55 protein-coding genes and 1 tRNA gene (2 of these 56 running past the window's edge) are annotated in these 57,671 nt (G+C 42.3%); 29 read left to right on the forward strand and 27 right to left on the reverse strand.

The features are described from left to right. A protein-coding gene (locus Q7U33_RS08595; RefSeq protein WP_304859770.1) for a TonB-dependent receptor crosses the window boundary here: on the reverse strand, positions 1 to 480 show its beginning. 1,836 nt of this gene lie to the left of the window's left edge; the window shows 480 of its 2,316 coding nt (coding positions 1–480); the start codon lies at positions 478 to 480; its stop codon lies off the left edge, out of view. 208 nt (positions 481 to 688) lie between these two features. On the opposite strand from Q7U33_RS08595, the gene Q7U33_RS08600 reads away from it, so the two are divergent. Both Q7U33_RS08600 and Q7U33_RS08605 read left to right on the forward strand, forming a co-directional pair. Next, positions 689 to 1,969, forward strand: coding sequence for an ATP-binding protein (locus Q7U33_RS08600; RefSeq protein WP_304859772.1), 1,281 nt, complete (start codon positions 689 to 691; stop codon positions 1,967 to 1,969). Between the two features lie 10 nt (positions 1,970 to 1,979). Further along, on the forward strand, positions 1,980 to 2,558 hold the full coding sequence (locus Q7U33_RS08605; RefSeq protein ID WP_304859774.1) for a response regulator transcription factor: 579 nt from the start codon (positions 1,980 to 1,982) through the stop codon (positions 2,556 to 2,558). A 41-nt stretch (positions 2,559 to 2,599) separates the two neighbouring features. Here the strand turns inward: Q7U33_RS08605 and Q7U33_RS08610 are convergent, their stop codons facing one another. From Q7U33_RS08610 to murJ, 5 genes are all read right to left on the reverse strand, one after another. Beyond that, positions 2,600 to 3,250: a molybdopterin-dependent oxidoreductase gene (locus Q7U33_RS08610; protein ID WP_304859777.1), complete on the reverse strand. Its 651-nt coding sequence runs from the start codon at positions 3,248 to 3,250 to the stop codon at positions 2,600 to 2,602. Positions 3,251 to 3,281: 31 nt separating this feature from the next. Continuing rightward, positions 3,282 to 3,743: a signal peptidase II gene (gene lspA, locus Q7U33_RS08615; protein ID WP_304859779.1), complete on the reverse strand. Its 462-nt coding sequence runs from the start codon at positions 3,741 to 3,743 to the stop codon at positions 3,282 to 3,284. Further along, positions 3,736 to 6,579 (reverse strand): isoleucine--tRNA ligase, encoded by a 2,844-nt coding sequence (gene ileS, locus Q7U33_RS08620; protein WP_304859781.1) that lies wholly within the window; start codon positions 6,577 to 6,579, stop codon positions 3,736 to 3,738. The genes lspA and ileS overlap by 8 nt, the downstream gene beginning before the upstream one ends. Before the next feature lie 89 nt (positions 6,580 to 6,668). Next, positions 6,669 to 7,589 (reverse strand): bifunctional riboflavin kinase/FAD synthetase, encoded by a 921-nt coding sequence (locus Q7U33_RS08625; RefSeq protein ID WP_304859783.1) that lies wholly within the window; start codon positions 7,587 to 7,589, stop codon positions 6,669 to 6,671. Then, positions 7,589 to 9,133, reverse strand: coding sequence for a murein biosynthesis integral membrane protein MurJ (murJ, locus tag Q7U33_RS08630; RefSeq protein ID WP_304859785.1), 1,545 nt, complete (start codon positions 9,131 to 9,133; stop codon positions 7,589 to 7,591). The genes Q7U33_RS08625 and murJ overlap by 1 nt, the downstream gene beginning before the upstream one ends. Before the next feature lie 183 nt (positions 9,134 to 9,316). Between murJ and rpsT the strand changes: the two genes are divergently transcribed. Beyond that, complete coding sequence (rpsT, locus tag Q7U33_RS08635) at positions 9,317 to 9,580, forward strand: 30S ribosomal protein S20 (RefSeq protein ID WP_015831476.1); 264 nt, start codon at positions 9,317 to 9,319, stop codon at positions 9,578 to 9,580. A gap of 328 nt (positions 9,581 to 9,908) precedes the next feature. On the opposite strand, the gene Q7U33_RS08640 is transcribed toward rpsT, so the two are convergent. From Q7U33_RS08640 to rplU, 6 genes are all read right to left on the reverse strand, one after another. Beyond that, positions 9,909 to 11,069, reverse strand: a complete 1,161-nt coding sequence (locus Q7U33_RS08640) for a 5-(carboxyamino)imidazole ribonucleotide synthase (RefSeq protein WP_304859788.1) — start codon at positions 11,067 to 11,069, stop codon at positions 9,909 to 9,911. Further along, a complete protein-coding gene (gene purE / locus Q7U33_RS08645) occupies positions 11,066 to 11,572 on the reverse strand; it encodes a 5-(carboxyamino)imidazole ribonucleotide mutase (protein WP_304859790.1) in 507 nt (168 codons plus the stop codon). Before purE ends, Q7U33_RS08640 begins: the two co-directional genes overlap by 4 nt. A gap of 50 nt (positions 11,573 to 11,622) precedes the next feature. Beyond that, the gene (proB, locus tag Q7U33_RS08650) at positions 11,623 to 12,780 is read right to left on the reverse strand and encodes a glutamate 5-kinase (protein WP_304859792.1); all 1,158 of its coding nucleotides are present in this window, start codon (positions 12,778 to 12,780) and stop codon (positions 11,623 to 11,625) included. Continuing rightward, entirely contained in the window at positions 12,767 to 13,858 is a 1,092-nt protein-coding gene (gene cgtA / locus Q7U33_RS08655; protein ID WP_304859794.1) for an Obg family GTPase CgtA, read from the reverse strand. Before cgtA ends, proB begins: the two co-directional genes overlap by 14 nt. Before the next feature lie 223 nt (positions 13,859 to 14,081). Next, positions 14,082 to 14,339 carry a 50S ribosomal protein L27 gene (gene rpmA, locus Q7U33_RS08660; protein WP_015831469.1) on the reverse strand — a complete coding sequence of 86 codons (258 nt, stop codon included), beginning with the start codon at positions 14,337 to 14,339 and terminating at the stop codon, positions 14,082 to 14,084. Positions 14,340 to 14,368: 29 nt separating this feature from the next. Next, a complete protein-coding gene (gene rplU, locus Q7U33_RS08665) occupies positions 14,369 to 14,683 on the reverse strand; it encodes a 50S ribosomal protein L21 (RefSeq protein WP_304859796.1) in 315 nt (104 codons plus the stop codon). Positions 14,684 to 15,068: 385 nt separating this feature from the next. Between rplU and ispB the strand changes: the two genes are divergently transcribed. Next, positions 15,069 to 16,037, forward strand: a complete 969-nt coding sequence (gene ispB, locus Q7U33_RS08670) for an octaprenyl diphosphate synthase (RefSeq protein WP_304859798.1) — start codon at positions 15,069 to 15,071, stop codon at positions 16,035 to 16,037. Between the two features lie 53 nt (positions 16,038 to 16,090). Here the strand turns inward: ispB and Q7U33_RS08675 are convergent, their stop codons facing one another. After that, positions 16,091 to 16,462 (reverse strand): hypothetical protein, encoded by a 372-nt coding sequence (locus Q7U33_RS08675; RefSeq protein ID WP_304859800.1) that lies wholly within the window; start codon positions 16,460 to 16,462, stop codon positions 16,091 to 16,093. A gap of 221 nt (positions 16,463 to 16,683) precedes the next feature. On the opposite strand from Q7U33_RS08675, the gene Q7U33_RS08680 reads away from it, so the two are divergent. From Q7U33_RS08680 to Q7U33_RS08700, 5 genes are all read left to right on the forward strand, one after another. After that, positions 16,684 to 17,553 (forward strand): A24 family peptidase, encoded by an 870-nt coding sequence (locus Q7U33_RS08680; protein ID WP_304859802.1) that lies wholly within the window; start codon positions 16,684 to 16,686, stop codon positions 17,551 to 17,553. Next, complete coding sequence (coaE, locus tag Q7U33_RS08685; protein WP_304859804.1) at positions 17,531 to 18,181, forward strand: dephospho-CoA kinase; 651 nt, start codon at positions 17,531 to 17,533, stop codon at positions 18,179 to 18,181. Before Q7U33_RS08680 ends, coaE begins: the two co-directional genes overlap by 23 nt. Positions 18,182 to 18,257: 76 nt before the next feature. Then, positions 18,258 to 19,016: a cell division protein ZapD gene (zapD, locus tag Q7U33_RS08690; RefSeq protein ID WP_304859806.1), complete on the forward strand. Its 759-nt coding sequence runs from the start codon at positions 18,258 to 18,260 to the stop codon at positions 19,014 to 19,016. Positions 19,017 to 19,094: 78 nt separating this feature from the next. Beyond that, complete coding sequence (locus tag Q7U33_RS08695; protein WP_304859808.1) at positions 19,095 to 19,286, forward strand: DNA gyrase inhibitor YacG; 192 nt, start codon at positions 19,095 to 19,097, stop codon at positions 19,284 to 19,286. An 18-nt stretch (positions 19,287 to 19,304) separates the two neighbouring features. After that, positions 19,305 to 19,829: a copper chaperone PCu(A)C gene (locus tag Q7U33_RS08700; RefSeq protein ID WP_304859810.1), complete on the forward strand. Its 525-nt coding sequence runs from the start codon at positions 19,305 to 19,307 to the stop codon at positions 19,827 to 19,829. 6 nt (positions 19,830 to 19,835) lie between these two features. On the opposite strand, the gene Q7U33_RS08705 is transcribed toward Q7U33_RS08700, so the two are convergent. Genes Q7U33_RS08705 through cysS form a run of 3 tightly spaced genes read right to left on the reverse strand, consistent with a single transcriptional unit; the run spans position 19,836 to position 23,597 of the window. Further along, positions 19,836 to 20,861, reverse strand: a complete 1,026-nt coding sequence (locus Q7U33_RS08705) for a Nudix family hydrolase (protein WP_304859812.1) — start codon at positions 20,859 to 20,861, stop codon at positions 19,836 to 19,838. 45 nt (positions 20,862 to 20,906) lie between these two features. Next, the gene (argJ, locus tag Q7U33_RS08710; protein ID WP_304859815.1) at positions 20,907 to 22,133 is read right to left on the reverse strand and encodes a bifunctional glutamate N-acetyltransferase/amino-acid acetyltransferase ArgJ; all 1,227 of its coding nucleotides are present in this window, start codon (positions 22,131 to 22,133) and stop codon (positions 20,907 to 20,909) included. Between the two features lie 45 nt (positions 22,134 to 22,178). Beyond that, positions 22,179 to 23,597 carry a cysteine--tRNA ligase gene (gene cysS / locus Q7U33_RS08715; RefSeq protein ID WP_304859817.1) on the reverse strand — a complete coding sequence of 473 codons (1,419 nt, stop codon included), beginning with the start codon at positions 23,595 to 23,597 and terminating at the stop codon, positions 22,179 to 22,181. 174 nt (positions 23,598 to 23,771) lie between these two features. Between cysS and Q7U33_RS08720 the strand changes: the two genes are divergently transcribed. The 5 genes from Q7U33_RS08720 (at position 23,772) to Q7U33_RS08740 (ending at position 28,061) form a co-directional block, all read left to right on the forward strand. After that, positions 23,772 to 24,761, forward strand: a complete 990-nt coding sequence (locus Q7U33_RS08720; protein WP_304859819.1) for a tetratricopeptide repeat protein — start codon at positions 23,772 to 23,774, stop codon at positions 24,759 to 24,761. Positions 24,762 to 24,787: 26 nt separating this feature from the next. Next, positions 24,788 to 26,041 carry a murein L,D-transpeptidase family protein gene (locus Q7U33_RS08725; protein ID WP_304859821.1) on the forward strand — a complete coding sequence of 418 codons (1,254 nt, stop codon included), beginning with the start codon at positions 24,788 to 24,790 and terminating at the stop codon, positions 26,039 to 26,041. Between the two features lie 40 nt (positions 26,042 to 26,081). Beyond that, positions 26,082 to 26,651 (forward strand): peptidylprolyl isomerase, encoded by a 570-nt coding sequence (locus Q7U33_RS08730; RefSeq protein ID WP_304859823.1) that lies wholly within the window; start codon positions 26,082 to 26,084, stop codon positions 26,649 to 26,651. A 62-nt stretch (positions 26,652 to 26,713) separates the two neighbouring features. Next, the gene (locus tag Q7U33_RS08735; protein WP_304859825.1) at positions 26,714 to 27,205 is read left to right on the forward strand and encodes a peptidylprolyl isomerase; all 492 of its coding nucleotides are present in this window, start codon (positions 26,714 to 26,716) and stop codon (positions 27,203 to 27,205) included. Positions 27,206 to 27,293: 88 nt separating this feature from the next. Beyond that, positions 27,294 to 28,061, forward strand: coding sequence for a UDP-2,3-diacylglucosamine diphosphatase (locus Q7U33_RS08740; RefSeq protein WP_304859827.1), 768 nt, complete (start codon positions 27,294 to 27,296; stop codon positions 28,059 to 28,061). A 41-nt stretch (positions 28,062 to 28,102) separates the two neighbouring features. Here Q7U33_RS08740 and Q7U33_RS08745 read toward each other — a convergent pair whose 3' ends face one another. The 6 genes from Q7U33_RS08745 to Q7U33_RS08770 all read right to left on the reverse strand — a co-directional run bounded on the left by Q7U33_RS08745 (position 28,103) and on the right by Q7U33_RS08770 (position 34,214). Continuing rightward, entirely contained in the window at positions 28,103 to 29,740 is a 1,638-nt protein-coding gene (locus Q7U33_RS08745) for an HD domain-containing phosphohydrolase (protein WP_304859829.1), read from the reverse strand. A gap of 98 nt (positions 29,741 to 29,838) precedes the next feature. Beyond that, positions 29,839 to 30,576 carry an FHA domain-containing protein gene (locus Q7U33_RS08750; protein WP_304860203.1) on the reverse strand — a complete coding sequence of 246 codons (738 nt, stop codon included), beginning with the start codon at positions 30,574 to 30,576 and terminating at the stop codon, positions 29,839 to 29,841. Positions 30,577 to 30,587: 11 nt separating this feature from the next. Continuing rightward, on the reverse strand, positions 30,588 to 31,427 hold the full coding sequence (locus tag Q7U33_RS08755; RefSeq protein WP_304859831.1) for a Stp1/IreP family PP2C-type Ser/Thr phosphatase: 840 nt from the start codon (positions 31,425 to 31,427) through the stop codon (positions 30,588 to 30,590). Between the two features lie 56 nt (positions 31,428 to 31,483). Next, positions 31,484 to 32,032: a transcription antitermination factor NusB gene (nusB, locus tag Q7U33_RS08760; RefSeq protein ID WP_304859834.1), complete on the reverse strand. Its 549-nt coding sequence runs from the start codon at positions 32,030 to 32,032 to the stop codon at positions 31,484 to 31,486. After that, positions 32,029 to 32,478, reverse strand: coding sequence for a 6,7-dimethyl-8-ribityllumazine synthase (gene ribH / locus Q7U33_RS08765; protein WP_015831448.1), 450 nt, complete (start codon positions 32,476 to 32,478; stop codon positions 32,029 to 32,031). Before ribH ends, nusB begins: the two co-directional genes overlap by 4 nt. Positions 32,479 to 32,588: 110 nt before the next feature. Next, positions 32,589 to 34,214, reverse strand: a complete 1,626-nt coding sequence (locus Q7U33_RS08770) for an OFA family MFS transporter (RefSeq protein WP_304859837.1) — start codon at positions 34,212 to 34,214, stop codon at positions 32,589 to 32,591. A 208-nt stretch (positions 34,215 to 34,422) separates the two neighbouring features. On the opposite strand from Q7U33_RS08770, the gene phoB reads away from it, so the two are divergent. From phoB to Q7U33_RS08785, 3 genes are all read left to right on the forward strand, one after another. Further along, positions 34,423 to 35,130, forward strand: a complete 708-nt coding sequence (gene phoB / locus Q7U33_RS08775) for a phosphate regulon transcriptional regulator PhoB (protein WP_304859839.1) — start codon at positions 34,423 to 34,425, stop codon at positions 35,128 to 35,130. Between the two features lie 133 nt (positions 35,131 to 35,263). Beyond that, positions 35,264 to 36,562, forward strand: coding sequence for a phosphate regulon sensor histidine kinase PhoR (gene phoR / locus Q7U33_RS08780; protein WP_304859841.1), 1,299 nt, complete (start codon positions 35,264 to 35,266; stop codon positions 36,560 to 36,562). Next, positions 36,559 to 37,308 carry a hypothetical protein gene (locus Q7U33_RS08785; RefSeq protein ID WP_304859843.1) on the forward strand — a complete coding sequence of 250 codons (750 nt, stop codon included), beginning with the start codon at positions 36,559 to 36,561 and terminating at the stop codon, positions 37,306 to 37,308. Before phoR ends, Q7U33_RS08785 begins: the two co-directional genes overlap by 4 nt. 154 nt (positions 37,309 to 37,462) lie before the next feature. Here Q7U33_RS08785 and Q7U33_RS08790 read toward each other — a convergent pair whose 3' ends face one another. After that, positions 37,463 to 41,332 (reverse strand): DUF3683 domain-containing protein, encoded by a 3,870-nt coding sequence (locus Q7U33_RS08790; protein ID WP_304859845.1) that lies wholly within the window; start codon positions 41,330 to 41,332, stop codon positions 37,463 to 37,465. 192 nt (positions 41,333 to 41,524) lie between these two features. On the opposite strand from Q7U33_RS08790, the gene Q7U33_RS08795 reads away from it, so the two are divergent. The 8 genes from Q7U33_RS08795 to Q7U33_RS08830 all read left to right on the forward strand — a co-directional run bounded on the left by Q7U33_RS08795 (position 41,525) and on the right by Q7U33_RS08830 (position 47,468). Further along, the gene (locus tag Q7U33_RS08795; protein WP_304859847.1) at positions 41,525 to 42,025 is read left to right on the forward strand and encodes a peroxiredoxin; all 501 of its coding nucleotides are present in this window, start codon (positions 41,525 to 41,527) and stop codon (positions 42,023 to 42,025) included. After that, entirely contained in the window at positions 42,026 to 42,451 is a 426-nt protein-coding gene (locus tag Q7U33_RS08800; RefSeq protein WP_304859849.1) for a CopD family protein, read from the forward strand. A 15-nt stretch (positions 42,452 to 42,466) separates the two neighbouring features. After that, positions 42,467 to 43,291: a hypothetical protein gene (locus Q7U33_RS08805; RefSeq protein WP_304859851.1), complete on the forward strand. Its 825-nt coding sequence runs from the start codon at positions 42,467 to 42,469 to the stop codon at positions 43,289 to 43,291. A 62-nt stretch (positions 43,292 to 43,353) separates the two neighbouring features. Beyond that, entirely contained in the window at positions 43,354 to 43,917 is a 564-nt protein-coding gene (locus Q7U33_RS08810) for a TetR/AcrR family transcriptional regulator (protein ID WP_304859853.1), read from the forward strand. A 117-nt stretch (positions 43,918 to 44,034) separates the two neighbouring features. Then, complete coding sequence (locus tag Q7U33_RS08815; RefSeq protein ID WP_304859855.1) at positions 44,035 to 44,991, forward strand: carbohydrate kinase family protein; 957 nt, start codon at positions 44,035 to 44,037, stop codon at positions 44,989 to 44,991. A gap of 38 nt (positions 44,992 to 45,029) precedes the next feature. Then, the gene (locus tag Q7U33_RS08820) at positions 45,030 to 45,482 is read left to right on the forward strand and encodes a glycine zipper 2TM domain-containing protein (protein WP_304859857.1); all 453 of its coding nucleotides are present in this window, start codon (positions 45,030 to 45,032) and stop codon (positions 45,480 to 45,482) included. A gap of 276 nt (positions 45,483 to 45,758) precedes the next feature. Further along, positions 45,759 to 46,532 (forward strand): GNAT family N-acetyltransferase, encoded by a 774-nt coding sequence (locus Q7U33_RS08825; protein ID WP_304860205.1) that lies wholly within the window; start codon positions 45,759 to 45,761, stop codon positions 46,530 to 46,532. A 132-nt stretch (positions 46,533 to 46,664) separates the two neighbouring features. After that, the gene (locus Q7U33_RS08830; protein ID WP_304859859.1) at positions 46,665 to 47,468 is read left to right on the forward strand and encodes a 1-acyl-sn-glycerol-3-phosphate acyltransferase; all 804 of its coding nucleotides are present in this window, start codon (positions 46,665 to 46,667) and stop codon (positions 47,466 to 47,468) included. Here the strand turns inward: Q7U33_RS08830 and Q7U33_RS08835 are convergent. Then, complete coding sequence (locus Q7U33_RS08835; protein WP_304859862.1) at positions 47,457 to 48,296, reverse strand: symmetrical bis(5'-nucleosyl)-tetraphosphatase; 840 nt, start codon at positions 48,294 to 48,296, stop codon at positions 47,457 to 47,459. The two genes, Q7U33_RS08830 and Q7U33_RS08835, sit on opposite strands and share 12 nt — an antisense overlap. A 97-nt stretch (positions 48,297 to 48,393) precedes the next feature. Next, positions 48,394 to 49,251, reverse strand: a complete 858-nt coding sequence (locus Q7U33_RS08840) for a cytochrome c5 family protein (protein ID WP_304859865.1) — start codon at positions 49,249 to 49,251, stop codon at positions 48,394 to 48,396. Between the two features lie 163 nt (positions 49,252 to 49,414). Here Q7U33_RS08840 and Q7U33_RS08845 point away from each other — a divergent pair. Further along, positions 49,415 to 49,491 (forward strand) — tRNA-Arg (locus tag Q7U33_RS08845). Between the two features lie 427 nt (positions 49,492 to 49,918). Here Q7U33_RS08845 and Q7U33_RS08850 read toward each other — a convergent pair. Then, positions 49,919 to 50,911 (reverse strand): hypothetical protein, encoded by a 993-nt coding sequence (locus Q7U33_RS08850; protein WP_304859867.1) that lies wholly within the window; start codon positions 50,909 to 50,911, stop codon positions 49,919 to 49,921. A gap of 93 nt (positions 50,912 to 51,004) precedes the next feature. Here Q7U33_RS08850 and Q7U33_RS08855 point away from each other — a divergent pair, with 93 nt between their 5' ends. Further along, positions 51,005 to 52,591 carry an autotransporter domain-containing protein gene (locus tag Q7U33_RS08855; RefSeq protein ID WP_304859869.1) on the forward strand — a complete coding sequence of 529 codons (1,587 nt, stop codon included), beginning with the start codon at positions 51,005 to 51,007 and terminating at the stop codon, positions 52,589 to 52,591. A 135-nt stretch (positions 52,592 to 52,726) separates the two neighbouring features. Further along, positions 52,727 to 54,946 carry an OsmC domain/YcaO domain-containing protein gene (locus Q7U33_RS08860; RefSeq protein WP_304859872.1) on the forward strand — a complete coding sequence of 740 codons (2,220 nt, stop codon included), beginning with the start codon at positions 52,727 to 52,729 and terminating at the stop codon, positions 54,944 to 54,946. A 196-nt stretch (positions 54,947 to 55,142) separates the two neighbouring features. On the opposite strand, the gene Q7U33_RS08865 is transcribed toward Q7U33_RS08860, so the two are convergent. Beyond that, positions 55,143 to 57,029 (reverse strand): EAL domain-containing protein, encoded by a 1,887-nt coding sequence (locus Q7U33_RS08865; protein ID WP_304859874.1) that lies wholly within the window; start codon positions 57,027 to 57,029, stop codon positions 55,143 to 55,145. A 396-nt stretch (positions 57,030 to 57,425) separates the two neighbouring features. Here Q7U33_RS08865 and Q7U33_RS08870 point away from each other — a divergent pair, with 396 nt between their 5' ends. After that, positions 57,426 to 57,671: the start of a PAS domain S-box protein gene (locus tag Q7U33_RS08870; protein WP_304859877.1), read on the forward strand. 1,266 nt of this gene lie beyond the right edge of the window; only the first 246 of its 1,512 coding nucleotides appear in the window; the start codon lies at positions 57,426 to 57,428; its stop codon lies off the right edge, out of view.

The raw sequence follows: 57,671 nt of genomic DNA on the forward strand, positions 1-57,671 counted from the left end.
GGCTATGCTCATCACACCACCAAACGAGTTACCAGCATACAGCGCAGAAAACGGCCCATACATCATGCTAATGCTTTCAATTTCCTCTGGGCTCACCATGCCCCAACGTGGTGGGAATGCGAAGGAGTTACCAAGTAAATTAGAAAGTAGTACACCATCCGCATACAGCAGACTTTGCGCACTGGATAAGGTACCAATCGTACGCGTCGCGATAATTCCGTTTCTGTCACCGATAAAACGCTCTCGTACTTGTATGCTAGGTAGATACTTCAAGGTTTGCGCAGGCGTTGCTGCGTTGATGTTCTCTTCAATCTGCTGTTTATCAAAAGTCTCTACAGTGGCTGGGTGCTTACTGATTCGACTATCAATCATCGATGCACGCACTTCAATGATCTCTAAGTCGATGGCTTCATTATGCTCTGCAAGTGATGTCATACTAAAACTGGCTGCAACGACTGTAAAAATAAGCTTTATTTGCATCCTATATCCATGATTTTATTAGTATTAATTATCCGTATAGCAATCCAAGATAACTGCCTCTTAGATATACTTTATCCCAATAGATAACGAGTATATTTTAGTTATTCAATATACGGAATGCGGCTAATTGTCGCAGGTAACATAGAAGCATCAGCGCGACAATTTGACGCAATGCAATTTATCAATCGGCACGTATAATAATCAAGGTATGAATACGCAATTACCTATTTTAGAAAATCCTACTCGCCGTAACCTACAGCGCTTATTTTTGTTGCGTAGCGTCATGATAGCCTTCATGCTAGCCGCAACATTAACCTTGTTTTACTTAAAAATCCCACTCCCCAACATGCCGATTGCCTTTGCAGTCGGCGGCATGTTGCTGCTCAACTTCATGACATTGCTGCGCCTTAAGAAATTTAGCAACGTCACAGACCAAGAGTTACTATTGCAACTCTTGGGTGATTTAGTAGCACTCACTGTGCTATTTTATTTTACTGGTGGCTACAGCAACCCTTTGGTATGGATGTATCTATTACCACTCACTGTTGCGGCAGTTGCATTAAAACGCGAATACGCATGGCTACTAGCAGCAATAGCCGTCAGTTGCTATTCAACCCTCGTGTTTTACTACGTACCGCTCTCACATTTACACATGCATTATTTGGCTGGAAAGTCGTTAGATATCCATTTGGTGGGCATGTGGCTAGGCTTTGTGGTGAGTGCTGGCATTATTGCTTTTTTTGTCACACGTATTGGGCAAAGCTTACGTGATTATGATCAAATCATGGCGTCGATTCGCGAAAAGTCACTAGAAAGTGAGCGCGCACTCTCACTAGGCACGTTGGCGGCCAGCGCAGCGCACGAACTGGGAACGCCCTTGGCTACCATGGCAATCATCAGCAAAGAGCTCGCGCAGGACCTTTTAAATCAACCTGAACAATTGCAACAGCTAGAAATCATCCGTACCCAAATCGGACGTTGTAAGGAAATATTATCCTCAATTACCCATAATGCGGGTCAAAGTCGTGCTGATGCTGGACAAGGTTTAACCCTCAATCAATTTTTACAAGAAGCAATTCAGCGCTGGCGTGATACGCGCCCTGCGACAGAACTCACAGTTGATTTAACCAACAGTAGCAGCGATCCATTAATATTTACTGATAGAACACTAAGCCAAGCCATACAAAACTTATTAGATAATGCAGCAGATGCCTCACCAGAACGCGTGTTATTCAATGCGAGCTGGAATGAGGATACTTTACAAATTCATATTAGAGATTTTGGGAATGGCCTCAGTGATGAAGTTAAAAAGCTGCTGGGCACCCCATTCTTTAGCTCAAAAAATGGGGATGGTATGGGCTTAGGGGTATATCTCACAGAGATTATTCTCGCAAAGTTCGGCGGCACGCTGACACTAAGCAATCACAATGAAGGCGGTGTGCTTACTGTCGTAAAATTACCGCTACAAAAATTACGTATCGAGCACTGAGGATGCAACAATGAGTGATTACAACACAGACATCAAAAATAGCGATGAGCATCCCACGCTATTACTCGTTGATGATGATGAAGCTTTTTTAAATGCACTTGCAGCCGCAATGCGTAAACGTGGTTTTCTAGTCACACTTGCCAATAGTGCAGAAGCCGCCATTGAGCTTGCTCAGTCAGACCCACCAGAGTTTGCAGTAGTTGACCTCAAAATGTCGGGCAATTCAGGCTTAGTATTAGTCAGGCAGCTCGCAAGCTTACAAGCTGGCACCAAAATTGTGATACTAACGGGCTATGCCAGCATCGCTACCGCAATTGAAGCCATTAAGTTGGGGGCAACTCACTACTTGGCAAAACCTGTGGATGCGGATGAAATTGTTGCTGCATTTGCCAAACAATCTGGCAATGAAGAGATTGAGCTATCCCACAATCCATTATCAGTAGATCGTTTAGAGTGGGAGCATATTCAACGCGTATTAGTGGAGAATGATGGCAACATCTCGGCCACAGCACGTAGCCTTAACATGCACAGACGCACGCTACAAAGAAAATTAGGTAAAAAACCTAGCATCAATCCAATCATCATTTAATGCCTATAACTCGGCACTAAAGACTATAAATGTCTATTGACCTAATCGTCGCTAAACCGCTCCTCTTTCCACGGGTCTGCTTCGTTGTGATAGCCACGCACCTCCCAAAAGCCAGGGCGATCATGCTCATGTAATTCAATTGCTTTCAGCCATTTAGCACCTTTCCATGCGTAACGCTTAGGCACAATGATGCGAACAGGCCCGCCATGTGCTGACGTTAAGGGTGCGCCTAACACACTGTGTGCAATGATCACGTCATCATCCAACAACGCATCTAAGGGTAAATTAGTGGTGTAGCCATCATAGCCATGCAAGGTAACATACTTTGCGGTTTGCTGTGGCTCAGCCATAGCAATAAGCTCACGTGCTGGCACGCCCTGCCAATCCATGTCCAGTTGGCTCCAGCGTGTAACACAGTGAAAATCTGAAACCTCAGTGACTTGTGTCATTGCCTGAAATTGAGCCCAATTTATTTTAAGCTCTTTCTCCACTAAACCATAAATACGGAGACTCCAATTTTCTGTCGTCACATCAGGGCGAATGCCTAAATCCAAGGTCGGAAAGTTCTTAACCTCTGTTTGCCCAGCAGGAATACGCATATTTGCATTAGTTTTACCTGGCTTTGTGCCACGTTTTGCTAATGCAATTTTTCCCTCTATGAGCTTCTTCCAGTCTGGCATAAGTGATTCCAAAATTAACTTCTAAAAATGAACCCCTAAAGACTTACGATACTTTCGACTTCTTAAAACTATCAACAAGCAACAATCCAACACCAACACAGATTGCGCTATCGGCCACATTAAATGCTGGCCAATAGAGTTGGTCAATGTGAAAGAATAAAAAGTCCACCACATAACCCAAGCTCAGCCGATCATACAAATTACCAATTGCACCACCTAGCACTAAGGCTAAACCTAAGCTAAATAGTTTTTCATGATGGTGTTTTTTAATCAGATAACTAATCACAATGACCGCAATCGTGGTGACTGCCGTAAAAAACCATTTTTGCCAACCGCCAGCATCCGCTAAAAAGCTAAATGCAGCACCTTCATTATGAAAACGCACTAAATCAAAAAAGCGAGTGATTGTTAAATGCTCACCGTACACGAAAGCATTTTGAATCAAATGCTTAGTGTACAAATCTAGCGCGGCCACAATGGCACTGATCACAAACCATTTACGCATGTGAGCGTGCCTCACCTTTACCAAACAAATTGCTGACACAACGCCCGCAAATGTGTGGATGTGCCGCATCAGCACCCACGTCTGCGCGGTAATGCCAGCAACGGTCACATTTAGTATGTGCACTTGGTGCCACTTGCACTTCTAATGCACCAGCACGCTGATGCAAGGTAGCGCGTGACGTAATCAACACAAAACGTAAGTCATCATTAAGTCGGTTTAATGCCTCAAAAGTTGCACCATCTGCATAAATGTCTAACTCTGACTGCAAGGATGAACCAACCAGTCCAGCAGCACGTTTTTCTTCTATTGCTTTATTTGCCAAGGCGCGGACTTCAAGCACGGTTTGCCAAGATTGAATATCTACATCACTCAAACCATGTGCTGGCAAACTATACCAAAGCTCTTCAAATACCGTTTTATCTGCATCAAGGCCTAGCGTTTCCCAAATTTCATTAGCAGTGAAGCTTAAAATGGGCGCCATTAAACGCATCATGGTATGGGTAATATGATGCAAAGTACTTTGTGCAACACGACGTGCGTGTGACGCCTCACCCGTGGTATACAAGCGGTCTTTAAGAATATCTAAGTAGAATCCGCCCAAGTCTTCAGAACAGAAACCAACAAACTTCTGTACCGCTAAGTGGAACTCATAGCGATCATAGTCGGCCAAAATCTCTGTTTGCAGCTTGTCTGTTAAATGTAAGGCATAACGGTCTATTTCTAACCATTCATTGACAGGCAATAAATCTTTAGAGGCATCAAAGTCAGCCAAGTTCGCTAATAAGAAACGTAAGGTGTTACGAATACGTCGATAACTTTCCGCAACACGTTTTAAGATTTCATCTGAAATGGTGAGCTCACCTGAATAGTCAGTCGAAGCAACCCATAAACGTAAAATATCAGCGCCATAAGTATCCATCACTTTTTGTGGCGCAACGACATTACCTTTAGACTTACTCATTTTGTGACCGCTACCATCCACCACAAAACCATGGGTTAACAATGCTTTATAAGGCGCATGGCCATCAATTGCACACCCTGTTAGTAAGCTAGATTGGAACCAGCCTCGATGCTGGTCTGAACCTTCTAAATACAAATCAGCAGGGAAAGCCAACTCAGGACGGCGCTTAAGCACCGCAGCATGTGTGCTACCAGAGTCAAACCATACATCCAAGGTGTCTGTTACCTTCTTATACTGCTCAGCGCTCTCAGGCGCATGCTGTGCCAAGAAAGCCGCACCATCCAAACTAAACCAAGCCTCTACACCCGTTTTTTCTGTCAGTAAGGCTGCCTGCTCTAACAGCTCCGATGTTTTTGGATGCGGCTCGCCTGTTTCCTTATGCACGAACAATGGCATCGGCACACCCCAGTTACGCTGACGTGAAACACACCAGTCAGGACGATTTTTAATCATGGCTTCTAAACGAGCACGACCCCAACTTGGGAAAAACTCAGTCTCATCCACGGCTTTATTGGCATGCTCACGCAACGCTTTACCATTGATGTCCTGTGCATTCATCCCAATAAACCATTGGTGTGTTGCCAATTGCATTAATGGTGTTTTATGACGCCAGCAATGTGGGAAGCTATGGTTTAAACGCGCGCTCGCAAGTAAGTGGCCACTCTCCTGCATTTTTGCCAAAATTACTTTGTTAGCATCCTGTCTGGTCAACCCACGAATTGCCTCAAACTCAACCAATTCACTCGCAAAAAACTTACCATCGCCACCCATTAACACTCTTGGTTTTTGTTCTGGGAAGTTAGCACGCATGACCAACCAGTCATCATTACCATGTGCAGCGGCGGTATGAACTAAGCCAGTACCAGCATCAATTGTTACATGGTCACCAGTGATAATTGGAACTTGGCGACTATCGAACGGATGTTGAAGTACAACACCTTTAAGATTAACACCTGCTTCGACATGCTGGATTGTGTAACCGAAGTTAAACAGGTCTTCACCAGACGCTTTTCCAAGTCGAACAAGAAAACTATCCATTAAATCTTCACAAACGATAAATACCTTATTTGCGTAAATACCTTTGTCAATCCTAATAAAAACATAATTAAGTTCAGCGTTAACACTAACAGCCTGATTAGCAGGCAAAGTCCATGGCGTGGTTGTCCAGATTACAGCATAAACATCGCCCTCAAAATACCTATCGAAAGCTAATTTACTAACCACTTTAAAACCCACATCAATCGCTGGTGAGTTCACATCTTCATACTCAACCTCAGCTTCAGCCAAGGCCGAGCCGCAATCCACACACCAATGTACAGGCTTACTGCCCTGATATAGATATCCATTTTTATAAATATCACCCAAAGCACGCATAATGTCAGCTTCAGTTTGGTAATCCATCGTTAAATAAGGATTATCCCAATCGGCCTGCACACCTAAGCGGATAAAATCTTTCTTTTGCTTTTCTACCTGCTCAGCGGCATACGCACGACACAGTTCACGAAATTTAGCAGGATCTATATTTTTACCGTGATTTTTTTCAACTACCAACTCAATCGGCAAACCGTGGCAATCCCAGCCTGGCACGTATGGTGCATCAAAGCCTGAAAACGTTTTAGATTTAACAATAATGTCTTTTAAGATTTTATTAACAGCATGGCCAATGTGAATATCGCCATTGGCATAAGGAGGGCCATCATGCAGTATGAATTTTTTCGCACCTTTGCGTGCCTTACGGATGCTCTCATAGAGCTTTTTATCCTGCCATGCCTTCAACCATGCAGGCTCACGCTTCGCCAAGTCACCACGCATCGGGAAGGTAGTCTCAGGTAGATTTAATTGATACTTACTTTGCTCTTTATTATCTTCAGTCATTTAAAATCTCAACACATTTCATTTTGATTATTTCGGCCTATCCAGTGATCTACTATTTAGTGATTTACTATTCAGCTAATAGTAACTGGTTACGTTGGCCGTGAAGCTGGAATACCAGCTCCAAAAAAAATTCTTGCCAATTTTACATCATTTGCAATTTGCGCTTTCAACGCATCCAAGCTTTCAAACTTCATTTCATCACGTATTTTATGCAAAAACTCCACATGCACATGCTTGCCATACAAGTCCTGATTAAAATCAAGCACATGCACTTCCAACGATAGCTTAGGCACGCCAGCAATCGTTGGTCGCACCCCTAAATTCGCAACAGCATTCAAACCATCTAATTTTACCGCATATACCCCTTTTAACGCAGGTCGTTCGTGACGCATAAGAACATTCGCCGTTGGAAAGCCAAGCTGCCTACCACGCTTTGCACCATGCACGACCTTGCCACTAATGCTATAACCTCGACCTAACAGCTGTGCCGCCTCATCCAAGCGTCCATCAGCCAGTGCGGTGCGCACACGCGTGCTAGACACCCGAACATCGGCCAAACTCACCTGCGGCAAACTCACAAGGTTAAAGCCTTCTGCAATAAAATCACGCACAGAACCAGCACGTTTCTCCCCAAAGCGAAAATCTTCACCCACCAAAATTGCTTGAGCATTAATGGAATGACGTAACATATCGCGCATAAAAGCCTCAGCCGTTACCGTCGCAAAACGCTGGTTAAATCGACAGATATATACCCGTTCAACATCAGCCTGTGCAAAGTACTCTAGCTTTTCTCGCAAAGAACAAAGCCTAGCTGGCGCACTTTCTGGTGAAAAAAACTCTCGTGGGTGAGGCTCAAAAGTCATCACCGCTGCTTCTAAGTTACAATTTTGTGCTGTCTGCTTAAGTTGTGCCAATAATGTCTGATGCCCCAAATGCATGCCATCAAAGTTACCTATTGCTAATGCACATGGTTGTTGCAGCGTAGCTGGTATATGTCTAAAAACCTGCACTATCGATTCACCCTACGCATATAATCCTTAGGCCTAAAACCTAGCAACAAGAGCATCGCAAAATAACTCACTGCGCCTAACACCACTAAACCACTAAGATAACTCAAGCGCTGCATTAAACCAAAATCTAACCATAGAGCCGTATTACCCATCGCAAAAAATAACACCACACCCATCACACTTAAAGCTATCAATAATTTAAACAAAAACAACAACCAACCTGATTGTGGATGAAATATCTGCGCCTTGCGCAAATGGTGATATAACAAAGCAGCATTAAGACATGCGGCCACCCCAATTGCCAACGCTAACCCAACATGTTGCATATCCAGCACAAAAACAAAAAACAGATTCATCACCTGTGTCATCACCAAAGTGAATACCGCTATTTTGACTGGCGTTTTAATATTTTGCCGCGCATAGAAGCCTGGTGCCAAAATCTTAACCAAAATCAAGCCTAGCAAGCCCACACTATAGGCAATCAAAGCCTGCTGAGTCATTAAAACATCTAGTGGTGTGAACTTACCGTAATTAAACAAGGTAGCAACCAAAGGCGTTGCTAGCACAGCAAGTGCAACTGCGGCGGGCGCCGCCAAAATAAAGGTTAGCCTTAACCCCCAGTCTAGCAATTGGGAATACTCACCATCATCCTTACCCGCATAAGCTTTAGATAAACTAGGCAACAATATCGTACCTAGCGCAACACCCAACACACCTGTAGGGAACTCCATCAAGCGGTCTGCATAATAGAGCCAACTAACACTACCAGTATCTAAAAATGAGGCGAATATCGTATTAAGAATCAGTGAAATCTGCGCCACAGACACCCCAAGCACGGCAGGCCCCATTAACTTCAGTATGCGCCAAACACCTTCGTCATCTGACTTAAAATCAAACTTAGGCAACAACCCAATCTGCCTTAAAAATGGAATTTGAAACGCCAACTGCAAAGCGCCCCCAATAAACACTGCCCACGCCAACACTTTAATTGGCGCTTCAAAATAAGGCGCAACGAACAATATGGCAACAATCATAGAAACGTTAAGCCATACTGGGGTAAACGCTGGAATGCCAAATTTATTATAGGTGTTCAATACACCGCCAGCCATGGATACTAACGATATAAAGAAAATATATGGGAAAGTAATACGCAACAATTCAGTGGTCAGTTGCATTTTTTCCGCATCACCTCTAAAACCAGGCGCAACTAAACTCACAATCCAAGGTGCCGCCAACATCCCAAGAATGGTGACCACCACTAGAATCAACCCTAACCAAGTTGCCACCCGACTAACAAGATGATGCGTTTCATCAAAGCCGCGTTGACTTTTGTATTCGGATAAAATAGGCACAAACGCCTGGCTGAATGCGCCTTCAGCGGATATTCTTCGTAATAAATTTGGGATTTTAAACGCAACAATAAAGGCGTCACTCAACATGCCAGCACCAAATACACGCGCAATAAGCGTATCGCGGACAAATCCTAAAATACGCGAAACAAAAGTCATGCTGCCGACTTTAGCCAGCGCGTTGAGTAAATTCATGCTTTATCGTTATAATGTAGAGGTGAAAAGTTTAGTATTAACAACATATTGCGTAATTTTAACACGCCAATAGTCACTAGGTATTATTTACAAACATATTTGCAACATTTTAACTTGCAATATATTTATAAAATAGCTATGATTATGGGCTTCGAATTTTGAATAGCTTTTTAGGAAAAACAGATGGCAAATACCGCACAAGCAAGAAAACGTGCTCGTCAAGCAGTTAAGCAACGTGCTCACAATGCAAGCTTGCGTTCTACTTTGCGCACAGCAATTAAAAAAATCATTAAAGCTGTAGAAGCTGGCGACAAAGCCGCTGCTACTGCTGCATACAGCGAGAATGTAAGCGTCATTGACCGCATTGCGGACAAAAACATCATTCACAAAAACAAAGCCTCACGTCATAAAAGCCGCTTAAACGCTGCAATTAAAGCAATGGCATAATTAAACGCTTAAGTGTTAACTCACTTAAGTAGTGATTAAATTAATAGAAAAGCCGAACAAATGTTCGGCTTTTCTATTTGAGCTTTGTATTTTCTGTTACAACAGCAATAATTCCACCTAAAAAGGTGTTAACAGCATATTTGCGTCTAATTGTAATAGATTAACCGATAACACCCAAACAACTTAAAAAGAGAAATCACTCACAAACTGTTCAAGTTAACCCTCTTGGTGAAAATTAATTAAGCAATATTGTTCACCACATATCCATAAAAAATGGCACTGATTTCAAAAATCAGTGCCATTCATTAGAATTAAGCCTGCAATAAAATTAATTACCTATATTTAACTCAGATCGCACTTGCAGAGCCAACTTAATGGCGTCATCACGACTTGTATTCAACACAGTAAAATGCCCCATTTTTCTACCAGCACGCGCTTCGTTTTTACCGTAAAGGTGCATCTTCAATGTTGGCATAGCAAAGGCTGCTTGCCAAGCAGGCTCTGCTTGTCCTGTCACTTTATCTTCTGGCCAAATATCACCCAACAAATTCACCATTACCGCAGGGCTATGCTGACGACTACTGCCTAAGGGAAGACCCGTCATCACGCGCACTTGTTGCTCAAACTGGTTAGTAATACACGCATCTAGCGTATAGTGGCCTGAGTTATGCGGTCTAGGTGCTATCTCATTAACGAGCAATTCACCATCACACACAAAAAACTCCACACCTAAAACGCCAGTGTACTGCAATTTTTCTGCGACGCTAATAGCAAGCTTTTGCGCTTGATGATTAACAGCATCACTACCTCGAGCTGGCACAATTGATATGTCCAAAATACCATTCAGATGACTATTTTCTGCGGTAGGAAAAGTTGCCACATGCCCATTTGCATCACGAGCTAGCACTACAGAAACTTCGTAATCTAATTTCAGCATTTTTTCCAACACGCATTCTTCTTGCGAGAACGCTGAAAAAGCTGCTTTTGCCTCGCTCAAGTTAGCAACACGCGCTTGGCCTTTACCATCGTAACCAAATCTTGCTACCTTAAGTATGGCAGGATAAATTTCACTATCATCTGCAGGCAAATCTGACTCAGCATTAATGACCGCGTAAGGTGCAACTGGCAACCCTGCATTTTTAATAAAATTCTTTTCACTTACGCGGTGCTGTGCAATAGCGACTGCTTCAGCAGATGGGAGAACAGGCACAGACTTCGCCAAAGTACTCAATGTAGTAGCAGGCACATTTTCAAACTCGGTTGTGATTGCTTGGCAAGTTTCCGCCATTTGTGCCAGAGCAGCTTCATCATCATATTTAGCGCAAATATGCACATCTGCGATTTGACCAGCAGGACTATTTTCATCTGGGTCTAATACTGTAACTTTATAGCCCATTTCATGCGCTGCAATCACAAAAAAACGGCCTAATTGGCCGCCGCCCAACATACCCAGCATCGCTGGCGGAAGAATCATGGTAGATTGACTCATGGTTTGTCGCTTAACTCCATGTTAAATACTTTTTCTGTTTGTTTAGTACGAAATTCTGCCAGTTTATTAACCAGCGTAGCATCTTGATTCGCCAGTATAGAAACGGCAAATAAACCCGCGTTAGCAGCACCCGCATCGCCAATAGCAAAAGTCGCCACTGGAATACCCTTTGGCATCTGCACTATAGACAACAATGAATCTTGGCCTTGCAAATGCTTAGATGGCACAGGCACACCTAAAACGGGCAAAGTTGTTTTAGCAGCCACCATTCCAGGCAAGTGTGCAGCACCTCCAGCCCCAGCAATAATTACTTGAATGCCTTTGCTTGCCGCAGTTTCTGCAAACTCAAACATCAAGTCAGGTGTACGATGCGCAGAAACCACTTTCGCTTCGTAAGCCACCCCAAAATCGGCAAGCATTTGTGCTGCATTTTTCATTACTGGCCAGTCACTATCTGAACCCATAATAATGGCTACCAATGGTTGATTATTTGCCACATGCATTCCTTTATGTAATCTGTATTAAAACTAAAGTCTCAATTAAAACTTACGATTTATTTTACAACTGCCTCAGCCTGCCTTAACAACACAAGGTTATCGCGATGAATCAACTCAGACTCATCCACATAACCTAATATTGATTCAATCTGTTGACTGGGCTTACGCATCACTCTGGCAGTTTCACTCGCAGAATAGTTCACTAAGCCACGCGCAACCTCATTACCATCAGTATCAACACACGCAACAACGTCACCACGCTCAAAGTAGCCCTCAACGGCAGTCACGCCAATAGGTAACAAGCTCTTACCCTCAGCCACCAACACACGCACTGCGCCAGCATCCAACACCACTTTGCCAGTTGTGCGTAAATGGTCAGCAAGCCACTGCTTACGTGCCGCTATTTTCATTTGCGTAGCTTCAAGGTGCGTACCAATTGCTTCACCAGTACTGAGGCGTACTAATACATTACTTTCACGCCCTGAAGCAATCACAGTATGTGCTCCACTACGTGCTGCACGCTTTGCTGCAAGAATTTTGGTTAACATACCACCAGTACCAACACTACTACCTGCCCCACCCGCCATCTGCTCTAAAGCTAAATCGCCAGCGGTTGCATGTTGAACGAATTGGGCATTTGGATCTTTACGTGGGTCAGCCGAATACAAGCCTTGTTGATCAGTTAAAATCACCAAGACATCCGCCTCGATTAAATTAGCCACCAACGAACCCAAAGTATCGTTATCGCCAAAGCGGATTTCATCTGTTACAACAGTGTCATTCTCATTAATAATTGGAATCACTTTTAAATCTAGCAAGGTACGCAACGTGGTGCGCGCATTTAGGTACCTTTTTCTATCAGCCAAATCATCATGTGTAAGCAACACTTGTGCTGTATGGAGTTGATGCCGGCTAAAGCAACTTTCATACATTTGCACCAGCCCCATTTGCCCCACAGCAGCCGCGGCTTGTAACTCATTCACAGCAACCGGTCGTTTTTTCCAACCTAGCCGTTGCATTCCCTCAGCCACAGCCCCGCTTGAAACCAACACCACCTGTTTACCCTGTTGCACCAGCGTAGCAATTTGCGATGCCCACTCTGCAATTGCAATACGATCTAAACCATCACCATTATTCGTAACGAGGCTTGAACCTACCTTTACAACAATGACTTTTGCATCCGATACCAGAGAGTTAAATTCAGGCGACTTCATTCCCAGCTTCTTTATCGTTACTCACATTTTCTGCAACATTACGATTAGGCTCAATCACCTCTTCATCATGTTTTTTATTGTCTTCGATATGCTGCATGATGGCGTAGGTAAGCTCCTTGCAACCAATGCCACTGATTGCAGAAATAGCAAATACACGACCATCCCATCCATAAGCCTTCACAAAGTCTTCTACAACTTGTTTAGCGTCTGGCAACATATCAATCTTATTTAATACTAACCAGCGCGGTTTATTATAAAGCGCCTCGTCATACTTTCTAAGCTCTTCCACAATCGCTTTTGCTTCATGAACTGGATCAACAGCCTCATCAAATGGGGCAATATCAACTAGATGCAGCAATAATGAAGTGCGCTGCAAATGACGTAAGAACTGATGACCTAAACCAGCACCTTCTGCTGCGCCTTCAATAATGCCTGGAATATCAGCAATCACAAAACTGCGTTCAGCATCTACACGCACCACGCCTAAATTAGGATGTAATGTCGTAAATGGATAATCTGCCACTTTAGGTTTAGCCGCAGAAACAGAACGAATAAACGTAGACTTACCAGCATTAGGCATACCCAGCAAGCCAACGTCGGCTAGCACTTTAAGCTCTAGATAAAGCTCAAACTCTTCACCTGGATCGCCTTTAGTACACTGACGCGGTGCACGATTCAAACTAGACTTAAAGTGCACATTGCCCAAGCCACCCTTACCGCCTGTGGCCATTTGTGCACGTTGCCCATGCTCACTTAAATCCACTAACATTTGTTCGCTAGACTTATCTGAAATCACCGTACCTACTGGCACACGTAAAATCATATCTTCGCCTTTAGCGCCATAACACTCAGCACTACGGCCATTTTCTCCGCGTTGCGCTCTAAAGCTGCGCGTATAACGATAATCAACCAAAGTATTGATGTTGCGGTCAGCCTCAATAATGATAGAACCACCGCGACCACCATCTCCGCCGCTTGGCCCACCCATAGGCTCGTATTTTTCACGACGAAACGTAGCTACGCCGTTACCGCCGTCACCCGCATAAATTTTAATAGTTGCTTCGTCAATAAATTTCATAATACCCAGAGTATCTTATCAGTTCATGTAATTATCGCGCAGGATTCTGTTTTGTAGGAGATTTTTATGAAAAGTAATCGATCAGAGGATGACAAATCCACAAAAAATCTCAACCCAACACAAAACTAGCAAGAACGCATGAATTGATAAAACGTTCTGCCAGCGCGAACCAAATAAAAAAGCCCTATCAAACGACAGGGCTTCTTAAATTAGCGTAAAAAAACTAAGCTGGAATAATATTCACAGTTTTACGTTTTAATGCACCTTTAATTGTAAAGCTCACTTTACCGTCTGCTTTAGCGTACAAAGTATGATCTTTACCCATACCTACGTTTTCACCAGCGTGCATTCTAGTACCACGTTGACGCACGATAATGCTACCAGCTGAAACAAATTGCTCACCGAATGCTTTAACGCCTAAACGTTGGGCTTGTGAGTCGCGACCGTTACGTGAACTACCGCCTGCTTTTTTGTGTGCCATGATTTAATCCTTAACTTAACGATAACTGCTTATTTAGCAGCAATTGCTTCAATTTTAATTTCTGTAAAACTTTGGCGATGGCCTTGTGTTTTACGGTAGTGCTTACGACGGCGGAATTTAAAAATCATTACCTTGTCGCCACGGCCGTGTGAAAGAACCGTTGCTTTAACAGTAGCACCTTTAATAATTGGCGAACCAATTGTTGTGTTATCACCGTCAGAAACCATAAGAATTTGATCTAGCGTCACTGTGCCGCCAACTTCAACTTCTAGCTTCTCAACTTTTAATCTTTCGCCTTGAATTACGCGATATTGTTTACCACCAGTTTTGATCACTGCATACATGATTATGCCTTTAACTCATACTTCAAAAGAATCGCGCATTATACGCAATTTATCCTGTAAAGCAAACCTTAATCTAATCAAATCAATAAAAATGTTAGATTAAATTTTATTAGGAAAATTGCCGTCAATTTATTCGTACTAAACTAGTAATGCGCAGCTACATATTTGGCCGCGTTCCAACCGAAAGCGTCATCAAAACGCTAACAACAGATCGAGTTGCGTCAGCACTAACCTCAACAGCTTTAACCCAGGTAAAGTCGGCAACAGTTTAAAACCAAAGATACTATTATATATGATGAACAAGCCTAAAAAACCATGTCATGGAAAATCTTGGATTTAAATAGGCTGTGATAAAATCCAATTTCATTTTATAGGTTATATTAATGTGACTCCAAGTATCATTCAATCTTGCATAGATAACGATATGCGTATGGTCGATAAGACTATCCGCCAATCACTACATTCCGAAGTTACGCTGGTTAACCAGGTAGCTGAGTACATCATCAACAGCGGCGGAAAAAGACTGCGCCCCATGTTAGTGCTGCTGTCCGCAGGATTATTTGGCAAAATTCAGGCACATCACCATCAATTAGCCGCAGTCGTTGAATTTATTCATACCGCTACACTGCTACATGATGATGTCGTTGATGAATCATCAAAACGTAGAGGTCAAAGCACAGCTAATGCACTATTTGGAAACGCTGCAAGCGTGCTAGTCGGTGACTTTGTGTACTCCCGAGCATTTCAAATGATGGTTTCAGTGCAAAACATGCGTGTAATGGAAGTATTAAGCAACGCAACCAACGTGATTGCTGAAGGCGAGGTACTGCAACTGCTCAACGTGAATAATGCAGATATTTCTGATGAAGCTTACTTACAAGTGATTCATTATAAAACCGCCAAACTTTTTGAAGCAGCAACAAGACTTGGCGCCATTATCAGCCAAGCCAGCGAAAAAGACGAAGCCGCACTCACCGCTTACGGCATGCACCTAGGCACTGCCTTTCAGTTAATAGATGACATTCTTGACTTAAGCGGCAACAGCGAAGATATTGGCAAAAACCTAGGGGACGACCTTGCCGAGGGGAAACCTACACTGCCACTGTTATACGCAATGCGCAACAGCAATACAGAACAAAGCGCACTGATTCGTAATGCGATTGAACAAGGCGGACTCGAACACTTACCTCAAGTCATTGAAATAGTGAAAAATTCAGGCGCACTAGACCATGTGAGGAAAATTGCAGAAGTTGAGTCTGCACAATGCTGCGCAGCGATTGCTCACTTTCCCGACTCTAAGTTCAAACAGGCATTAATCGAACTTGCAGACTTTGCAGTAAAAAGAAATTTTTAGTCACACCGTTTAATTAACCTTGATTTTAAAAACAGGTTAATTAAACAGACCAACTAGTTTAAGATAATTTTCTCACCACTATCTGCATGGTAATAAGTCAAATGCGCGCAATCGCTTGTACCTGCGGTTAAAGAGCCATCAAACAAAGACTTACCTTCAACATCAACAACAGCATACCCATTGTGATACAAAGTAACTTCCGCTAGCTTTGGTGTTTTAACTGCAATTTCACGCATTGCAAAACTGATGCAGTTTTCCTCCTCCGCCTCAGAATAGACCTCCCAATCCTTACCACCCGCCAATTGCGACAACCAGCTTGGCAAGTCAACCTCAACACGGCAAATAATAGGCTCATCCCACTCTGGGTGATGTAACTCAGCCTGAGCAAGCTCGGTTGCGTTCTGTTGATGATTAGTCTCTGTCATATTGTGTCCTTAATACTAGTTGCGGCGCTATTATAATATCAATTGCTAAGTCTATATTTGTGATGCATTACCTAAATTTCAAGCCCAAGACTCAAACTAAATTCATGATACTCATAAACACTTAACGTTAGAATACGGCATTAAGTTTACAGTTACTTAACGGCACGTTATAGTTTTATCTTAAAGAGACATTAACAATAAGCCCTAACAAAAGGATTGCCATGCTATCTGCATTGAATGAAATATCCGATATCCTTCAACAAAACAATACCTTATTTATCGCACTATCTACTTTATTCGGCCTCATGGTAGGCAGCTTCTTAAATGTAGTCATCTACCGACTCCCTAAAATAATGGAGCAAGAATGGCACAACAACTGCCTAGAGCTTCAAGGCAAGGAAATTCCAACCAACACTAAATATAGTTTATCTAAGCCTCGCTCTGCCTGCCCACACTGCGGCCACAAAATATCAGCATGGGAAAACATTCCAATTCTTAGCTATCTAGCACTTAGAGGTCGCTGTAAAGAATGTAAAGCTTCAATCAGCATGAGATACCCACTAATTGAAACACTTACTGGCATTTTAATTGGTTTAATCAGCTGGAAATTTGGATACTCCGTTACTACGCTTATGGCATGGGTGTTCGCATTTGCACTAATCGCACTTACTTTTATCGACTTCGACACACAATTACTCCCTGACGATATTACACTGCCACTTCTATGGCTTGGGTTGTTATTTAACTTAAACTTTGGATTTACCGATTTAAAATCAGCGGTGATTGGCGCAATGGCTGGTTATCTTATTTTATGGTCTGTGTATTGGTTATTTAAGATTATTAGAGGCAAAGAAGGGATGGGGTACGGTGACTTCAAGCTATTAGCAGCCATTGGCGCATGGTTTGGATGGAAACTTTTACCAGCGGTAATTCTACTATCCTCTACATTAGGCGCTATTATCGGCATTGCTTTAATCGTATTGACCAAACGCGGCAAGGAAGTCCCTATGCCGTTTGGTCCATTTCTAGCAATAGGCGGGATTGCAGCCTTGTTTTTTGGCCAAACACTTGCCACTTTCTATTTGCCATAATTCAACGCCTATGTACGTAGTTGCACTCACAGGTGGGATAGGCTCTGGCAAAAGTGAAGCATCTAAACTATTTGCCAACTTAGGAATCCCAGTGGTTGATACAGATGTGATTGCACATGAACTCACTGGTTTAGACAGCCCTGTGCTAAAAGAAATCCATCGTATTTTTGGCGCAGACTTTTTAAATGCCGATGGCACACTTAACCGTGCCAAGCTACGCACTCACATTTTTAGTAATGCCGATGAAAAATTAAAACTTGAGCAGTTAATGCATCCTGCTATTTATCAGAAAGCACTGCAAATGCTTCAAGAAAACGAACAAAAGCTACACCCTACCTACCAGTTACTGGTTGTACCTTTACTTTTTGAGAGCACTCGATACCAATCAATCTCAAATACAACCCTAGTGATTGACTGTGACGAATCCTTACAAATCAACCGCGCAATGGCTCGTAGTCAACTGAGTGCTGATGAAGTAAAAAAATTGATGCTGGCACAAACATCTAGAGAAAACAGACGCAATCTCGCCGATACAATCATAGACAACAACGGCACAGTCAGTGAACTAGCTGAAAAAATTAATGAATTTCATAAAAAACTCATTAAGACTTGCATAGTTAGCAAATAAATTTGATAATCCAGTTCAACTTTAAATTCAATGCAACGGCCTAACCTGAAAAAGCATTTGGCTCACATGATAAAACATGCCTAGTTATGATTATCCTTTTAATGAACGCATACGCACGCTGCTACGCGTAGAGGATTTGTTTGCCAAACTTTTACACAATCTTTCAGCAGACCATGAGTTTCAACATCACTGCGCGCTACTTACGTTATTGCAGATTTTAGATGTTGTAGACAGAGCAGAACTAAAAGTCGACCTACTCCAAGAACTTGATCGTCAGAAAACGTCAATGCGCATGCTAATTGGCAATCCAATTATTTCAGCTGAAGCACTAGAATCCACACTGGACGACATCAATTCTGCAGCAAATGCGCTACGTGCGGAAACCTCTAAATTCGGCCAAACTTTACGTGCGAACGAATGGTTAATGAGTATTAAACAACGAGCAAGCATTCCAGGTGGTGTATGTGAGTTCGATGTTCCCTCATACCACTACTGGTTAGGCCTAGGCCCAGAGCGTCGCAAGCATGACTTAGAGACATGGATTAAACCGCTGATTCCGATGCAACAAGCCATTATCATCATTCTACGCATCTTGCGTGGCAGTGGCAGCACGAACAAGCTGGTTGCCACCAATGGTGTTTATCAACAAATGCTAGGCGGTGTAAAGCCTGCCCAAATGTTAAAAATTAATTTAGCTGATAATCTCAACTGCTTCCCCGAGGTCAGTGCTAACAAATATGCTATTAACATTAGATTCAATACTTTAGACTGCACCCAGAAACCACAAAAGTATGAGGAAGATATCGATTTTACTTTAACACTATGTAATTTATAAGGGTTAGCCATCATCTGGCACAAGCTTTAGTTTCAGATATAATTACTCAACCATAAAGCAACAGTAGCGTATTAACACATGAACCAAAGTAAACGTCTTGTCGCATGCCCTACATGCAAAAAACTAGTGGAATTTTCCCCACTAAACACTTTCAGGCCCTTTTGCAGCAAACGCTGTGAAATGATAGATTTAGGTGCGTGGGCAAACGAAGATTATGCAATACCGACCGCTGCAAAGGATGACGACTTACCTGATGAGTTAACTCAGTAAGCGCTTAACGATAATCAAATGACTGGTATTAAAATGACCATGACGCAGCGATATACACACCGCCTCTCACGTTACAGCCTAGCACTCTTGCTTACAATAGCCAGCAGCATCACTCAGGCACAACAGCTTGTATCTCTCGATAACCCTTGGGTACGCGCCACAAATGCAGGACAAAATATTAGTGCTGGATACATGACCATGACAAGCACCCATGACGTCACGCTAGTGAAAGTTGAAAGTGATGTGAGCGACAGTGTAGAGATACACAGCATGAAAATGGAAAACAATGTCATGAAGATGCGTATGTTAGATTCGCTTCCATTAAACGCTGGAAAGCCATACAAACTTGAACCAGGCGGCTACCACCTCATGATGTTTAATTTAAAAAGGCCACTTATCGATGCACAAGTAGTGAACTTTGAGATGACTTTCAAAAACAATAAAGGTATTGAATTTAAGCAAAAAGTAAAAGCTACGGTTAAAAGCCCAGACAACAGCAACCAAAATAACTATGGCGATCACGAGCATCACCACAGCCACTAGCCACCTCTATAGTGTGCGCCATAAATCTCGCTGCATGGCAATGCCGTGAGCACCGTATAATTTAGCTGTATCCAAATCTTCTCGCAACATCCCGCCAAGCGCGAAAACTGGTAATGAGAATCCATAAATCAGTTGGTTAAAGGCATCCCAGCCGAGCGGGGTTGCACCAGGATGACTTATAGTAGCCTTGATGGGTGACAACATCACGTAATCTAGCTCCAGCATTTTTGCCTGCGCCAACTCTGCAGCGTTGTGACAAGAAGCGCCGACCAACAACCCATCAGGCTTTACATCAAGTTGCATTAACTTTTCTGAAGACAAATGCACACCTGTCGCACTGAGTTGCTGGGCCATTGAAACATCCGAGTTGATAAACACTTTAGCCTCAAAAGGCTTCGCTAAGGCTATCACATGCTCCGCGAATAGCATCAAATCCTGCTTAGAAAGATGAGGCTCACGCACTTGTATCATCATCAGTCCATTTTCCAATGCTGTTCTTAAGCGCTCAAGAAACTGCGCTTCGCCCATCTCTTTTAAATTAGTAATCGCATAAGTCGTCGACAAACTAAGTGCTGTAAGAATTGGCGTATTGGCTGGCAACATTGGCCCAACCGTTAGCTTTTCTGGATTTTGCCAACTCAACAATTGGTCCTCTAATCCAACTGGGTCACCTTGCCACTCGTCCACGATAAAAAAATGTAATTTCACGGCTTTAGCTGGCGTGACTATATTGCCAGATTGATCATACCTGGCTTCATAATCGTAAGTACGCGTGATCCAAGGATAAAATCGAGTGGCTGTAATACCTAACTCTTCTTGCAACTCTCTTTTTAATGCTTGCACTGGGGTTTCGCTCGACTCAACTTTACCGCCTGGAAACTCCCAGTAACCTTCCCATGGCTTACCAACTGGACGCTCACCCAGCAACACCATCCCATTATCACGCTGTATGATACCAACGGCAGCTTCAGTTACCCGCAGATCAGACGCACTGGCAACTAAATTACTGACGGATAAGTTAAGAGTGCTCATCAATTATGTTCTTTTCGGCTCACGCTTTATTTTGATTAAACAATATTAGGAGCGGTAATCTGCGTTAATTTTCACGTAATCATAAGAGAAATCACACGTCCAGACAGTAGCGGCCGCATCGCCTCGATTAAGCACTACACGCACCATAATGTCTGATTCACTCATGACAGCAGAGCCTTGCTCTTCAACATAAGAAGCTGCTCTCCCGCCCTTTTCTGCAACGAGCACATCACCCAAATACAACTGCAAGGTATTCACATCTAAATCATCAATACCTGCATAGCCAATCGCAGCCAAAATTCGTCCTAAATTAGGGTCTGACGCAAAAAATGCAGTTTTCACCAGTGGTGAATGCGCAATAGCATAAGCAACTTTACGGCACTCCTCTTCACTCTGACCGCGCTCTACCACGATAGACATAAACTTGGTTGCACCTTCACCATCGCGCACAATGGCTTGGGCAAGCTCAATCGCCACCTCAGTGAATGCATCTCGTAGCGCAATATAGCTTGCGGTATTTTCGTTAACTTCAGCATTGCAAGCTTGATTTGTCGCCATAAAAATCAAGCTATCATTGGTTGAAGTATCACCATCTACTGTAATACAGTTAAATGACTTATTGACTGCATATTGAATCATACTTTCCAGAGCAGCTTGGCTCACTGCCGCATCCGTTGCAATGTACCCCAGCATGGTTGCCATGTTAGGGTGGATCATGCCAGAGCCCTTGCTCATGCCTGTAATCGTGATTTGCTTACCATCAATACTCAAACGACGAGAAGTGCCCTTGGCCACAATATCAGTGGTCATGATAGCTTCTGCCGCATTCAGCCAGTTATCCTCTTTTAAATTTGCAATTGCTGCTGGCAAGCCTGCTACAATTTTATCAACAGGCAAGGGCTCTAAAATAACGCCAGTAGAAAATGGCAGCACTTGATTCGGATTAATGTTGAGTAAACTAGCTAAAGCGTCGCAACTCTGCTGCGCACGCTTTAAACCGTCTTCACCTGTACCAGCATTGGCACAGCCAGTATTGACTAGTAAAGCACGAATGCCAGCCTCTTGCGCCAAAAAGTCTTTACACAACACCACAGGTGCTGCACAGAAACGGTTTTTAGTAAAAACCCCAGCAACACGCGCGCCTTCAACGAGTTTAATCACTAATACATCTTTACGATTAGGCTTTCTGACATGTGCTTCTGCAAAGCCTAATTCAACCCCTTTCACAGCTAATAAAGATGAAGCTAGGGGGGCAGTTAATTTAACTGGCATAAAATTCCTTACTCAATTCCAATAATATTTAGTATGACGACCTGATTAAGCAGCACGCCATGTTGTGCCTTGCGGCGTATCTTCTAGAATAATCCCTGCGTCTGCAAGTTCTTTACGAATTCGATCCGCTTCAGCGAAATTTCTGGCTTTTTTGGCCTCTAGTCGTTTTGTGATTAAATCATCAACGTTCAACATTTCAGCATTGCCATTTAATGCATAACCATCTGCGCTAGCATTGATTGCGTTTGATTTACCTTGCAAGAAATCATCTGAGTGACGCGACAACAAACCAAGCACACCAGCCAAATTTTTAAGCAGACTCGCCGCTTCTGCTGACTTACTTTTATTCACCTCATTTGCCAAATCAAACAATACGGCCATCGCTTCTGGCGTATTAAAATCATCATCCATGGCTTGCTTAAAACGCTGTGCATGCGGATGCTGCCAATCAATATTAGCATCAACTACATCAACACCTCGCAAAGCAGTATAAAGGCGAGTAAGCGCCAACTTAGCATCATCTAAATGCTGGTCACTATAATTAAGTGGACTACGATAATGTGCACGCAATATAAAAAAGCGTACAACTTCTGCATCATATTTATCAAGCACGGTACGTATCGTAAAGAAATTGCCTAATGATTTAGACATCTTTTCATCATCAACACGCACAAATCCATTGTGCATCCAGTAATTCACCATCTGGCAAGGCTCGCCATCATGACTATGTGCGGCTTCTGATTGTGCTATTTCATTTTCGTGATGGGGGAATTGTAAGTCCTGTCCACCACCGTGAATATCAAAGCGCTCACCTAAGTGATGTGAACTCATGGCAGAGCATTCAATATGCCAGCCTGGACGCCCCTTGCCCCAAGGAGAGTCCCAGCTAGGTTCATCAGGCTTGGCTGCTTTCCACAACACAAAATCCATTGGATCTCTTTTAAAACTATCCACATCAACGCGCTCACCTGCGCGTAAGTCCTCTAAGGACTTTCCTGAGAGCTTACCGTAGCCCTCAAAGCTGCTGACTGAATAAAACACATCGCCGTTAGCCGCAGGATATGCAAATCCTTTTTCAATTAACGCGGCAATCATCGTTACCATGCCACCAACAAATTCTGTTGCCTTAGGCTCAATATCTGGGCGTAAAACACCCAACTTGGCCGAGTCTTCATCCATCGCGTCAATGAAGCGCTGGGTAAGCTGCGCGATTGTTTCATTATTTTCATTGGCTCGCTTGATAATCTTGTCGTCAATATCCGTCACATTGCGAACATAAGTCACGTCATAGCCAGAAGCCCTTAACCAGCGACTTACCGTATCAAAAACCACCATCACGCGCGCATGCCCTAAATGACAATAATCATAAACGGTCATTCCGCATACATACATACTGACCTTACCTGCAACAATTGGTGTGAATTTTTGCTTTTCGCGGGCTAATGTATTGTAAATTTTTAACATATTTTCAAGAGCTAGAGGGTTGGTTATTTGTTTTTATCTCAAACTAAGGCCAGTTAGGCCAATTAATGAGAGGAATGAAGAAATATATTGGCTTAAATCAAAATGAGCTATTGGAGGTTGCTTAGGCTATTGATAGAATTACACTTTATTTATTCACACAAAAAGTATATCACAATGAATAATTTTATTGCGTCACTGACTCCTTCAATCGCTCGGTTTGTTCTAGTAGCCTCTGCAAGTTTTGCATTTAACGTTGCTTCTGCAGATGAACTCAAAGATATTTCAAAACTAGCGGATCAAGGCCAAACGGCTGTTGCACTTGACCGCATTAACACCTTTATTGCAGCAAACCCAAAGAATGCACAAGCATTATTCATGAAGGGCGTTTTACTTGCAGAGCAAGGCCGTAGAGATGAAGCGATTAAATCCTTTACCGAAGTGACTGAACGATTCCCAAATTTGCCTGAACCATACAACAATCTGGCAGTTTTATATGCTGACCAGGGCCAGTTTGATAAAGCACGTAAAGCGCTTGAGACAGCAATCAAAACGCACCCAAGCTACGCAACTGCGCATGAAAACTTAGGTGACATCTACGCACGCATGGCAAGTGAAGCTTATGATAAGGCGCTACAACTTGACACTGGCAATACTCGCGCACAAGGTAAATTGTCGTTAATTAAAGATTTATTTGGTACAGGCAACAAAACGACCATTGCAGCAAGAGAACCAGTGAAGTCTGCAGCTACAGCAAATGTAGCACCTACTGAAGTTAAAAAGACACCAGCTACGGCTACGAATAACGGCACTGCAACTAATAATGCAGACAACATTACAACTGCGGTTAACGATTGGGCGCAAGCTTGGGCCAATAAAGACCTAGCTAAGTACTTTGCCAGCTACGCTGATGATTTTAAACCAGCCAAAGGGCAAAATTATAAGGCATGGGAAAAACAAAGACGTGATCGTATCAGCGCCCCCTCAAACATCAGTGTAGAACTCAACAATTTCGTTGTGACTGCGAATGAAGGCAACACTGCCAAAGTGCAATTTAAACAAATCTACCGCGCAGATAAACGCTCTCCTATTCGTACTTCCAAAACACTATTAATGAGAAAATCTGGTGATAGCTGGCTGATCACCGAAGAAATTGCAAGCAACTAGTGGCAAATGGTATTGAAATATAAGGCATGATGATTAATAAAGCACTTACCTACTCTCTATTAGCTGCCATCACGCTGGTGCCATGGAATGCCACTGCTGTAAATCGGTTTAGTTTTGGCAATCTCATCCCTAAAGCAAGTTTCAGTAACGCCACAACCATTGCTACAAGTGCGGCAACTGACCTCGTAGAGGGTTTGTTGGTTAAAGGTTTACTCGAAATTTCTGAGGGCAAACATCAGCAGGCCCTTAATACGATTGATCAACTGATTCAAAGCGTTCCAAACTTTAAACTCGCTCATCTCGTGCGTGGCGACCTGTTGATGGCGCAAGGTAAATATCTACAAGCATTTGGTGATCCTATCAACAATCGCCCAGATGCAGTTCAAGACTTACAAGAAGAAGCGCGGGTGCGCATTGAGCGTTATTTAGCAAAGCAAACGCAAGAAAAACAACCGAACTTAATACTTGCTCCTAATGCTCAGCAGAGCCATCTGATACTGATAGACACGAGCAAATCCAGGTTGTATTTGTATCAAAAAAACAATGACCAATTAAAGTACGTTGCAGATTATTACATTACTGTTGGTAAAAATGGGGTTGAAAAGCAAGCTGAAGGTGACAAACGCACACCGATTGGTGTGTACTTTGCAAGCACAAAACTAAAACAAAAATTACCAGATTTTTATGGTGAAGGTGCTTATCCGTTGAGCTACCCTAATGAGTGGGATAAAGCACATAACAGAAATGGTTCTGGCATTTGGCTGCATGGTACCCCTAGCAACACATACAGCCGCCCTCCTCGTGCCAGTGATGGTTGCGTAGTCGTTGCAAACCAAGATCTTAAAGCGCTAGAGCCCGCACTTCAATCAGGGAAGACCCCCATTATCATTGCCAATAACTTGGAATGGTTAAATGACTCAAGTGCGCCTGAAGCTGAAAAAAGCAAATTAAACGCTGAAATAGATAACTGGCTGAATGACTGGAAGTCACAGAACACTGAGAAATATCTATCGTATTATTCAAAAGATTTCTCTACGAATGGTATCAACTACCAACAATGGGCTGAGCATAAATACCGTGTACAGGCCAGCAAACCTGAAGTGAATATTTCACTATCTAATATCAGTATGTATAGTTACCCAGACCCTCAGAAAAAACTAGTGATAGTTGATTTCACTCAAAACTTCAGCAGCTCGCATTTAAAAAACAAAATGCAAAAACGTCAGTATTGGATTCAAGAAGACAATCGCTGGAAAATTATTTACGAAGGTGCAGCTTAGTTTCCACTAAGTTGCTTTTCATCACATTGCAAGGAGCTATATGCGCAAATTTTACGTTTTCCTCACTTTAATATTACTCAGCACATCGGCCATAGCAGCTAATCCACAAGTCACATTTGAGACTAACCGTGGTAACTTTACTGTTGAGCTTTACCCAGAAAAAGCGCCCAAAACTGTCGCTAACTTCTTAGAGTATGTTAACTCAGGCTTTTATCAAGACACTATTTTTCACCGTGTGATTAATCGCTTTATGGTGCAAGGTGGTGGTTTCGATATCAATATGACAGAAAAACCAACACGCGCTCCAATTATTAATGAATCCAATAATGGACTCAAAAATGATATTGGGACAATTGCCATGGCAAGAACATCTGATCCAAACTCTGCCACGTCTCAGTTTTTCATTAACTTAGAAAACAATCAGTTCCTGAATTACCGCAGTCCAGAACCTGACCTAATAGGTTATTGCGTGTTTGGTCGAGTATTAAAAGGGATGGATGTAGTACGTGACATCGCAGTTACCTCGACTGCAAATGTAGGTCCATACGGCGACGTGCCAAGATCACCTATCATTGTGCATCAAGTTAAAGTCAACAAAGCCCCTTTATAAATCTATCGCTACTTTTTAGTATTCATTTCAACAGTCTTAACAATATTTAATAAGGAAAATCCGTGGTTAAACTACAGACAAATTTAGGCGACATCACCATCGAACTTAATGCCGAGAAGGCTCCAATTACAGTTGCTAATTTTTTACAATATGTAGACAGCGGCTTTTATGACAACACCATTTTCCATCGCGTGATTAATGGCTTTATGATCCAAGGTGGTGGCTTTGACACAACCATGACACAAAAAAGCACTGAAGCTGAAATCAAGAACGAAGCTGACAATGGCTTAGGTAATGAGAAATACACCCTTGCAATGGCGCGCACTTCAGCACCGCACTCTGCAAGCAGCCAGTTCTTTATTAACGTTGCTAACAACGAGTTCCTAAACCACACTGCACCAAGCGGTAACGGTTGGGGCTACTGTGTTTTTGCTAAAGTCGTTGAAGGCATGGACGTTGTTGATAAAATCAAACAAGTTGCGACTACTAGCCTTAAAGGTCATCAAGATGTTCCTGCAAGCAATGTCGTGATTGAACGCGCAACACGTGTTTAATGTCACTATTGATACCCATTAGCCTTTCAGACTGCTAACGTATCAAGCAATATGCTAAACCATGTAAGTATCATCTGGGCTGTTCATTTTGGCTAATCACAAAGTCAACAGCCCTAATCTATCAGAAACGACCATTTTCATTTCTGATCTACACTTGTGCGCAAGCCGCCCACAAATCACTGAAGCATTCTTAACGTTTTTAAACACTCAAGCAAAATCCGCCCACGCACTCTATATATTGGGTGATTTATTTGAATACTGGGCTGGTGATGATGATATTGAAGATGCGTTTAACAAGCAGATTATTCAAGGCTTTAAAACACTAGCAGCTTCAGGCGTATCTATTTACTTGATGCACGGTAACCGCGACTTTCTCATCACTGACGACTTCTGCAAGGCCGCGGGGATCCATTTGATTAGCGACCCAACACTGATTAATTTATACGGAAGCACCGCATTACTGAGCCACGGTGATGAGTTATGTACTGATGATGTAGCGTATCAACAATTCCGCCTACAAGTTAGAAACAAGCAATGGCAGTCAGAGTTTCTAAACCAACCATTGCAAGCACGTAAAAATCAGATTGAGGCGATTAGATTACGTAGTGAGCAAGAAAAATCTAGCAAATCAGCTCAAATAATGGATGTTAACCAAGATGCAGTAGTAAGCTTACTAAAAGCGCATCACTATCCTGATTTACTCATCCACGGGCATACTCATAGGCCAAACCAGCATCAAGTGTCTGTAGATGGAAAATCGATAACTAGATGGGTGCTAGGCGATTGGTATGAGCAAGGAAGTTACCTTGTTTGCGATGCTTTTGGCTACAAAAACGTTAATCTAAACAGCAATTAACACCATATATTTCTTTAGCGATACGCTTGCGAACAAAATCGTTAAGGCTGGTATCCAGGTATATTATTCAGATCCACTTGATCAATTTGCTCAGGCTCTAAAAATTCCTGCGCATATTTGAGATAGATTTTGTCTCGGATAAATACATCAAACAAATCAGGATCTATATGCTGATCGACTTTCATCTTACCCAATATGCTCAATGATTCTGAAAGCGTTTTAGCTTTCTTATAAGGTCGGTCTTTAGAGGTAAGCGCTTCAAATACGTCAGCAATTCCCATCACACGCGCAGGAATTGACATTTCTTCGCGCTTAAGCCCTTTAGGATAGCCACTGCCATCCATATGTTCATGATGGCCGCAGGCGTATTCAGGAACTCTTGCTAAGCTCTGAGGATAAGGTAGTGACTCAAGCATACTGATTGTCACGACGATATGGTTATTAATGACTTGACGCTCTTCTGCTGTTAATGTGCCACGCTTTATACTCAAATTATAGGCTTCATCTTCGCTCAAGAATGGCACTTTATTTCCTAAAGCATCTATGATTTCCATGTTACCGATGTCCTGAATACGCTGTAGATCATTAGCAGTCATAGACTCACTACCTATATTGGCTTGTCGCAAAAATGTGTTAGCCTCATCACAATACAAGTTAAAAGCATCTAATTTAGACTGTTGCTGATTTAATTTTTCTTGATTTAACCCGCCAGCCTTCAACATCTCCACCTGCTCCTTGAGCATGGCACATTCAGCCTGTTGTTTTAGCAACTCAAATCTCTGATCAATCAACTGGATTCGATCGAAAATGGAGGATAGTTTTGTAGGCTTATCCATAATGGCTTCAGGTGTCGTCACTTTTCCACAATCATGTAACCAACTTGCAACTTTCAGCTCATAAAACTCATTTTCGTTAAGCGTAAAGTCTTTAAAAGGGCCAGTTTTAGCGTCAATTAATGCCTGAGTCAGCATCATCGTCAACTCTGGTACGCGTCGGCAATGTCCTCCTGTGTAAGGTGACTTCTGGTCAATTGCATCAGCGATTAACTCAATAAAAGCTTCAAATAAACTTTTCAACCCTTCAATTAGATAGTGATTGGTCATCGCAACAGCAGCCTGCGATGCCAAAGACTCGACCAACCTCTGGTTAGCGATTGAGAACGGAACGATCGCTCCTGTATTAGCATCGGTGGCATTAATAAGCTGAAGCACTCCGATTACTTTTGACTCATGATCTTTCATTGGAATCGTGAGGAACGATTGTGAGTGATAACCAGTTTTCAGGTCATATTTGCGAGTGCCTGAGAAGTCAAAGTTTCCCACTTCGTAGGCATTGGCAATATTAACGGTTTTATTATTTAGGGTTGCGTAGGCTGCAACAGTTGTTAGGTTGGGGCTACCATCTTCCAGATATAAAGATAATGGTGAGAATGGAATGTCTTTACCTGTCGTTCCACCTAAAAACATATCCAGCGTTTTATTACGCATCATTTCAAATTTGAGCTGCTTATCTTGGGTAATGGTATAAAGTGTACCTGCATCAGCATTCGTGATTTCTTGGGCGCCTAGCAATATCATCTCCAATAATCGCTTGTTATCACGTTCTGCCGAAAGCGCAATGCCGATTGCATTCAGGCGCTCTAGTCGCGCTAGTAAATATGGCTGCTGATCATCCAACATTTAATGGTATACCCCAATCAATTTGATGACTAAAGCTTCTAACGGAACACTGAAACAATGCAAAAAAGCACATATATGTAGACTAATACGCTTTCAATCTAAGCATTAGATAAATAAAATTCCATTTTTACACCTGCAAGCTCAATTACATCATGGTCTGCTAAAGCACGCGCTTGCACGCCTGTAGAAACACCATTTACAACTGGCAAAATATTGCCTTCCACATGCGTAATAAAATAGCCATCAGGACGTTTGGTAATCACTGCAACTTGCACCCCAGTTTTACCAAGTGTCGTCAGTGCTTTGTTTAACACTAACTCTCGTCCACTACTGGTGCCATTTAGCACTTGTATCTTACCAATGAAAGTTGGCTTAGCATGATCTTCGTTAGATTGCATTTTTGAAGAATGAGATGTCGCAACATTTGGCGCTGTCGATGTAGAGGTTTTTATCTGTTCAGAATGAGAGAAAGAGTTGTGTGATTTAGTACTAAATACAGAAGGATGGACCATCATCGTCTTCTCAAATGCTACGGTTGCATTCGACGTTGCGTCATCAAGAAATGTTAAACTAAATCGGCCTAATTCAATGACATCTTCATTCTTCAGAAGCTGCTTTCTGACCGCCGCATTATTTAAACGGGTTCCATTAGTACTGTTGAGGTCTTCAAGAAAAAAATCATTTCCATGCTTTAAAATTACAGCATGATCTCCACTAATGGCTAAATTATCAAGATGAATATCATTAGTTGATTTACGACCTATGGTGGTTTGAGGGCGGCTTAGTGTATATTCATTTAAGTATGAGCCGTCTAGGGTAAGTATAAGCTTTGCCATCATCGATCCCGTTACTTTAACCAACCAACAAAATTATCATACCAAGTACTTTTGCCTTCATACAAATGATTTACTTTGGCTAGTATGACAGAAATATTATCGTTGCCGCCATGTTCATTCGCCAGCCGAACCAAGGCAGCTGCTGCACTAGTTAAATCCTGTACATGATGAATAAGTACTGATTGTATTAACTCATCATCAACCAAATCACTCAAACCATCAGAGCAAAGCAGATAGACATCGCCCACTTCAACATCAAACTCCTTAAGCGCTAGCTCAACCTCTGGGTCTACGCCCAATGCTCTTGTTACCAGGTTTTTTTGGGATGAGTATTTAGCCTGCTCGTGCGTAATGACACCTGCCTTAATCTGCTCCTGAAGCAAAGAGTGATCTTCAGTCATTTGCACTAAGCGCTGGTTTCTTAATCGGTATATTCGAGAGTCTCCTATATGCCCAACTAACAACTGGTTATTAATAAACAAGCCTAATACCAACGTTGTACCCATACCGGCACATTGCGGGTATGTTTGTGATGCATGATAGATTGATGCGTTTGCATAGGTAACCGCATCATTCATTAGCTTGCTCAATATTTTTCTATTTAGGACAGGCTGATCAACATCTGGCAATGCATAATGAGATGGATGGGAGCCTAACGCCTCTTTTAGTTCGGCAGTAATACTCAGCACAGCCATCTCGCTTGCTACTTCACCTGCATTGTACCCACCCATGCCATCAGCCAGAATAACAAATCCGATACTCGCATCGCTGGCTATCGCATCTTCATTATGACTACGTAGTAGTCCAACATCTGTTAAGCGTACAATCTCTAGGGCTTCACTCAAATCCATTTTATCTACTTTGACAAAACATGTAATCCAAGCTATTTTGCATTGTCGCTTAAAGGCTAACTTCTTGCGGCCCTAACCTCAACTTCACGCACGTCAGCCGCAAACTTATCTAAAACGCCATTGATATATTTATGGCCATCTGTGCCGCCAAACACTTTAGCTAGTTCAACGCCTTCATTGATCACTACGCGATACGGAATACTTAGATCAAACATCAATTCACAACCTGATATGCGTAAAATGGCATGCTCTACAGGGCTCAACTCGTTAATTGAACGATCAATAAACCCAACAATCTTGCTATCTATCTCAGTTAAGTTTTCAGTCACTGCTTGTAGTAAATGTTTAAAGTAAGCTTCATCGGCTTTGTTATAGTCTGGATCATCACGCATATCACGCAATATGTGTGATAACTCTGACTCATTTAACATGCCACGATATACCGCTTTTAATACGAGTTCGCGCGACTTTCTACGGCTCTGGCTACCGCTTTTTTTCCCGCTACTTCTAGAGGCAGGCTTTTTATCGGTACTGCTAGTCGCTTCACTCACACCAGCATCGTCATCCACCACTAAGCTGGTCACTACTGGTTTATTCTCAGTCATAGCGCTTTAACCAAATTAAACATTTCAACTGCCACCTGCGCTGCCTCTGCGCCTTTAATATGCATACGGGCAATCGCCTGATCATCATCTTCTGTGGTCAATACAGCATTTGCTACAGGCACACCTGTGTTTAATTGCACTTCTGAAATACCACGAGCAGATTCATTTGCAACCACTTCAAAGTGGTAAGTCTCACCACGAATAATTGCACCCAAGGCAATTAACGCATCATACTTTTCACTTAATGCCATATGCTGAAGAATTAACGGAGTTTCCAATGCTCCAGGTACAGTTGCAATAGTAATCGCATCACTAGCGACACCTAGTTTAAGCAACTCACTTTTACATGCTTCAAGTAAGCCATCACCAATATTGCTATTGAATCTTGATAAAACAACACCTACTTGCATCCCTGACCCATCAAGGTTTTTCTTAATTTCTCTCACGTAATACTTCCTTTAACTTGCATCAACTTAATAAAGTGGTATTTTACCGCATATCATTAGTTTCTTAGGTGATATATTCATGCACGCTACGCTTTAACAAAGCTAGCAAATTAATGAAACAATATCCATGCTTTTTGTAAGGTACTATAAATTCCATAGCTAATTGGGATTGCAACCAATGTCCAAGCAATAAAAACCAATAATGGATGATTTTCAGTTTGCTGACTTTCCACTTTATCGCCATTTAACTTAACTGACTTTTCGTGCGCTAATTTACGTTCAGCTTCAAGCTCCGCATCCGTCATATAATGTTTATCAGCGACAGGCTTTACCAGCAAGTTACATACAAAGCCTAACAACAGAAGTGCAGCTAACACATACATAATCACGTTGTAAGCCTCACTCGGAGGCACGCCATGATCAAGTTGATAATCACGCAAATAGTTGACAATAACAGGCCCCAAAACACCAGCCGTAGCCCAAGCGGTCAAAAGTCGACCATGAATGGCGCCCACATGTTGTGTACCAAAAATATCCGCCAAATAAGCTGGTATGGTCGCAAAGCCGCCACCATACATTGTTAAGATAATACAAAATAAACCAGCAAACACCGCAACGCTACCTACCGTACCTGCCCAAGGTGCAGAGATATACAAAAAGAAACCTAAGGCAAAAAAGATAATGTACGTACGTTTGCGCCCAAGAAAATCAGATAAAGATGCCCAACCAATTCTGCCTAAAATATTAAACAAAGAAAGTAATCCAGCAAACCCAGCACCAATAGCCGTTACTCGTAACAATTGTTCGGATGAAAGCTCAGATAATTTCAACGGCTCGCCAATTAAGGCACCGCCAAACACTTCTTGCAGCATCGGAGAGGCCATCCCGATCACACCAATACCAGCACTCACATTCAGACATAACACAGCCCAAAGCAACCAAAACTGCGGAGTTTTATGTGCATGATTCACATGGACATGACGGTTTGTAATCATGCTATTACCATTATTCACGGGAGGTACCCAGCCTTTTGGCACCCAACCAGTAGGTGGCACCCGGTAACATAACGCACCTATCATCATGGCAACAAAATAGAACACGCCCATCATCGCGAAAGTCTGCCAAACACCAACAGAAGTTGGCGTGGAGAAGTGAGACATTAGTGTATTAGCAAGTGGAGCGCCAATCATCGCACCTCCACCAAACCCCATAATCGCCATACCTGTTGCCATTCCACGGCGATCTGGAAACCATTTAATTAATGTAGATACGGGGGAAATATAGCCCAAACCAAGACCAATGCCACCTATCACGCCAGACCCCAGCCACATCAGCCATAATTGATGTGTGTATACGCCATAAGCAGACAAAAGAAGACCGCCACCCCAGCATAACGCTGCGACCGCACCCGCTTTACGTGGACCAGCATGCTCTAGCCAGTGTCCGAATACGGCTGCCGATGTTCCTAGAAACACAAAAAATAAGGTAAACATCCATCCCAAATCACTTACTTTCCAATCGCAATCTGTAGCAAAAGCACGCGCCCATATACTCATGGTATCTGCACATGCAATCGGATCTTTAATACCAAGTGCTTTAGAAAGAGGTAACCAAAAGACGCTAAAACCATACGCCATGCCTATAGACAAATGAATTGCCAAAGCGGCTGGCGGTACTAGCCAACGATTAAAACTAGGATTAGCGGTAATTCTTTCTTTTGAAAAAAAATCCGTCATTCAACTATCTCCAAACACATTATTATTTTTTCAGCACAACACTATACTTAGACCAAACAGTATAGTGTAACAAAATGTAAAAAATGGCAATTTAGTTATTGTATTTAGTTGGTATTTATATGTTTAAAGTTTGTCATGAATATGTCATATTAGCGTCATAAACTGATTGGGCTTAAACATTTAAGGCAAATTAATTAAGGAAATATATATGCCAGCCAATATATTAGTAATCGAAGACGAACCAGCTATTCAAGAGTTACTAGCACTTAACATTACACAGGCAGGCCACAATGCCATTCGTGCGCTAAGTGGTGAAATTGCGCTAGAACTTATGCGCGAAACAGTCCCTGACTTAATCTTGCTCGACTGGATGTTGCCTGGTATGAATGGTTTGGAATTAGCCCGCAAACTTAAATCAGATACCTACACCAAAAATATCCCCATCATCATGCTGACAGCGCGCGGTGAAGAATATGACAAGGTGAGAGGTCTTGAAGTAGGTGCCGATGATTACGTCACCAAACCCTTTAGCCCACGTGAATTGAACGCTCGCATTAAAGCTGTATTACGCCGCAGAGCACCACAAATGACGGATGACCCAATTGAACTTAGCGGTCTTAGGTTAGACCCAACCACACACCGAGTCACAGGTAACCAGAAAACCATAGATTTAGGACCTACAGAATTCAGACTATTGCATTTCTTTATGACCAATGCTGAACGTGTACACACACGTAGCCAGCTACTAGATAAAGTTTGGGGTGACAGAGTATTTGTTGAGGATCGTACAGTCGATGTTCATATTAGGCGCTTGCGCAATGCATTATCTATATCTGGTCATGAAGACCTGATACAAACAGTGAGAGGTGCTGGTTATCGATTATCTTCACAACATAATCATACAAACCAGAGCTAAAGCACTCAAAAAGCGATGACTACCTCTTGTAGCAATATCGCTTTCGCAAGTTATGCTTATTTGCAAATAATCATGCTTTTTTGCAAATCATCGCTATAATCATTCTGATAAAAATAACTGAAAAGTATGCCCTGTGATTGATATACGCTGGAAAGCTGGCTTATTTATTTGTGCATTAAGCATTATGAGCATTTTTCTATGGCTCATTACTAGCTTAATCACGGCGTTAATTGTTTTTTCATGCGGCCTTTTGTTTTATGTCGTTAACCATATTTTTTGGATACATGAGTTAAACCGTTGGTTAAAATCACCAGACTTGCGTGGTGTACCTGAAGGAACTGGATTATGGGAAGACGTATATAGTAGCCTACTAAAATATGAACGCAGAAACACGTATAAACAAACAGAATTAAACTCTGCCTTAGAGAGATTCCAAATCGTAGCGAATGCAATACCTGATGGACTTGTCATTTTGAGTGCGGCCAACACCATTGAGTGGTGCACATCTCATGCGGAATATCAACTCGGCCTCGATTTAAAAACTGATACAAACCTACCGATTGTAAATTTACTTAGAAATAGTCACTTCATTGCTTATTTATACAGTGAAGTTTATGACGAACCTTTTAAACTTAAAGATGTAAAAAGCACTGAGTCAACACTTGAAATTTGGTTGATTCCTCTTGCGACCAAACAAAAATTACTAATTAGCCGTGATATTACCCAAATTGAAAAAGTAGACGCGATGCGTCGAGACTTTATTGCCAACGTCTCACACGAGTTACGCACGCCACTAACGGTCGTAGGTGGCTTTATTGAAACGCTATCAGACATGAAGGGCGCTATTCCAGATAGCATACGTAGTTATTTTGGCATGATGCAAGACCAAACAACGCGTATGCGACGACTCATTGAAGACTTACTCACGCTCTCACATATTGAAAGCAACACACAAGCGCCTGATAACAACCCGATTAATATGTCGATGCTAATGGATATGTTACTGAATGACGCGAATGCACTTAGCCAAGGTAAACATCACATTACTGCACAAACCAACCCTCATTTTGACTTATCTGGCGCAGTAGATGAATTACAAAGTGCACTAGGCAATTTAGTCAGTAACGCGATAAGATATACCCCTGCAGGTGGTGAAATTAAGATTATCTGGCAACTACGTGACGACCAAGGCATATTTAGTGTCACCGACAATGGTATCGGTATTGATCAACAACATATCCACCGCTTAACAGAACGTTTTTATCGTGTAGATAGAGGTCGCAGTCGTGAGACTGGCGGAACGGGGCTGGGTCTCTCTATCGTCAAACATATTTTAACAAGACATCAAGCAAAACTTGAGATTACAAGCGAGCTCGGTACAGGCAGCACATTTAGTGCTATTTTCCCTAAAGCGCGGATGATACAAAAATGAACGCTTTCAGCGCTAAGTTTAAAATATACAGACTTTACCTACTGAGCGGACTTTTATTTTCAGCATGTGCATCCAACGCCCCATTAGGTGCTAATCAAAACAAGGCTGTCCCAGAGCAAAAAGATAAAAGCACTATCAATCAGATCGCTAAAGCAGATATTGACCGTATGACAGATGTAGAAATACGAGAAAACACACAAAGCTTACGCTTATTAATGCTCAAACTCTACAAACGAAATCCGCAAGAATTAAAGAAGAGTACTTCAGTCCCTGCTGAAAAAATGATTGATTGGGTTTTTGATGGTGGAGCACAGCACCACTTTCAATTTGCTGAAATGAATAATCTGGTGATGACAGATGCTATTTTTCTAACGTTCAACCCTGAATATAAGGGAGATCGTGTACTCGCCTTCATCGTCGGCCTACATACGATGCTACTAAAAGCACACAATGACAAAACAGACTTTTACTTCACAGACAGTATTGATCCACAGCGTGTTTATAACGTCGCGCGCAATATAGAAATTGCAGTATGGAAGTTATCCAACGCGAGAGATGAAAATGGTGCGCTTTACTTACTGTCCAATGAAATCAACAATCAGGAAAAAAACTTATCTTTCGAACGTGAGTTTGGAAAAATGATTGGTCGAACCGAATTATATGCAATTGCACTCGCTGAAAAGTCGCAGCGTTTAATATCGCGGGTTGTTCAAAACCTTGCAACTGCACTGTTTTTACCTTTTTAACTCTAGCTCTTAATTAATTTTTCTAGTGCTAATACTTAACGAGCAGCATCAACACTGCTCGTATTCAACATTACATCTCAACTAAATACTCACAACATTTAACGACCTCACCTACATTGACATATGCAACCAAAGTGAGATCGTTAACCATCAATTACAACAACACTTTCTCAATACCACCATTGTTGGCTTTATGTACATATTCCTGCATCCAATTTTCACCGAGAATATGTTTAGCCATTTCAACCACAATGTAGTCTGCTTCAATACCTGTATCTTCCCCGTAGCGAGACAAACCTTGTAAGCAGCTTGGGCAAGAAGTTAATATCTTAACTTCCATTTCAGGCGCACCTACTGTTAGGCCCATTTGCTGCAACCCTTTTTCAAGCTCTTCCTGCTTACGCATTTTTACTTGCGTTGAAATATCTGGACGTGCAACTGCAAAGGTACCGCTCTCACCACAGCATCTATCATTTAATGCAACATCTTGCCCCATCAGTGCACTGGTTACTTCTAGGGGCTTGTAAGTTTTCATTGGTGTGTGGCAAGGGTCATGATACATATAACGCGTACCAGTCACTGTTTGCAAGCGCATATCTTTTTCCATCAAATACTCATGAATATCCAACAAGCGACAACCTGGGAAAATCTTCTCAAACTCGTATTTTTGCAACTGATCCATACAAGTACCACAAGAGACAATTACCGTTTTAATATCAAGGTAATTCAATGTATTAGCAACACGATGGAATAGTACTCGGTTATCGGCCGTGATTTCTTGACCTTTGTCGTGATTGCCCGCAGAGGTTTGTGGATATCCACAGCATAGATAACCTGGTGGTAACACGGTAATCGCGCCCACTTCATACAACATTGCCTGAGTTGCCAAGCCTACGTTTGAGAACAAGCGCTCAGAACCACAACCTGGGAAATAGAACACTGCTTCAGAGTCATCCGTTACCTTTTGCGGGTTACGAATCACAGGAATCATGTGATCATCTTCTAAACCAAGCATCGCGCGTGAGGTTTTGGATTGCATTTTCTTAGGCATTGGGCGATTAATAAAATGAATCACCTGTGCTTTGATATCAGCTTTGCCGACAGTCGCTGGCGGACGCTTTTTATCTCGCAATAAGCCAAAACGCTTAGCTAAGGTATGTGCAAGATTTTGTGCTTTATAACCCCAATCAATCATTACTGTCCGCAATAATTTAATGGTCGCAGGGTCTTTAGCATTTAAAAATGCCATCCCTAATGCGGTACCTGGGTTAAATTGTTTTTTACCTTGTTCACGTAAGAAATTACGCATTTTGATGGAAACATCACCAAAATCAATATCGACAGGGCATGGTTTCTCGCAACGATGGCAGACCGTACAATGATCCGCAACATCATTAAACTCATCAAAGTGCTTAATTGAAATACCACGGCGCGTCTGCTCTTCATACAAGAAAGCCTCAATGAGCAAGGAAGTACCTAAAATCTTATTCCGTGGGCTATACAATAAGTTTGCACGCGGCACATGGGTAGAACAAACAGGCTTACATTTACCGCAACGCAAACAGTCACTGATGTCATCTGCAATTTCTCCAATAGCAGATTGCTCCATAATAATGGACTCTTGCTCAAGCAAACCAAAGCTTGGCGTATAAGCGTTATCCAAACCAGAACCAGCCAATAACTTACCTTTATTAAAATGGCCGTTCGGGTCTACTTTGTTTTTATAGGTAGTAAAAGTATCAATCGTAGATTGATCTAAAAACTCCATTTTAGTAATGCCGATACCATGCTCGCCAGAAATAACGCCATCTAAATTACGCGCTAGTGCCATGACTTTTGCTACAGCCGCATGCGCGTCTTGCATCATGCCGTAATCATCAGAGTTTACCGGGATATTAGTATGTACGTTACCGTCACCCGCATGCATATGCAATGCAATAAAGACTCGGCTTTTGAGCACTTGTTTATGAATCTCATCGCAGCGTTCAAGGATTTTTTGGTACTCTCGCCCAGCAAAAATATCTGCCATTGGGCGTTTGAGTTCACGCTTCCATGAAATTCGCAAGTCATAAGACTGCACCGCTCTAAATACATTCTCATAATGTGAGAAGGCTTTACCAGCTTCACCCAATATCGAAACTGGCGCATCTAAGTTGTCTAAAATGAAACTCCAGCGCGTACGCAAATCATCCAATAATGCCAATGCCATTGTTTGTTTGGTTTTCACCATATTCAAATCAGCATTACCATCTTCATCTGCTTGCAATGGCAACTCACCTTGCATAAAAACTTTTAACGCTTCAATCAGCTTCAGCTTGTTTTTGATAGATAAATCAATATTAATGCGTTCGATACCATCAGAGTAGTCGCCCAAGCGTGGCAATGGAATCACTACATCTTCATTGATTTTAAATGCATTAGTATGTTTAGCAATAGCAGCTGTTCTTGCGCGGTCTAACCAGAACTTCTTACGGGACTCGCTTGATACCGCAATAAAGCCTTCGCCATTACGTGCATTACATAAACGCACCATGCTAGAGGCAACTTCACCCACTGCATTTTCATCATCTGAAGCAATGTCTGCAATCAACACCATTTTAGGACGTTGCTGGCGAGCGGCTTTAGTGGCATAACCAACTGCCTTAATATAACGCTCGTCCATATGCTCAAGCCCAGCCATAATCACGGCTGGTGTTTGTTTGGCTGTTGCATCTAAGTAATCTTTAATTTCAACAATAGCAGGCACAGCATGTGATACGTTACCAAAAAACTCTAACGCAATGGTGCGCACATACTTAGGCATACGATGCAAAATAAATGTGGCACTGGTGATTAACCCATCACAACCTTCTTTTTGAATGCCAGGCAAGCCAGATAAAAACTTATCGGTCACATCTTTACCCAAACCAACTTTACGGAAACTCGGGCCAGGTATTTCTAATATTTCAGGCTCAGACAACAGCGTTTTCATATCTTCGCTGTAGCGACTGATTTTAAATCGAGCCATCTCAATGTCGTGAATTTTGCCAAGGTTGTGGTCTAAACGCTCAACCTCCATCCACTCGCCATCAGGCGTCACCATGCGCCATGAGGCTAAGTTATCTAAGGCAGTGCCCCATAACACGGCTTTTTTACCGCCAGCATTCATGGCCACGTTACCACCGATACAAGAAGCATCAGCACTGGTTGGGTCACACGCAAACTCCAACCCTGCATCTGAAGCAGCCTCCATTGCACGCCTTGTCACAACACCAGCACCGCACTCTATCGTTGCCACTTGGCGCGCAACACCAGGTAAGGTACGCATTTGCACGCCAGTATGCTGATCCAGCTTCTCTGTATTAATGACTGCTGATAAAGGTGTTAGTGGAATCGCACCACCCGTATAACCAGTACCACCGCCACGGGGGATGATAGTAAGCCCTAACTCAATACAGGCTCGTACCAAAGCTGCAATTTCACTTTCCGTATCTGGTGTTAATACCAAGAACGGATATTCAACACGCCAGTCGGTAGCATCGGTCACATGAGATACGCGTGACAGACCATCAAACTTCACGTTATCTTTACGGGTTATTTTTGAAAGCTTCGCCAGCGCTTTTTTACGAAGATTTGCAGTATGCTTAAATTCATTTTCGAACTTGGTCACTGCCTGACGTGCAGACACTACCAACTTAAGCACTTTTGCGTTACCAGCACTGCGCTCATCAATAGCAGCTATACGATGATGCAAAGCACCTACCAGCGCCTTACAGCGCTTAGGATTTTCTAACAGATCATCTTGCAGATAAGGGTTACGCGACACAACCCACAAATCGCCCAACACCTCAAACAACATACGTGCTGAACGCCCCGTTTTACGCTCCCCGCGCAATTCGTTTAAAATACTCCAAATCTCTTCCCCAAGAAACCGAATGACAATTTCACGGTCAGAGAATGAAGTATAGTTATAGGGAATCTCGCGCAAGCGCGTTGGAGCTTTAGGCTCGGCATTTAGCATAGTACTTAATAGAGGTGCGTTCATTGTAGTTTTTTGACAAATAGCTTTGCTATTAAAGGTTCATTATAACATGGTGTAAGCTAGCAAATAAGCGCGACTTCGATATGGTTATTTGTTACACCTACAGGGTTAAGATAACAACTGTTCAAAAAAATTCACTATAAAATTTATACAAAAATCACAGGAAATAGTCCCAAATAAAGATAGACTAGTCATATGAATAAATTATTAAAAAAATCCCTACTGCCGATCGTCATCATTGCACTCTTAACGGTCCTAGGCTTACAACTCACCAAAAAGCCTCAAGCGCCTGATGTGACGTTTAGCACGATTGATGGCAAACAAATCTCTATGGCCTCTTTAAAAGACAAAGTAGTGATTGTTAACTTTTGGGCGACAGACTGTCCTGGCTGTATTAAAGAAATGCCAGAATTAATTAAGACTTATCATACATATCAACCGAAAGGTCTTGAAGTCATTGCCGTTGCAATGCCACATGATGAAATATCACTCATCAAAAATTATAGTAAATCGCGAAGCCTACCATTCCCTGTAACGCATGACCAACGCGGGAAAATGACAGAACTGTTTGGCAAAGTAAGATTAACGCCCACCGCATTCATCTACAATAAACAAGGTGAACTACTACAAAGAACCATAGGTGAGCTAGACTTTGTTGCATTACACCAATTATTAAATAAAGAATTGAGTATATAAATGCTTTGGATTAAAGCGCTGCATATTATTTTCATCACTAGCTGGTTTGCTGGCTTATTCTACCTACCAAGGTTATTTGTCAACCATGCAATGGTGCTAGACGCACAAGCCCCAAACCAAGCAACCTCTGAACAGCTAAAGCTGATGGAAAGAAAGCTTTATCGCTTTATGCTGCCACTTGCTTTATTGGCACTTGGGTTTGGCCTCTGGTTATGGTTAGGCTACGGAATTTCTGGGGCTTGGATGCACGCTAAGCTAACGCTAGTGGCGATACTTGTTTGGTATCATGTTTACTGCGGAAAAGTTGTCAAAGACTTTAGCCAAGACAAAAACCAGCACAGTCACATTTGGTACCGTTGGTTTAATGAACTACCAGTCATCTTACTTATAGGCGTAGTCATACTCGTTGTTGTTAAACCTTTTTAGCAGAAAGCCCTGAGCATGAACTATGATGATTCAGATTTACTAAGCTCGGATTTATTGCGCTCGGACTTACCAAGCTCAAACTTACTAAACTCCTCTTGGCTTATCTACATGCTGGGCAAATCAAGCGACACGCCTGAGGGTCGCTTATTAAGCTTATTTGATATTCTGAATGACTGGCTAAAAGCACCCAACATGCTGAAGCACTGCCATTTAAGCGGCTCAGATAACGCGCTGTTATTAGACTACTGCATAGATCAAGCACAGGCGTTAGGGGCAGAGAATCCTGAAATACTTGCTGAACATATCGTATTGATTGCACGCAATGCAGCACAACAAAATATTGCACACCCATCCAACAACAGCCTAACGCATGCAAAAAAGGCAGCTAGTGCACTTATTCTGGCTCAAACCCAACCTATAGTAACTAAACAAATCAAACCTGCATTATCAAAACCAATGACTTACGGCATTGCGGCAACATTAACGCTAGTAATCTGCGCATCATTAATATGGGCGCCACTCTTAAAAGACCAGCAATCCACAGTGCATATGAATGCTGAATCCAATAGCGACAACAGCTCAATACTTGCTAAAAAAGAAGATCAACACTTAACCGCCCATGATGCAACCCAAATGTATGCAAAATATGAGCTAATGCGACAAGGTACATGCCAGTTTCCTGAGGCTTTATTAATGCCAGACAAACATAAGGCCATCTATTTAGAAAATGTAGTGGGTGGGAAGTTACCTTCAAACCTTGATGACCTAGCTATCGCGAATGAATATCTAGAAAAAGTAAAATGCAACTTCACACCCATGCTAATGGCGGCATCTAAATAGTCCATGCAAATGCAAGAAAATAATAGTTGCAATCATTCTATACAGATTAGTATAATCATATTATGACTGGCTTACGTGAAAAAATACTCACTACTGCAAGCAACTTATTTCAAACGCAGGGTATTAACTCAACTGGAGTTGATATGATTGTGGCCGTCGCTGGCACCACCAAGATGACACTTTATAAATACTTTGGTAGCAAAGAAGTGTTAATTCTTGAAGTACTTAAACAAGGCCATCAAGATTTTCAAAACTGGCTCAACGACAAGCTGAGTAGCAACACCAAACAACCTACCGAAAAACTGCAAAAGCTGTTTGATTACATCGAAGAGTGGGTGACCTCTCCAGACTTTCACGGTGTAGGTTTCATTAAAGCCTCAGCGGAGTTTCCTAAAGAAGACAACCCAGTTCATCAACTGTCTTCACAACAGTCGCAACAATTTAAACAATATATTCATCATTTAGCGATAGAAGCCAATATTAAAGATGCTGAAGGCTTAGCGCTGCAACTTTCTCTTCTTTTTGAGGGTGCAGTTCAGGCCGAGCAAATGAAACGCGGCTCTGGTGCTATTAAATATGCAAAAACAGCTGCAAAAATCTTAATTGATGGCGCTCTTAATCACTAAATCTACATGCCGCTTTACACTGCAAATTAAACTGTAGTTAACCTTACCTATCTATGACTTGCTTATCTAGGCAAATACCTAAGATAATGTTTATTTTTTCACTTCTCTATTTACTTCATGCACATACTTATTTGCGGCTCACTAGCTTTTGACACTATCATGGTGTTTCAAGATAAATTCAAAAACCATATATTGCCTGACAAGATTCACGCATTAAGTGTGGCATTTTATGTACCAGAGATGCGCCGTGAGTTTGGCGGCACTGCGGGGAACATTGCCTACAATTTGCAGTTACTAGAAGGCAACCCGTTGATTATGGCAACAGTAGGTGAAGACTTTGGCACTTATACCCAATGGCTAAATATAAACAAAATCAACACGGCTCACATCAAAACGATTCCTAATAGCTTCACGGCTCAAGCATTTATTACCACTGACACGGATGATAATCAAATCACGGCATTTCACCCTGGCGCGATGACAGAGTCACACCAGAACAGCGTGAATGATGCGGCTGATATCAACTTAGCAGTGATTGCTCCTGATGGGCGTGATGGTATGTTTCAACATGCGCGCGAATGTTTTGAAGCAAAGATTCCTTTCCTGTTCGATCCAGGACAAGGCTTGCCTATGTTTAATGGTGAAGAACTGTTGCACTTTATTGAAATGGCTGATTATCTTGCCGTGAATGATTATGAATCACAAATCATTCAAGATAAAACGGGGTTATCACTCGACGAATTAGCAAAAAAAGTAAAAGCACTTATCGTGACGCTAGGAGGCAAAGGCTCTCAAATTTATGCGGATGGTCAACGTTTTGACATCCCATGCGTTCAAGCTAGTGAGATTGTTGATCCTACAGGCTGCGGTGATGCATATCGTGCTGGCTTGTTATACGGCATATCTAAAGGCTGGGATTGGCCAACATGTGGCAGACTTGCCTCTACAATGGGCGCGATTAAAATTGCTAGCCGTGGCGGACAGAACCATTCGCCAACACGTGGAGATATTGAAATAATTTATACGCAAGCACTTGTCAATGAAACAGCATTAACCGAAGGCCTAACCACTTAATTTAATTGATTACTTTCAACTTAAAAAGGAAAATGAAAATGCATATTAGTCGACTTATCGTCATCGCATTACTCAGCGTTTTTTTAGCAGCATGCGCAAGCTCTAACTCTGGCTCTGTTTATAGCAGAGAAGATGCTAGAAAAACACAAACGGTAAGAACAGGTACAGTAGAAAGTGTCCGCCAAGTAAAACTTGAAGGCACTAAATCACCAATCGGCACCGTCGCTGGCGGGGCAGTTGGTGGGATTGCTGGCAGTTCAATTGGTGGTGGAAGAGGTAGTGCAATCGCCACGGTAATTGGCGCTGTTGTTGGTGGCCTCGCTGGCTCAGCTGCCGAAGAAGTAGTAACCAGAAAAGATGCACTAGAAATTACTGTCAAACTTGATGGTGGTGGCTTGCTTGCCATTGTGCAAGAAGCAGACGAGGCATTTTTAGCAGGTGAAAGAGTTCGCTTGATTGAAAGTGGCGGTACAACTCGGGTATCACACTAAGCTCTCTGGCACATATCTAGCAGCAACCCTGCGCCATGCTACTTTAATAGACAAGCAGCATGGCACATCAATGACAGAACACCCTAAGCCACCTATCTACACAGCAGGCTATGTCTAAAAAGCACTCGCTGTCACTTTTACAAGATATCTAAATAATCTATTTACCATATTAAGTAAGCTGTCAACAAAACGTCATCCACACGTCATTAATTCTTCATATTATCGCTTTAAAGTGCTGTTCAATATTAAAAGATAAATTTCATGGAGAACACCTTGATGATACGTAAAGATTTAACCTTAATTGACAGCATTAATACACGTAACCATGAGCAAGCCTCACAAAGAAGACTGTATGTGAACTTAGCTCATACACAGGCTGAGATTGAAGAAGCACAGCGCTTACGTTATAAAGTGTTTGCCGAAGAAATGGGCGCACAGCTTTCAGGTACTGGCGGATTAGATATTGATGGCTTTGATCAGTTTTGTGACCATTTAATCGTAAGAGATAGTGGTACTAATCAGGTAATTGGCACATACAGAATTTTAAGCCCATCAAAAGCCAACGAAGCTGGCGGATACTACTCTGCTGGAGAATTCGATTTAAGTAGACTATCTCACCTATTTGACCGCACTGTTGAAGTAGGCAGAGCATGCGTACACCAAAACTATCGTAATGGCGGCACGATCACCATGCTTTGGGCTGGTCTTGCAAAATACATGCAGATTCACAACTACGAATACATGATTGGTTGCGGTAGTGTGAGTATGTCTGATGGCGGTCACAGTGCAGCCAGCCTTTACAACAAGCTGCGTGATGAGTACCTGTCACCTTTAGAGTATCGTGTATTTGCACGCAACCCATTACCAATACAAGCGCTACACAATGACCTTCAAGTTGCATGCCCTCCGCTTATTAAAGGGTATTTACGTCTAGGCGCTTATATTTGCGGCGAACCTGCATGGGACCCCTACTTCAACACAGCAGATATGCTAGTTATGTTGCCTTTATCAAGAATTAACCCAAGGTATGCGGCACACTTCTTAAAATAAGTTAAGCGGTAATTAAGTTTACATTGATGAGTGTAATAACCAATATGAACGTAACGAACTAAAGCGCAGCTGATAGCGTTAGATTAGCTAATGTAACGCTTGTACAACTGATGTAAAATAAAAGTCAACTCATTGACTAGCTCACATACTTTGCAAACGACAGCTCCTAGCCCTCATCAAACCAGCACCATCACCCGATATTTCAGAGTGATGCGCATTTCATTACACACACTTGTCGGTTTGGCGATTGCCTCAATTTTATTTCCATTTGCTGGCAATCAAATAAAGGCAAAACTTATTCAATGGTGGTGCTCAAAATTACTTGCTGCATTCAATATTCAAGTGAAAGTAGTAGGAAATCCCCCAAAAAACGCTACCTTCTCATCTAACACGATGTTAGTCGCTAACCATATTTCATGGTCTGACATTCATGCGCTCAACAGTTTGGTTCCATTACGTTTTATTGCTAAGTCTGAAATTAAAAACTGGCCTATTTTTGGCTATTTGGTTAGTAAAGCCAACACGCTATTTATTGACCGCAATAAACGACAGGATGCTAAACGTACGATTGACATTGCCAATGCCAGCCTGCAAAACGGCGACAACTTATGCTTTTTTCCAGAAGGCACTACAACAGACGGCACTGAAATTAAACCGTTTAAAAGTAGCCTGATACAAGCAGCGATTCTTGCCAACTCTACTATTTGGCCAGTAGCCATCCACTATCCAAATTCAGATGGAAGCATCAATACCAAAATAGCTTACGCTGGAGAAACCACACTGGTTGAATCAATGAGCAATATGCTATTGCAGCAAGCCCCTGTCATCGTATTGAATTTTCTAACACCAATTTCACCACCTGAATATGCTAACATGGACAGGCGGTCACTCACACTGCATATTGAGAGCCTGATACGCAAACAATTAATAAGATGATTTTTTAATTTGAATTGGTTGGTCTAAAGGGTGAGAGCCAACCTGCACAATCGCTTTTGTATTTAAATCCATCGCCGTTAACCTCCCTCCCCAAAGGCAACCCGTATCCAGGGCAAATACATTTCTTCGTTGCTGTAACCCTAATGCAGACCAGTGTCCAAAAATCACCTGTATATCTTTGCTGGCTCGATTAGGAACATCAAACCACGGCATATATCCATTAGGGATATCTTGCAACTCCCCCTTAAATTTAAACTCCATTTCACCCTCTAACGTACATATACGTAGCCTAGTGGCCGCATTAGTAATCACACGTAAACGGTCAACACCAGTTAAATCTTGATTCCAACTTGTAGGTAAATTGCCATACATGTGCGTAAGAAAATGTAGATAGTCTTTACCACGTAATACAGACTCCACCTCTGCCGCATAAGTAAGCGCCTCCTCAGCAGTCCACTGCGGCAACAAACCTGCATGTACCATTAAATAATCGCCCTCTTGATAAATTAGAGGCTGATGACGTAGCCAAGTCAGCAAAACATCACGATCTTCTGCGACCATCAAACTATCTAATGTGTCGCCTTTATGTGCAGAAACGATACCTTCAGCCACCACTAATGCGTGTAAATCATGGTTACCTAAAACAATGCGCAAACTGTTCTGGTGCGCATAGCACCAGCGCAACACTTCCAGCGTGCCACTGCCACGATTAATTAAGTCTCCCACCAGCCAAAGCTGATCTTTATCTTGGTTAAAGCTAATACGTGCTAACAATGCCTGAAAAGCATGATAGCAACCTTGTATATCCCCTATTGCATAAGTAGCCACAGATCAACACCACCTTAATGATTAAATATTATCGTCAATAAAAAAGCCACTTAACTGTAAGTGGCTTTTAGTGTACTACTTTAAACTAAAAATCTAATTAAAACCCAGCACCTGCAGCATTTGCCATATGCTTTACCGCAGCTGCAACCTCTGCTTCTGATAACGCAGGGTTTCCACCTTTCGCAGGCATCATACGTATACCTTTAACGGCATGAGTTACCAATGTATCGTAACCTTGTGTAATACGTGGAGCCCATTGTGCTTTATCACCAAATTTTGGCGCGTTCATCAAACCAGCACCATGACACATTAAGCAAGCTGACTTATAAACCTCTTCACCGCTTTTGCCAACGACTTCTGGCGCAGAAGCAGCAGCTGCTGCAACAAGATCAGATGACTTTGTTGGCTCAGCAGCTTTGACAGGCTCAGTTTCGGCAGCAGGCGTAGTTTCCGCTGCTTTTGGTGTAGGCGCTGTAAATTTAGCACCTGAGGCATTTGCCATTTCAACTACTGCGCTTGCAACCTCATCATCTGTTAATGCTGGATTACCACCACGTGCAGGCATCGTACGGATACCCTCTATCGCATGTTTTACCAAAGTTTCGTAACCTTGTGCAATACGCGGTGCCCACTGACCACTATCACCAATTTTTGGTGCGTTCATTAAACCTGCCGCGTGACACATTGAACAGACGGCTTTTACCACTTCAGCACCACTCTTACCAACAGGCGCGCCAGAAACCTCTTCAGCAACTTCTACAACCGCAACAGGCTTGATGTTTTCTTCAAGCTTAGCAACGACAGCGACAGGCTCATCAACTTCAACTGGATCTGTCACACCAAAAATTTTGGCGACAATCACCACAAATGCAACAACACCAACGACACCAGCGAAAACTGCGAGCAGAGTTTGCCCTAAAGAATAACCGTTAGCTTCATTATCTACATTGCTCATTACGTTTGTTCCTGAAAAATTATCGATAAAAATCTCATTATACCTACACTTTAGCCTAAGGTAAAAAAACACATACGCAAAAAACGCCATGACTTAATACAATCGTAGAAGCATAAGACAACAAACAAGACTTCAGTTTGTTATAATGCAACGCTATTAATGTGCGCCCGTAGCTCATTTGGATAGAGTATCGGTTTCCGAAGCCGAGGGTAGTGGGTTCAAATCCCGCCGGGCGCGCCATATCCAATAAGACAAACCAAGATGTTTAATGTGTTGCTGCATAAACGTGTACTTTATCGACTTGGGTTGTTGATGAAGTACACGTGAGCCTTTTTTAGAATTTCGTTGACCTCAGTTAAATCTGATATCTGTTTTTCCAATTCCCGTATGCGTTGTTTGTCGCTGCTCATTAATGCTGATACTTTTACGGTGTTGCCGTAGCCAGTTATCCAACGTGGAGTAACCAACTCCTAATTGTTGGACTATTGTTTGAATTGTACGATGTATCTTTTGGCCATGCTGTTTCCTCTAAAGTTAAATTAAATCTTTAGAGGAGCGGCTTTTCCACTTTTTTGACTAGGTCCAAGTATGTGAAAGCCATCTTTGCGGATTAACACGTCTTCTGCACCCAAGCGAGACAAAACTGACAATTAACTTGGAGACTTAGTCACGCACTTAGAAGTTTAAGTTGGTTTAATGCAATAGATTCAAGTTCTTTTGCTACCTTGTTGTTAGATAATCTACACTCACTGACAAAGTCTGAATAGGCTTTGCGGTTATGTTCAATTAAGCCATCAAATATTTGATTTGCAACCAACAACGGAATATTAAATCGCTGTATTCCATCTGTGAATATTTTTCTAGGCATTAGTTTATTCTTTTTATTAACGAGTTCAATAAAATCTATCTGGATTCCAGACTTCGTCTTAATCATTCTTGGTATGACAAGGCCATCTTTAATATCCAACATTGCGTCAAATCTAGAAATGGTAATAAAACCTACATTAGGTACGTCTATTTTGACATCACAAGATATCACCGTAGTTGACTCTGAGTTGAAATGATAAATTCTAAAGAAATGTAATGCATCGAAACTACCATGGTAACAGGCTAAAACTTCGTCCTTAAAAGTACCCTCGAACTTAATGCCATCATCGGCAAGGTATTGCTTACCGTCATGTGAGTGATTTATTAGCTCAATGATGGGCATTAGTTTTGATTCACTCCCAATACGAATCTGCCTGCTAGCAAGGTACTCACTGAAGTAATCTTTAATGTTCTTTTTATCAAAATCAGCGTCATACCAACCAAAAAGCAACAGAAATTGCTTAATCTTTTTGGGTAGATTTATAAGCTCATTGTGATATTCGCTCAACTCATTGATGACAACATTACCCCATCCAAAAAACTGTTGATAGCTTTCATAAAAATCTACCCATGCTGGGTCTAAGCCAAGATTTAGCTTAATTCTAATATGATTGTTACTATCTAGAATTAGCCAGGTTGGGGATGCAAGTAGGTTGCTTGGGATTTTTATTTTTATTGGTTTATTAGGGTTGATTGGGAACAATCCCCTTCCATAACGACCATTGCGTAATTCGATATTTTCTGCAACGCCACCTAAGGCCCTAAATTTATCAAGAATCTCTGTAAATTGCATTTTTATTGAGGATATTTATATAAGTATTATGTTAGCCTACATAATAAACCAAATAACAATCGTGACTAATTAAAGCATTACGAACAAATTACTATGAAAAATCAGTCCGTCCTGACCTTAGTTTCTCAACAAAATGGTATTAGCTTTACCTCAACGGTTAGGCCAGAAAAGAATATATTCTTTAAAAGCATAGCTAAGCTAGGCATGGTTTTGATGATGTTGATGCTTTCGCCCGCCGCATTTGCCATGCAAATTTTTGTTAAAACGCTTACTGGAAAAACCATTACGCTTGATGTGGAGCCTAGTGATTCTATTGAAAACGTTAAAGCTAAGATTCAAGATAAAGAGGGTATCTCACCAGATCAACAGCGATTGATTTTTGCAGGGAAGGAGCTTGAAGATGGCAGGACACTTTCAGATTACAACATCCAAAAAGAAAGCACACTACATTTAATTTTGCGTGTTCGAACCAACCCTTCAGTCGATGTTACAACGCAAAATCAACAGGCCATGCAATCCTATGTTGTTCAACGCTTCACAGCCAGTCAGGTCAACAACATAACCGACCATTTTCAACGACTTCATCAAAACTTTAATGTTAAGAATAACAGTTTTTCTTTGAGTAGTAGCAATCCAGTAGTTGGCTCGCTGACATCATTGTTAGGTGGCAATGTCTCAATTGAGAATTCACAAGTCAAATTTCTACCTAAAGAACCTATACGAAAGCCTATCATTCTTGCAGGAAATACTAATGAAAATACTCTGCAACCACAAACCATGTCCGATGCTGACAATGCAATGCTCACAGAAACAAACGATTTACCTTCATTCAATGAGCGAGTCTTTGGTAATCTGCCAATAGGCTTATGGGCGACTGGAAATTTGGAGTATGGTGCTATTGATAGGCAAGGTGGTAATAATAAATTTTCTAGTCAAGGAATCACATTAGGTATTGATTATCAGTTAGCTGATAGCCTGATTATTGGTGGTGCATTAGGCTATGGTTTTGATAAGACAGATATTGATGACTTTGGAAGTGAAACTAAATCTCATCAAACTACTGGCAGTATTTACGGAAGCTATCAAGTTTTACCCAATTGGTATCTTGATGGTGTGCTAGGCTATGGCAAGACTTCATTTGGTAACAAGCGCTGGTCTGTCGCAGATAATCTACACTTATCTGGAAATCGTGATGGTCATGTGGCATTTGGTAGTCTTGGATTAAGTACAATCATTCAAGTTCAACGCGTCAGTTTGCAACCCTATATAAGAGCTGATATTACGTCTATTAGGCTTGATAAATACTCGGAAAATGGTTCAACTAATGCGTTAACGTATAATGACAGTAAGATTACTTCCAAAACCGTATTAACAGGCTTAAATGCATTTTATGACATCAAGTTAGCGTCAGCTACGCTTACGCCTTCACTCAAAGTTCAATATACATATAACTTTGGCGGCGATATGAGTCAGAATATGTACTTTTCCAACTTAGGTGCGAGTAGTCAAAATTACAATCTTGCCGCTAATATCACACCACAAGACTTTGGATCAGTAGGTCTTGGTCTCAGATACAAAGCTCAAAAGAACATCATTGTTGATTTGGCATACACAGCCTCTTCTGGTTCGAGTTCGTATCATGCCAACAACTTCAGGTTAGATGTTAATTTAGGTTTTTAAGTGTTCTGTTCTGTACAGATCACCTAAATCCTTTTAAGCAGCAGATGTGAAATGCATCAATGGATTACACGGTATTAGCGTTGTGAGGGATAATAGCGCCCACATCATTTTTGCAGTATTTTCGGAATAATTCCCATGGAAATTAAAGTCAACTTTCTCGATAAATTACGTCTTGAAGCTAAATTCGATGACTTCACGGTGATTGCCGACCAACCTATTCGCTATAAAGGCGATGGCTCAGCGCCTGGCCCTTTCGATTATTTTTTGGCGTCATCCGCCTTGTGTGCGGCATATTTTGTGAAGCTGTACTGCGACACACGCAATATTCCTACCGAAAACATCCGCCTTTCGCATAACAATATTGTTGATCCGGAAAACCGTTATCAGCAGACTTTCAAGATTCAAGTCGAGTTGCCACCAGATATCTCCGACAAAGACCGCCAAGGGATTTTGCGCTCCATCGACCGTTGTACAGTTAAAAAAGTGGTGCAAGCTGGGCCGGAGTTTGTGATTGAAGAAGTCACAAATCTGGACGCTGATGCACAGGCGCTGCTAGTGATGAATACGACTTCTGAGGCAAATACCTATATCACGGGTAAAGATCTGCCCTTGGAGCAAACCATCGCCAATATGTCAGGACTGCTGGCGAGCTTGGGCATCAAGATTGAAATCGCTTCTTGGCGCAATATCATTCCTAATGTGTGGTCATTGCATATTCGTGATGCGCACTCGCCCATGTGTTTTACTAACGGAAAAGGTGCAACCAAGGAAAGCGCGTTGGCGTCGGCATTGGGTGAGTATATCGAGCGACTGAGCAACAACCATTTCTATGCGGGTGCATTTTGGGGTGAAGACATTGCTAACGCAGCGTTTGTGCATTACCCAAATGAGCGCTGGTTTAAGCCAGGTCGTAAAGATACGTTGCCAAAAGAGATTCTAGATGAGCACTGCCTGGATATCTACAATCCTGATGGCGAGTTGCGTGGTTCGCATCTGATCGATACCAACTCTGGCAATGCCGAACGCGGTATTTGCTCGTTGCCATTTGTGCGCCAGTCGGATGGCGAGGTCGTGTATTTCCCATCTAACCTGATTGAAAATCTCTACGTCAGCAATGGCATGAGTGCTGGCAATACTTTGGCCGAAGCGCAGGTGCAATGCTTATCGGAGATTTTTGAGCGAGCAGTCAAACGCGAAATTCTCGAAGGTGAAATCGCCTTACCCGATGTGCCGCAAGAAGTGTTAGCTAAATATCCTAGCGTTCTGGCTGGCATTCAAGCCTTAGAAGCGCAAGGCTTTCCAGTGCTGGTCAAAGATGCATCGCTAGGCGGCAACTATCCAGTAATGTGCGTCACTTTGATGAACCCGCGAACAGGCGGTGTGTTTGCCTCGTTCGGCGCGCATCCAAGTTTAGAAGTGGCACTGGAGCGGAGCCTGACAGAGCTATTGCAAGGTCGCAGTTTAGAAGGCCTGAACGACTTGCCTCAGCCCACATTTGCCAGTGAAGCTGTAACTGAGCCTAATAACTTTGTTGAACACTTCATCGATTCCAGCGGCATTGTGTCGTGGCGTTTCTTTAGCACTAAATCAGATTACGATTTTGTGGAGTGGGATTTCTCAGGCCAGGGCCAAGAAAGAAAATCTGGGGACTCCAATGCCAAGGAAGCTAAGACCTTGTTTGGCATTCTCGAAGCCATGGGCAAAGAAGCATATGTCGCGGTGTATGACCAGCTAGGCGCAACTGCTTGTCGGATATTGGTGCCAGGCTATTCCGAAATTTACCCGATTGAAGATCTGGTCTGGGATAACACTAACAAGGCGCTGTTGTTCCGCGGTGATATTTTGAACCTGCATCGTCTGGACGATGCCAGCCTAGAAGCATTAATTGAACGTTTAGAGCATAACGAGCTAGATGATTACGGCGATATCGCCACCTTGATCGGCATCCAATTTGACGAGAATACGGCCTGGGGTCAGCTAACCGTGCTGGAATTGAAACTGCTGATTCATCTCGCCTTGCAGCAATTTGATGAGGCACATGAACTGGTGGGTGCTTTCCTGCAATACAACGACAACACAGTCGAGCGCGGGTTGTTTTATCAGGCCTTGAATGTGGTGCTGGAGGTTCTGCTGGATGACGACCTAGAACTCGAGGACTATGTGGTCAACTTCCGTCGGATGTTTAGCAATGCTCGGATGGACGCTGTTCTAGGTTCAGTAGATGGCAGCGTGCGTTTCTTCGGCTTGACGCCCACCAGTATAAAACTGGACGGACTTGACAGGCACCACCGCTTAATCGACAGCTACAGAAAATTACATACGGCTCGTGCCAATATGTCGACTAAGGCCAGTTAGGATTACGCGTCATGGCTTCTTGTGCTGAAACAGGTTTACCGCCCTCAAAAGCGACTGATTGAGCGCTGTTTTGAGTTTTCCACCTATTGCAAATAGTGTGTGATTGTGAGATTAATTTCTTTAACAACAATCATGCACTCTCGTTATAGTTTGTTTCTGGTTTACTGTTTGGCTAGATTTATTGTTTGACCCTGGTTTATTGTTTAGCTAGGCTTTTAACCCAGCTAGCTGAAGGCTCAGGTTTGCTGTACAAGTAGCCTTGGTGAATCACCTCAGCCCTAGCATTTAAAAAATCAGCCTGTTCTTGCGTTTCAACCCCTTCAGCCACTACATTTAGCTTCATGTGTTTAGCAATTGCCAATACAGATTCAACCAGAGCGGCATCATCCGGGTCTGTTGGCGCATCCTGAACAAAAGTTTTATCTATCTTCAACTCATGAATCGGGAGTCGTTTTAGATGACTTAGGGAAGAGTATCCAGTACCAAAATCATCAAGCGAGAAGTGAATTCCCAACAAAGTAAGTTCAGTCATTTTGGCAACGACCTCACTAATATTATCAATGACCAAGCCCTCAGTCACTTCTAGTGTTAAGTGCGTGGGGTCAGCACCAGTATCAGCAAGAATCTTTTTAATGCTGGCAACAAAACTTCGCTGACGGAAGTGCCTTGGACTAATATTGACGGAAATTCTTAGCGGTAAACTATAAACATCTTGTGCTGCCAAGATTCGGCAGGTTTGAGTAAGTACCCAAACATCGACATCAACAATCAAGTCAGTTTCTTCAGCCACGGGAATAAACAAAGAAGGTGGCACTAAGCCCCGCTCTGGATGCTGCCATCGAACTAAAGCCTCAGCCCCTACAAGGGTGCCAGCTGCGCTCACTTGCGATTGCAGGTATAGCATCAACTCTCCTGCAGGTATCGCCATACGTAGCTCGCGCTCTATCTTAAATCGTTGCTCAGCCACACTTGCCATCGACTGTTCAAACAAAATACTTTGGTTTCCACCATTTTGCTTAGCTTGATGCATGGCCGTGTCTGCTCTACGAAACACATCACCCGCTATGTCTTCTGCATTAATTGGGAAGGTTGTGATGCCAATACTGCTGGAAGCTGATATTTCATCTTCCCCTAGCTGAATTGGAAACTTCAGGGCAATTTGAATCTTATCTGCCAATTGATGTGCAGCAGTTTCAACATCTACTGAATTACTCGCATTATTTTTTATCAATACAGCAAACTCGTCTGCCGACATTCTTGCCAACACGCCCTCGGCCTCGATAAGGGGCTTGAGCCGATCTGCCACTAAACATAACAACATGTCGCCAACGGCATGTCCGCGCGCATCGTTCAGTGTTTTAAAGCGATCTAAATTTAGTAAGATAAGTGCGCCTTTGCATCCAGCACTTTTACATATTGATAAAGAGTGATTCAGACGTTCAATCTGCAATGATCGATTAGGCAACCCAGTTAATGAATCGTAGTATGCCAATCGATGCAACTCCCCACGGCTAAGCTCTTTCTCCTCGTAGTCTTGAAAAAGAAGACAAATCAACATAGTGGCCACTGGATAAAACAACATAATAGTTGGACCAAGCTCTTTGATTACATTGACGCCGATTCCGTTTGGTAAGTATAAGAATAAGCTCAGCATGATGACATGCACTAGCAACCCAGCACCTAGGAGCGAGAGCGCCTTCAATGAGCCACCAACACTTTTTCTATAAAAATAAAACGCGACACCTATTGAAGCAGATACAACGGTGACGGCAATACCAACAAGTACCCCACCACCACCTAGCCAAACTCTATAAAGACTGATAATTAATGCACTAATCAAGGCGGATAAAGGACCACCAAACATCCCCGCAATGAACAAAATGATTGAACGCCCGTCAAAAATAACGCCATTTCCATACTGCACAGGCGCCATCATGCCTACGACACCTGCCAGCCCAAACAAAACACCAAAAAGCAATACTTGTGTCAGTGGATTTTTTTTGTTTCTTGATAAAACGACTTGATAGATAGTGGTGAGCGCAACCAGCAAAGTGATGTTATGAATCAACTCAATAAAAAACATTACTTCCCTTAAAGGCACGCCAGATATAGTGAAATCATATATTAACTTATTTGCGCCCAGATAAATAATTGAAACATGAAAAAATTTTCGATACGCTCTTTGACAGAATCAACAAGCGCACAAGAGATTTATTACGTCCAGTTTGTTTTGCTTCATCAACTGAAGCCACAGAAGAAAAATCTATTTAAACTAAATAATAGGTTTGTATATTTGATGCGGCTCCAACTCATACCAAATTCTAAAAACAGTGAAATTTAAAATATTTTCACTTAAAACTTATATCTTATTTAAGCATAAAGTTTTAAGATAAGCCCATGATTCACATGAAAAATACCATACTTAAAGTAGGGGTTTTGGGGTAACAGCCTAGTGAGCGCATACAAAAAAACCAATATCATGACTGACAACACTCGTGATATAAAACAAACGGATGACCGATTTCGCCAGATAGTCGAGGCAGCGCCTAATGCCATGGTATTAGTCGATAAATCTGGCTTGATAGAAATGGTTAACACACAGGCCGAAAAGATTTTCGGTTACAGCAGGGCTGAGCTGCTAGGCCAATCTATTGATTGCCTGCTGCCTGAAAGATTCCGACATCACCATCCACAGCATCGTGCTTCGTTCTTTTCAGATTTACAG

It is taken from the genome of Methylotenera sp., from assembly GCF_030653755.1.
GTDB lineage: Bacteria > Pseudomonadota > Gammaproteobacteria > Burkholderiales > Methylophilaceae > Methylotenera.

Excerpts from the sequence above, each read along its gene's own strand:
- Q7U33_RS08825 (WP_304860205.1), top strand. The coding sequence starts at position 45,759 with ATGATACGTAAAGATTTAACCTTAATTGACAGCATTAATACACGTAAC.
- ileS (WP_304859781.1), bottom strand. The coding sequence starts at position 6,579 with ATGACTGAAGATAATAAAGAGCAAAGTAAGTATCAATTAAATCTACCT.
- Q7U33_RS08865 (WP_304859874.1), bottom strand. The coding sequence starts at position 57,029 with ATGTTTTTTATTGAGTTGATTCATAACATCACTTTGCTGGTTGCGCTC.
- cysS (WP_304859817.1), bottom strand. The coding sequence starts at position 23,597 with ATGTTAAAAATTTACAATACATTAGCCCGCGAAAAGCAAAAATTCACA.
- rpmA (WP_015831469.1), bottom strand. The coding sequence starts at position 14,339 with ATGGCACACAAAAAAGCAGGCGGTAGTTCACGTAACGGTCGCGACTCA.
- Q7U33_RS08755 (WP_304859831.1), bottom strand. The coding sequence starts at position 31,427 with ATGGATTTGAGTGAAGCCCTAGAGATTGTACGCTTAACAGATGTTGGA.
- proB (WP_304859792.1), bottom strand. The coding sequence starts at position 12,780 with ATGAAGTCGCCTGAATTTAACTCTCTGGTATCGGATGCAAAAGTCATT.
- Q7U33_RS08680 (WP_304859802.1), top strand. The coding sequence starts at position 16,684 with ATGCTATCTGCATTGAATGAAATATCCGATATCCTTCAACAAAACAAT.
- nusB (WP_304859834.1), bottom strand. The coding sequence starts at position 32,032 with ATGACTGAGAATAAACCAGTAGTGACCAGCTTAGTGGTGGATGACGAT.
- Q7U33_RS08745 (WP_304859829.1), bottom strand. The coding sequence starts at position 29,740 with ATGTTGGATGATCAGCAGCCATATTTACTAGCGCGACTAGAGCGCCTG.
- Q7U33_RS08700 (WP_304859810.1), top strand. The coding sequence starts at position 19,305 with ATGACTGGTATTAAAATGACCATGACGCAGCGATATACACACCGCCTC.
- phoB (WP_304859839.1), top strand. The coding sequence starts at position 34,423 with ATGCCAGCCAATATATTAGTAATCGAAGACGAACCAGCTATTCAAGAG.
- Q7U33_RS08840 (WP_304859865.1), bottom strand. The coding sequence starts at position 49,251 with ATGAGCAATGTAGATAATGAAGCTAACGGTTATTCTTTAGGGCAAACT.
- Q7U33_RS08605 (WP_304859774.1), top strand. The coding sequence starts at position 1,980 with ATGAGTGATTACAACACAGACATCAAAAATAGCGATGAGCATCCCACG.
- Q7U33_RS08815 (WP_304859855.1), top strand. The coding sequence starts at position 44,035 with ATGCACATACTTATTTGCGGCTCACTAGCTTTTGACACTATCATGGTG.
- Q7U33_RS08855 (WP_304859869.1), top strand. The coding sequence starts at position 51,005 with ATGAAAAATCAGTCCGTCCTGACCTTAGTTTCTCAACAAAATGGTATT.
- Q7U33_RS08860 (WP_304859872.1), top strand. The coding sequence starts at position 52,727 with ATGGAAATTAAAGTCAACTTTCTCGATAAATTACGTCTTGAAGCTAAA.
- Q7U33_RS08600 (WP_304859772.1), top strand. The coding sequence starts at position 689 with ATGAATACGCAATTACCTATTTTAGAAAATCCTACTCGCCGTAACCTA.
- Q7U33_RS08640 (WP_304859788.1), bottom strand. The coding sequence starts at position 11,069 with ATGAGTCAATCTACCATGATTCTTCCGCCAGCGATGCTGGGTATGTTG.
- lspA (WP_304859779.1), bottom strand. The coding sequence starts at position 3,743 with ATGCGTAAATGGTTTGTGATCAGTGCCATTGTGGCCGCGCTAGATTTG.
- cgtA (WP_304859794.1), bottom strand. The coding sequence starts at position 13,858 with ATGAAATTTATTGACGAAGCAACTATTAAAATTTATGCGGGTGACGGC.
- Q7U33_RS08705 (WP_304859812.1), bottom strand. The coding sequence starts at position 20,861 with ATGAGCACTCTTAACTTATCCGTCAGTAATTTAGTTGCCAGTGCGTCT.
- Q7U33_RS08785 (WP_304859843.1), top strand. The coding sequence starts at position 36,559 with ATGAACGCTTTCAGCGCTAAGTTTAAAATATACAGACTTTACCTACTG.
- Q7U33_RS08750 (WP_304860203.1), bottom strand. The coding sequence starts at position 30,576 with ATGGCAAAGCTTATACTTACCCTAGACGGCTCATACTTAAATGAATAT.
- Q7U33_RS08695 (WP_304859808.1), top strand. The coding sequence starts at position 19,095 with ATGAACCAAAGTAAACGTCTTGTCGCATGCCCTACATGCAAAAAACTA.
- zapD (WP_304859806.1), top strand. The coding sequence starts at position 18,258 with ATGCCTAGTTATGATTATCCTTTTAATGAACGCATACGCACGCTGCTA.
- argJ (WP_304859815.1), bottom strand. The coding sequence starts at position 22,133 with ATGCCAGTTAAATTAACTGCCCCCCTAGCTTCATCTTTATTAGCTGTG.
- Q7U33_RS08730 (WP_304859823.1), top strand. The coding sequence starts at position 26,082 with ATGCGCAAATTTTACGTTTTCCTCACTTTAATATTACTCAGCACATCG.
- Q7U33_RS08805 (WP_304859851.1), top strand. The coding sequence starts at position 42,467 with ATGAACTATGATGATTCAGATTTACTAAGCTCGGATTTATTGCGCTCG.
- Q7U33_RS08810 (WP_304859853.1), top strand. The coding sequence starts at position 43,354 with ATGACTGGCTTACGTGAAAAAATACTCACTACTGCAAGCAACTTATTT.
- Q7U33_RS08675 (WP_304859800.1), bottom strand. The coding sequence starts at position 16,462 with ATGACAGAGACTAATCATCAACAGAACGCAACCGAGCTTGCTCAGGCT.
- Q7U33_RS08725 (WP_304859821.1), top strand. The coding sequence starts at position 24,788 with ATGATGATTAATAAAGCACTTACCTACTCTCTATTAGCTGCCATCACG.
- purE (WP_304859790.1), bottom strand. The coding sequence starts at position 11,572 with ATGCATGTGGCAAATAATCAACCATTGGTAGCCATTATTATGGGTTCA.
- Q7U33_RS08770 (WP_304859837.1), bottom strand. The coding sequence starts at position 34,214 with ATGACGGATTTTTTTTCAAAAGAAAGAATTACCGCTAATCCTAGTTTT.
- Q7U33_RS08790 (WP_304859845.1), bottom strand. The coding sequence starts at position 41,332 with ATGAACGCACCTCTATTAAGTACTATGCTAAATGCCGAGCCTAAAGCT.
- Q7U33_RS08820 (WP_304859857.1), top strand. The coding sequence starts at position 45,030 with ATGCATATTAGTCGACTTATCGTCATCGCATTACTCAGCGTTTTTTTA.
- rpsT (WP_015831476.1), top strand. The coding sequence starts at position 9,317 with ATGGCAAATACCGCACAAGCAAGAAAACGTGCTCGTCAAGCAGTTAAG.
- Q7U33_RS08800 (WP_304859849.1), top strand. The coding sequence starts at position 42,026 with ATGCTTTGGATTAAAGCGCTGCATATTATTTTCATCACTAGCTGGTTT.
- Q7U33_RS08795 (WP_304859847.1), top strand. The coding sequence starts at position 41,525 with ATGAATAAATTATTAAAAAAATCCCTACTGCCGATCGTCATCATTGCA.
- murJ (WP_304859785.1), bottom strand. The coding sequence starts at position 9,133 with ATGAATTTACTCAACGCGCTGGCTAAAGTCGGCAGCATGACTTTTGTT.
- Q7U33_RS08850 (WP_304859867.1), bottom strand. The coding sequence starts at position 50,911 with ATGCAATTTACAGAGATTCTTGATAAATTTAGGGCCTTAGGTGGCGTT.
- rplU (WP_304859796.1), bottom strand. The coding sequence starts at position 14,683 with ATGTATGCAGTGATCAAAACTGGTGGTAAACAATATCGCGTAATTCAA.
- Q7U33_RS08720 (WP_304859819.1), top strand. The coding sequence starts at position 23,772 with ATGAATAATTTTATTGCGTCACTGACTCCTTCAATCGCTCGGTTTGTT.